Origin of the sequence: Flavobacterium pectinovorum (assembly GCF_900142715.1) — a bacterium.
Lineage (GTDB): Bacteria > Bacteroidota > Bacteroidia > Flavobacteriales > Flavobacteriaceae > Flavobacterium > Flavobacterium pectinovorum.
On record NZ_FRBX01000001.1, the window covers coordinates 1211103 to 1268773 of the forward strand.

At 33.8% G+C, this 57671-nt stretch carries 55 protein-coding genes (2 of these 55 cut by a window edge); 32 read left to right on the plus strand and 23 right to left on the minus strand.

Features of this window, described 5'->3' with window-relative positions:
* A protein-coding gene (locus BUE22_RS05180) for an MFS transporter (protein WP_073394011.1) crosses the window boundary here: on the plus strand, positions 1-851 show its 3' portion. The gene continues 412 nt to the left of window position 1, outside the view; 851 of the gene's 1263 nt are visible here — the last part of the coding sequence; its start codon lies beyond the left edge, outside the window; it ends in the stop codon at positions 849-851.
* A gap of 311 nt (positions 852-1162) precedes the next feature.
* Here BUE22_RS05180 and BUE22_RS05185 read toward each other — a convergent pair whose 3' ends face one another.
* The 9 genes from BUE22_RS05185 to BUE22_RS05225 all read right to left on the minus strand — a co-directional run bounded on the left by BUE22_RS05185 (position 1163) and on the right by BUE22_RS05225 (position 10536).
* Positions 1163-1537, minus strand: a complete 375-nt coding sequence (locus BUE22_RS05185) for a hypothetical protein (protein WP_073394012.1) — start codon at positions 1535-1537, stop codon at positions 1163-1165.
* A 105-nt stretch (positions 1538-1642) separates the two neighbouring features.
* The gene (locus BUE22_RS05190; protein ID WP_073394013.1) at positions 1643-2734 is read right to left on the minus strand and encodes a Ppx/GppA phosphatase family protein; all 1092 of its coding nucleotides are present in this window, start codon (positions 2732-2734) and stop codon (positions 1643-1645) included.
* Positions 2735-3266: 532 nt separating this feature from the next.
* Positions 3267-3899: a response regulator transcription factor gene (locus tag BUE22_RS05195; protein ID WP_073394014.1), complete on the minus strand. Its 633-nt coding sequence runs from the start codon at positions 3897-3899 to the stop codon at positions 3267-3269.
* A gap of 295 nt (positions 3900-4194) precedes the next feature.
* Entirely contained in the window at positions 4195-5013 is an 819-nt protein-coding gene (locus BUE22_RS05200; RefSeq protein ID WP_073394015.1) for an alpha/beta fold hydrolase, read from the minus strand.
* A 240-nt stretch (positions 5014-5253) separates the two neighbouring features.
* Positions 5254-5793 carry a hypothetical protein gene (locus tag BUE22_RS05205; RefSeq protein ID WP_124020513.1) on the minus strand — a complete coding sequence of 180 codons (540 nt, stop codon included), beginning with the start codon at positions 5791-5793 and terminating at the stop codon, positions 5254-5256.
* Between the two features lie 321 nt (positions 5794-6114).
* Positions 6115-6873: a hypothetical protein gene (locus tag BUE22_RS05210; RefSeq protein WP_073394017.1), complete on the minus strand. Its 759-nt coding sequence runs from the start codon at positions 6871-6873 to the stop codon at positions 6115-6117.
* 77 nt (positions 6874-6950) lie between these two features.
* Positions 6951-7283, minus strand: a complete 333-nt coding sequence (locus BUE22_RS05215; RefSeq protein ID WP_073394018.1) for a magnetosome magnetite crystal formation protein family — start codon at positions 7281-7283, stop codon at positions 6951-6953.
* Between the two features lie 157 nt (positions 7284-7440).
* Positions 7441-9354 carry a hypothetical protein gene (locus BUE22_RS05220; RefSeq protein ID WP_073394019.1) on the minus strand — a complete coding sequence of 638 codons (1914 nt, stop codon included), beginning with the start codon at positions 9352-9354 and terminating at the stop codon, positions 7441-7443.
* A gap of 285 nt (positions 9355-9639) precedes the next feature.
* Positions 9640-10536, minus strand: coding sequence for a helix-turn-helix domain-containing protein (locus BUE22_RS05225; protein ID WP_073394020.1), 897 nt, complete (start codon positions 10534-10536; stop codon positions 9640-9642).
* Positions 10537-10708: 172 nt separating this feature from the next.
* Here BUE22_RS05225 and BUE22_RS05230 point away from each other — a divergent pair, with 172 nt between their 5' ends.
* The 12 genes from BUE22_RS05230 (at position 10709) to BUE22_RS05285 (ending at position 27399) form a co-directional block, all read left to right on the plus strand.
* A complete protein-coding gene (locus tag BUE22_RS05230; protein ID WP_073394021.1) occupies positions 10709-11560 on the plus strand; it encodes an aldo/keto reductase in 852 nt (283 codons plus the stop codon).
* Positions 11561-11597: 37 nt separating this feature from the next.
* A complete protein-coding gene (locus BUE22_RS05235) occupies positions 11598-12581 on the plus strand; it encodes an aldo/keto reductase (protein WP_073394022.1) in 984 nt (327 codons plus the stop codon).
* 9 nt (positions 12582-12590) lie between these two features.
* On the plus strand, positions 12591-13220 hold the full coding sequence (locus BUE22_RS05240; protein WP_073394023.1) for a flavodoxin family protein: 630 nt from the start codon (positions 12591-12593) through the stop codon (positions 13218-13220).
* A 14-nt stretch (positions 13221-13234) separates the two neighbouring features.
* Entirely contained in the window at positions 13235-13948 is a 714-nt protein-coding gene (locus tag BUE22_RS05245) for a carboxymuconolactone decarboxylase family protein (protein ID WP_073394024.1), read from the plus strand.
* 13 nt (positions 13949-13961) lie between these two features.
* On the plus strand, positions 13962-14462 hold the full coding sequence (locus tag BUE22_RS05250; RefSeq protein ID WP_084540207.1) for a (R)-mandelonitrile lyase: 501 nt from the start codon (positions 13962-13964) through the stop codon (positions 14460-14462).
* Between the two features lie 33 nt (positions 14463-14495).
* Positions 14496-15251 (plus strand): NUDIX hydrolase, encoded by a 756-nt coding sequence (locus tag BUE22_RS05255; protein ID WP_073394026.1) that lies wholly within the window; start codon positions 14496-14498, stop codon positions 15249-15251.
* Between the two features lie 110 nt (positions 15252-15361).
* The gene (locus BUE22_RS05260; protein ID WP_073394027.1) at positions 15362-15829 is read left to right on the plus strand and encodes a (2Fe-2S)-binding protein; all 468 of its coding nucleotides are present in this window, start codon (positions 15362-15364) and stop codon (positions 15827-15829) included.
* Positions 15830-15855: 26 nt separating this feature from the next.
* A complete protein-coding gene (locus BUE22_RS05265) occupies positions 15856-16470 on the plus strand; it encodes a hypothetical protein (protein ID WP_089075965.1) in 615 nt (204 codons plus the stop codon).
* A gap of 27 nt (positions 16471-16497) precedes the next feature.
* Positions 16498-18660 (plus strand): molybdopterin cofactor-binding domain-containing protein, encoded by a 2163-nt coding sequence (locus BUE22_RS05270; RefSeq protein ID WP_073394029.1) that lies wholly within the window; start codon positions 16498-16500, stop codon positions 18658-18660.
* A gap of 366 nt (positions 18661-19026) precedes the next feature.
* Positions 19027-21969, plus strand: a complete 2943-nt coding sequence (locus BUE22_RS05275; RefSeq protein WP_073394030.1) for an Ig-like domain-containing protein — start codon at positions 19027-19029, stop codon at positions 21967-21969.
* A gap of 795 nt (positions 21970-22764) precedes the next feature.
* Complete coding sequence (locus BUE22_RS05280; RefSeq protein ID WP_073394031.1) at positions 22765-25962, plus strand: SusC/RagA family TonB-linked outer membrane protein; 3198 nt, start codon at positions 22765-22767, stop codon at positions 25960-25962.
* A gap of 12 nt (positions 25963-25974) precedes the next feature.
* Positions 25975-27399 (plus strand): SusD/RagB family nutrient-binding outer membrane lipoprotein, encoded by a 1425-nt coding sequence (locus tag BUE22_RS05285; RefSeq protein ID WP_073394032.1) that lies wholly within the window; start codon positions 25975-25977, stop codon positions 27397-27399.
* Between the two features lie 82 nt (positions 27400-27481).
* Here BUE22_RS05285 and BUE22_RS05290 read toward each other — a convergent pair whose 3' ends face one another.
* Positions 27482-27844: a hypothetical protein gene (locus BUE22_RS05290; RefSeq protein WP_073394033.1), complete on the minus strand. Its 363-nt coding sequence runs from the start codon at positions 27842-27844 to the stop codon at positions 27482-27484.
* Between the two features lie 386 nt (positions 27845-28230).
* On the opposite strand from BUE22_RS05290, the gene BUE22_RS05295 reads away from it, so the two are divergent.
* Complete coding sequence (locus BUE22_RS05295) at positions 28231-31308, plus strand: DEAD/DEAH box helicase (protein ID WP_084540208.1); 3078 nt, start codon at positions 28231-28233, stop codon at positions 31306-31308.
* 78 nt (positions 31309-31386) lie between these two features.
* Here the strand turns inward: BUE22_RS05295 and BUE22_RS05300 are convergent, their stop codons facing one another.
* Genes BUE22_RS05300 through BUE22_RS05310 form a run of 3 tightly spaced genes read right to left on the minus strand, consistent with a single transcriptional unit; the run spans position 31387 to position 32874 of the window.
* Positions 31387-31755, minus strand: coding sequence for a polyketide cyclase (locus tag BUE22_RS05300; protein WP_073394035.1), 369 nt, complete (start codon positions 31753-31755; stop codon positions 31387-31389).
* Positions 31748-32239, minus strand: a complete 492-nt coding sequence (locus BUE22_RS05305) for an acyl-CoA thioesterase (protein ID WP_073394036.1) — start codon at positions 32237-32239, stop codon at positions 31748-31750. Before BUE22_RS05305 ends, BUE22_RS05300 begins: the two co-directional genes overlap by 8 nt.
* Positions 32240-32292: 53 nt before the next feature.
* A complete protein-coding gene (locus tag BUE22_RS05310) occupies positions 32293-32874 on the minus strand; it encodes a TetR/AcrR family transcriptional regulator (RefSeq protein WP_073394037.1) in 582 nt (193 codons plus the stop codon).
* A 199-nt stretch (positions 32875-33073) separates the two neighbouring features.
* On the opposite strand from BUE22_RS05310, the gene BUE22_RS05315 reads away from it, so the two are divergent.
* The 9 genes from BUE22_RS05315 to BUE22_RS05355 all read left to right on the plus strand — a co-directional run bounded on the left by BUE22_RS05315 (position 33074) and on the right by BUE22_RS05355 (position 41324).
* On the plus strand, positions 33074-33514 hold the full coding sequence (locus BUE22_RS05315) for a putative quinol monooxygenase (protein ID WP_073394038.1): 441 nt from the start codon (positions 33074-33076) through the stop codon (positions 33512-33514).
* A gap of 234 nt (positions 33515-33748) precedes the next feature.
* The gene (locus BUE22_RS05320) at positions 33749-34042 is read left to right on the plus strand and encodes a hypothetical protein (RefSeq protein WP_243396810.1); all 294 of its coding nucleotides are present in this window, start codon (positions 33749-33751) and stop codon (positions 34040-34042) included.
* 241 nt (positions 34043-34283) lie between these two features.
* The gene (locus BUE22_RS05325) at positions 34284-35207 is read left to right on the plus strand and encodes a hypothetical protein (protein ID WP_073394040.1); all 924 of its coding nucleotides are present in this window, start codon (positions 34284-34286) and stop codon (positions 35205-35207) included.
* Between the two features lie 4 nt (positions 35208-35211).
* Positions 35212-37194 carry a TonB-dependent receptor plug domain-containing protein gene (locus BUE22_RS05330; protein ID WP_073394041.1) on the plus strand — a complete coding sequence of 661 codons (1983 nt, stop codon included), beginning with the start codon at positions 35212-35214 and terminating at the stop codon, positions 37192-37194.
* Positions 37194-37574: a hypothetical protein gene (locus BUE22_RS05335; RefSeq protein WP_073394042.1), complete on the plus strand. Its 381-nt coding sequence runs from the start codon at positions 37194-37196 to the stop codon at positions 37572-37574. The genes BUE22_RS05330 and BUE22_RS05335 overlap by 1 nt, the downstream gene beginning before the upstream one ends.
* 43 nt (positions 37575-37617) lie before the next feature.
* A complete protein-coding gene (locus BUE22_RS05340; protein ID WP_073394043.1) occupies positions 37618-38484 on the plus strand; it encodes an MbnP family protein in 867 nt (288 codons plus the stop codon).
* Between the two features lie 216 nt (positions 38485-38700).
* A complete protein-coding gene (locus BUE22_RS05345; protein WP_073394044.1) occupies positions 38701-39720 on the plus strand; it encodes a cytochrome-c peroxidase in 1020 nt (339 codons plus the stop codon).
* Positions 39721-39881: 161 nt separating this feature from the next.
* On the plus strand, positions 39882-40841 hold the full coding sequence (locus BUE22_RS05350) for a YheT family hydrolase (protein ID WP_073394045.1): 960 nt from the start codon (positions 39882-39884) through the stop codon (positions 40839-40841).
* Between the two features lie 102 nt (positions 40842-40943).
* On the plus strand, positions 40944-41324 hold the full coding sequence (locus BUE22_RS05355; RefSeq protein ID WP_073394046.1) for a hypothetical protein: 381 nt from the start codon (positions 40944-40946) through the stop codon (positions 41322-41324).
* 129 nt (positions 41325-41453) lie between these two features.
* On the opposite strand, the gene BUE22_RS05360 is transcribed toward BUE22_RS05355, so the two are convergent.
* The 5 genes from BUE22_RS05360 to BUE22_RS05380 form a co-directional block, all read right to left on the minus strand.
* Entirely contained in the window at positions 41454-42668 is a 1215-nt protein-coding gene (locus tag BUE22_RS05360; protein ID WP_073394047.1) for a hypothetical protein, read from the minus strand.
* A 34-nt stretch (positions 42669-42702) separates the two neighbouring features.
* Positions 42703-43605 (minus strand): DUF4625 domain-containing protein, encoded by a 903-nt coding sequence (locus tag BUE22_RS05365; RefSeq protein ID WP_073394048.1) that lies wholly within the window; start codon positions 43603-43605, stop codon positions 42703-42705.
* A 34-nt stretch (positions 43606-43639) separates the two neighbouring features.
* Entirely contained in the window at positions 43640-46063 is a 2424-nt protein-coding gene (locus tag BUE22_RS05370; protein ID WP_073394049.1) for a TonB-dependent receptor, read from the minus strand.
* Between the two features lie 10 nt (positions 46064-46073).
* Entirely contained in the window at positions 46074-46547 is a 474-nt protein-coding gene (locus BUE22_RS05375; RefSeq protein WP_073394281.1) for a DUF4625 domain-containing protein, read from the minus strand.
* A 480-nt stretch (positions 46548-47027) separates the two neighbouring features.
* Complete coding sequence (locus tag BUE22_RS05380) at positions 47028-47375, minus strand: hypothetical protein (protein WP_073394050.1); 348 nt, start codon at positions 47373-47375, stop codon at positions 47028-47030.
* 159 nt (positions 47376-47534) lie between these two features.
* On the opposite strand from BUE22_RS05380, the gene BUE22_RS05385 reads away from it, so the two are divergent.
* The 3 genes from BUE22_RS05385 to BUE22_RS05395 all read left to right on the plus strand — a co-directional run bounded on the left by BUE22_RS05385 (position 47535) and on the right by BUE22_RS05395 (position 50228).
* Positions 47535-48167, plus strand: coding sequence for a nitroreductase family protein (locus BUE22_RS05385; RefSeq protein ID WP_073394051.1), 633 nt, complete (start codon positions 47535-47537; stop codon positions 48165-48167).
* Positions 48168-48282: 115 nt separating this feature from the next.
* Positions 48283-49305, plus strand: a complete 1023-nt coding sequence (locus BUE22_RS05390) for an LLM class flavin-dependent oxidoreductase (RefSeq protein WP_073394052.1) — start codon at positions 48283-48285, stop codon at positions 49303-49305.
* A gap of 320 nt (positions 49306-49625) precedes the next feature.
* Positions 49626-50228, plus strand: a complete 603-nt coding sequence (locus BUE22_RS05395; protein ID WP_073394053.1) for a murein L,D-transpeptidase catalytic domain-containing protein — start codon at positions 49626-49628, stop codon at positions 50226-50228.
* A gap of 80 nt (positions 50229-50308) precedes the next feature.
* On the opposite strand, the gene arsB is transcribed toward BUE22_RS05395, so the two are convergent.
* From arsB to BUE22_RS05420, 5 genes are all read right to left on the minus strand, one after another.
* Positions 50309-51364 (minus strand): ACR3 family arsenite efflux transporter, encoded by a 1056-nt coding sequence (arsB, locus tag BUE22_RS05400; protein WP_073394054.1) that lies wholly within the window; start codon positions 51362-51364, stop codon positions 50309-50311.
* A gap of 2 nt (positions 51365-51366) precedes the next feature.
* Complete coding sequence (locus BUE22_RS05405) at positions 51367-51981, minus strand: arsenate-mycothiol transferase ArsC (protein ID WP_073394055.1); 615 nt, start codon at positions 51979-51981, stop codon at positions 51367-51369.
* 45 nt (positions 51982-52026) lie between these two features.
* A complete protein-coding gene (locus BUE22_RS05410) occupies positions 52027-52500 on the minus strand; it encodes a DUF6428 family protein (RefSeq protein WP_073394056.1) in 474 nt (157 codons plus the stop codon).
* An 87-nt stretch (positions 52501-52587) separates the two neighbouring features.
* The gene (locus BUE22_RS05415; protein ID WP_073394057.1) at positions 52588-53073 is read right to left on the minus strand and encodes a GNAT family N-acetyltransferase; all 486 of its coding nucleotides are present in this window, start codon (positions 53071-53073) and stop codon (positions 52588-52590) included.
* Between the two features lie 10 nt (positions 53074-53083).
* Positions 53084-53416, minus strand: coding sequence for an ArsR/SmtB family transcription factor (locus tag BUE22_RS05420; RefSeq protein ID WP_073394058.1), 333 nt, complete (start codon positions 53414-53416; stop codon positions 53084-53086).
* Positions 53417-53659: 243 nt separating this feature from the next.
* On the opposite strand from BUE22_RS05420, the gene BUE22_RS05425 reads away from it, so the two are divergent.
* From BUE22_RS05425 to BUE22_RS05445, 6 genes are all read left to right on the plus strand, one after another.
* Positions 53660-54277: a hypothetical protein gene (locus BUE22_RS05425; protein WP_073394059.1), complete on the plus strand. Its 618-nt coding sequence runs from the start codon at positions 53660-53662 to the stop codon at positions 54275-54277.
* A gap of 307 nt (positions 54278-54584) precedes the next feature.
* Positions 54585-55358 (plus strand): alpha/beta hydrolase, encoded by a 774-nt coding sequence (locus BUE22_RS05430; RefSeq protein WP_073394060.1) that lies wholly within the window; start codon positions 54585-54587, stop codon positions 55356-55358.
* A 307-nt stretch (positions 55359-55665) separates the two neighbouring features.
* Positions 55666-56451: an alpha/beta fold hydrolase gene (locus tag BUE22_RS05435; protein WP_073394061.1), complete on the plus strand. Its 786-nt coding sequence runs from the start codon at positions 55666-55668 to the stop codon at positions 56449-56451.
* 295 nt (positions 56452-56746) lie between these two features.
* Positions 56747-56902 (plus strand): hypothetical protein, encoded by a 156-nt coding sequence (locus BUE22_RS23795; protein ID WP_165768484.1) that lies wholly within the window; start codon positions 56747-56749, stop codon positions 56900-56902.
* 122 nt (positions 56903-57024) lie between these two features.
* Positions 57025-57531, plus strand: coding sequence for a PRC-barrel domain-containing protein (locus BUE22_RS05440; protein ID WP_073394062.1), 507 nt, complete (start codon positions 57025-57027; stop codon positions 57529-57531).
* Between the two features lie 134 nt (positions 57532-57665).
* Positions 57666-57671, plus strand: the beginning of a protein-coding gene (locus tag BUE22_RS05445) for a DUF1826 domain-containing protein (protein WP_073394063.1). It continues 705 nt past the right edge of the window; only the first 6 of its 711 coding nucleotides appear in the window; the start codon lies at positions 57666-57668; the stop codon falls past the right edge of the window.

The following is a 57671-nucleotide window of genomic DNA, read 5'->3' on the forward strand; positions in this document are numbered from 1 at the left end:
ACGAAAGAACAAAAGCCTTATCGTTAATTCGATCTTCGGTAAATCTGGGTTTTATGTTTGGCCCGCTGATTGGCGGAATCATTATCACTGTTTTAGACTACACTTTTTTATTTTACATTGACGGCTTAACCTGTATTTTGAGTATTTTGTTATTTGCTATTTATGTAAAAGAGAAAAAATTGCCTTTTAAACTTAATAGTTTCAAATATTTAAAAGAAGGAAATTCGATTTTGCAGGACAAACCTTTTTTGATTCATCTGGTTGTTACCTTAATAACAGGTATTTTGTTTTTTCAAATGTTTACAACTCTTTCTCTTTATTACAAGGAAGTATTCAATTTTACAAGTGTAGAAAGTGGTTTGTTTTTAGCACTAAACGGTGTATTAATATTACTTTTTGAACTTTCTATTGTAAGTTATGTAGAATCTAAAAACATCAATAAACTTTTAATGGTGTCGTATGGCGTACTGGCTATGGCGGTGAGTTACTTGTTTTTGTTAATCGAACACAGCATTTTTGCCCTGATAGCAATGATGGTTTTTATGACTATCGGAATTATGCTTACTTTCCCTTTTGCAAATTCATTTGTAAAAAACAGATCTCTTAAAAAACGGGAAGGTAAATTTATGGCTGCTTTTACAATGAGTTATAGTGTTGCTCATATTTTAAGCACAAAAACAGGTATGACAATTGTAACTGATTATGGATATAAAGTCAATTGGGTATTTTTAACCTGTTTAGGATTTGTAGGTTTTCTTTTGGCTTACCGTTTGGTTTTTATTGTAACAAAAGAAAGTGAAACCATCAAAAAGAAAATTGTCAACTCGCTTTTTACGACTACTGCTAAGTAGTTTAAAAATTACCGCAAAGTTCGCAAAGCTATTTTTATTTAATCTCGCAAAGTCGCAGAGTCGCAAAGAAAAACTTAAAAAAAGAAAAACTTTGCGACTTGCGACTTTGCGAGAAATAAATTAGCGATCATTGCGTAAAACCTTGCGCACCTTGCGGTTAAATTTTTATACAGTCATTATAAAAAAAAGCTCGTAGAAATTACCTTTCAACGAGCTTTTTTATTTTGATTTTATATCCGGATTTTTAAATAACAAATAAAAATCAGCTTTAACAGAAAACGATTTTATGGAGATTTCTGATTTAAAATGAATTACATTTTTTCAGTAATATCCTTTTTAAATTTATTCAAAAGAGCTTTTGTCATTCCTAAATTTGCTTTGTTAGAATCTACAGCTAAATAAATAAAATACTCATTGTTTTCTGAAATATCAATAATGTGAATTTGATTCGTTAATGTAATCATGATATCATCAATATTTTGGGCTAAACCTAAAGCGCTAATTGCGTTTAATTTAGCTTTTACTACTTCTAAGTTAAAAGCTGAAGCCAATTCAGGATCGAAACTACTAACAGCAGAGTCACTAAAATAAGAAATACCACTTTTAATTTCGGTTACTGCAACTGCAATATAACCTGGAATGTTTTTTTTAACTTCATCCCCAAATTGTTGTAAAAAATCTGACATATTAAATTGTTTTAAATTATTGTTTGTATTTATTCAATGGCGTCTAATAGCTTGATAACAATTAAACAGAGATTAAATTTGTTTTTAAAAAGCTATTTTTTAGGACTAAAAATTATTTTTTATTTTTTTAGAACGGTCAACTACATAAGAAACCAACCATGCTATTTGTCCTTCTTTTGCAAAATAGATTTTCTTTGATTTCAAATCAGGAATACTTTCCAGACAGGCAATCAAAATGGTGTTTCCTGAAATTAAATGTTTCTGGCTGTAAGTATTTATTACTTTATCGGCTTGTTTGTTTGTTTTCGCTAAGTTTTCATACTTAACAAAATTATTTTTCAGGATCGCATCATAATTTATAATGTCTTCCATTTTTAGCGGCACAAAATGATCATCATTATTACTGTTGTAATAAAGAGTTACAAATGCCCAAATCGCTCCTCCAGATAAGTAAAGTTTCTTTTTTTGAAGTGATAATGGTTTAGTTTTAAGCATCTGCTGAATTTTTTCTCTTAAAACAGGAGAGTATTCAAAAGATTTTTCTTTGTATACCTGCATATCATTTGTTTCTCTCGGGATTACAATTGTTTTATTAATTGCTTCCGTAAGAGTGATAGTACCGTAATCTAATTTTAAAGGGAAAAACTCAAATTTGTTACCATTAAGTACATCAACATATCCACCTTTTGTATTACCGCCGCCTATATCCAAAACAATAGCATCCTGATAATCTGATGGAGGAATAGAACCTTTGAGTAACATTTTACCTTCTGTTTCGGCAGTGATAAAATCAAGGTCTTTATTTGTCAGTGTTTTTATTTTATCTATTAATGTTTGCTTATTATCGGCAACTGCAACTCCGGAAGAAGCTACAACGTAAATATTTTCATCAATAACCCCATATTGGCTTTTAATTTTTTGCAGATTACTCAAAACTACTGCACCTGCATTATCTATATCTTCTACAGCAAGATTACCATCAATGGCAATACTTTTGGCAATACCAACATTTTCTGTCCAGTATCCAAGAATATCATAATCTCCTTTTTTGATATTATTTACATCGATTACCGAAATTTTGATTCCCTTACTTCCAATTTCAATTCCCGCATAACGACTATCCTGAGCAAATGCCCCAAAAGAAATGAAAAGAATAAAAAGTAAAAAGTAAGCTTTCAAAAAGTATTTATTTTGCATACTATTCTTAGTGTTAATTTTTTAAGCGCTTTTGTATTTCAATCAAATACGTAATTTTTTTAATTACGGTTTATTAATTCGATAATTAGATATAAATAGTTTTGGTTTGGTTTGTAACTGTCCTAATTATATAATTTTCAGCAACTATAATGCTCTCATCTATTTTACTTTTTTAGTAAAATAGTGTAGTAATATTTTAGAATAAAAGAGCGTGCAAAAGTCATCTTTAAATACTTAAAAATTTGTAGCAAAATTTTAAATCGCTTGTAGAATTAATTCTACATTCGTTCTCTAATTTTATTCTATAAGTTAAGTAGTAATAATTTCTTTTGAAGTGAGAAAAATTTCAAAATATTTGGTAAGAAAACAACGTGGAAATAGTGAAAATAAAAGAAACTTCAGAAATTAAAATGTAGTAAGAAGTAAGATTTTTTCGAAAAAAAATATCAGATTTTAACCTGAAAAAAAGTGAATTTACCGATTTTAAGAAATAAAATTGAGCAGTAATTATATTTTAAAATTAAAACAAATATTAATTTTTATAGACCTTTAAAATTTCAATTAGTTTTACGATATTATTGATTCCGAGTTTATCAAAAATTCGCGTTTTAAAAGTACTTACGGTAGACATTTGAATGTTTAATTTATTCGAAATTTCAAGATTTCCGTCTCCGTTTACCAAAAGCTCAGCCACTTCAATTTCTCTGTCGGATAATTTTTCCAGAGGATTGATCGGTTTTTTTAATAAAGCATTTTCTAAGATTATTTCCTTAACGACATCACTGATGTATTTTCCGGTTTCAAGAAGCGATTTTACGGCTTTAATAATTTCTTCGTCTTTGCTGTATTTATTTAAGAAACCATTTGCTCCCGCATGTATGTACCGTAAAGCATATCGGGACTCGTCATAAGCCGAAAACATCATTATCAATAGATTTGGGTGCTTTGATCTGATTTCTTCTACCATTTTGGTGCTGTTTCCTCCTGGAAGGTTTATATCCAGAAAAAGTAAATCCTGTTTTTCACTCAGTTTAGTGAGTAAATCCTCAAAACTATCAGCATGTGTTACAGTTACGCCGTCGAAGGCTTTTTTTAATAACACCGAAACTCCATGTCGAACTACACTATGATCATCGACCAACAATATCCTTAAATCTTTGCTCATTTTTATTATATTAAAAATTGCCTCTAACTAAAAATAAATTTTAGAAAAAAACGGGTAAAAAACCTAAATTGTAATTGTGTTTAAGGAGTGGTCGTAAAGTGTAAACAACAAATATAGGATAAAGGAATAAAAACAACCTGAATAAAATTAGAAAATTTACTATTTCTTAATGTATTTTATGTGGATTTAGTTAGAAGAAATTTTTGCTAAATGAGATGTTTATTTGTTTAATTAAAAAGTATAACCTTCAAAATCAACTGATTTTGAAGGTTATATACTTGGTGTAGATTATTTATTATAATTTGATAAATTCAAGAATATCCTTATTGATGGTTTCTGCTTCTGTAGTTGGCATACCGTGAGGAAATCCCGGATACGAAATTAGTTTTCCATTTTTCAAAAGCTTAGCCGCTCTTGGTGCCTGATCAAAAGGCACGATCTGATCGTCTTCTCCGTGCAAAACCAAAACAGGAATGTCTAAGCTTTTAAGATCTTCTGTAAAATCTGATTCAGAGAAAGCTTTTATGCCTTCATAATGCGCCAATACAGACCCCATCATTCCCTGACGCCACCAATTGTGCTTAATACCTTCCTGAACTTGTTTTCCTTCGCGGTTCCAGCCGTAAAAAGGTATCGGAAAATCATAAAAATATTGTGCTCTGTTAAATCCTGTGCCTTGTCTTATTTCATCAAAAACAGACAATGGAACACCTTCCGGATTTGTTTCAGATTGTATCATTATTGGTGTAACTGCGCTAATTATTACTGCTTTTGCAACACGTTCTTTTCCGTATTTTGCAGCATATCGTATTACTTCACCTCCACCGGTTGAGTGACCAACGTGAATAGCGTTTTTTAAATCAAGAGCAGCTGTCAATTCAGCGATATCTGATGCGTATGTTTCCATATTGTTTCCTTCAGAACTTTGACCAGAACGGCCATGCCCACGGCGATCATGTGCAATTACGCGGTATCCCTGTTTAAGGAAAAACATCATTTGAGCATCCCAATCATCGCTTGATAAAGGCCAGCCATGGTGAAAAACAATTGGTTGTCCATTTCCCCAATCTTTGTAATAAATCTCTGTTCCGTCTTTTACTGTAAATGTGCTCATCTTTTTTCGTTTTAAATTAAATATTATTTATTTGTTTTGATTTCTGATACAAATTTACTGAGGCAGGAGCGGGGCGTTGATTAATGTAGATTAAGAAATAAATATAATCATTTTTAATGTTTTGTAAATGACTGAAAGACTTTTAATTAGAGGATAAAAAGTTTTTTTAAAAAATTAGAAAATAAACAAAAAAGCCCATTTCGCGAGAAATGGGCTGTCTAAAAAACAAATTCAAAAAAATTAAAACGTCTTCACATCAATTCCGTGCTCTTTTGCGTAAGGCAAAGCAAGATCCCATAGTTTTTTATATTTTGCCTCAAAAACAGGAAATGTGGTAGCCTCCATATCTGCAATTGCTTTGTCTACCGTTTCTTTTGGTGCTTTTTTATCCATTAAACGGGCAATTTTTACATAATCATTTTCATATTTGTTCTTCACGAAATTAAAAAGATCAAGCGAAGCATCAATCATGGGTTTGGTTTCTTCCGTAGGTTTTAAGTCTTCGATCTTTTTAATAGATTGATTGAGATAGGCAACCTTAAATCTCAAAATATGATCTTCATAAGATTTTGCCGGAAACGTTCCTTTTTCGTCAAAAGCAATAAGCTGATTGGCGTTTTTGTTTTGTTGCATTGTCTCAAAATCCTTAGAACCAAATTCCATAAATAGATTTGTGTTTAAGGCAGATATATCAAAATATTCTTCTGGCGTATTTTCCATTTTGCACGATTGCAAAACGATTAAAAGCAAAAATGCTATCAGTATATTTGTTGTTTTCATTTTCATTTTCTTTTTTATAATTATTTTTCTTTTATATGGCGTATACTTAATAATGATTCACAATAAATTTTATGACTGATAGCAATATGATTGTAATTATTTTTTAACACATAGAAATATAGTATTATTGAACTCAAAAGGCGTTTCACTTGCATTAACAATCATAGCTATGTGTGAGAAACGAGTTTCTTTTTGATTTACTTTTTTCAAAATCATAAAATCTATGTTTCTATGTGTTTAATTAAATTTTTAAGGTATTATACCCAACGAGTTAATACAAGCAATAAAGCGGTAATTAAACTTATCATGTTAATTCTGTATTTATTCCATTTCAATTTGAATTAAAGCCATTGCAGACTTCTGGCTTCCTTTATCAACGCCTTTATTCCATTGTTCTACAGCTTTTTCCTTTTGACCTAAGATATAATAATAAGTTCCCAGAAGCGTGTAACCTTCAGGTTCCTCCTGCGAAATTATTTTATTTCCAAGGGAAACAATTTCAGGATTCAGCGTTTTTGGTTTTGTGTTTTTTTCAGGATTTAGCAAAGCATTCATGCCCTGATCTTCAATAAGCAGGATTCCGAAATAATCCATACAGGCTTTACTTAACCCCTCATTGCAAAGTTTGCTTATTTTTTCTTTTTTTGCTTTGGCTGCAGTGTTGTCCATCATCATTTCAAGTGCCATTTTTTCGCTTGATATCTTATAATATTCATGCAGCAAAGCGGCTTTCTTTTTAGACAAAGCTTCGTTTTTTCGATTATTTGCTACAATGGTATCTTTTCGAATCCATGTTTCATTATCGACCCAGTTTGAAGCTCCTACAAGAGTGTTATTTTTTATTTTAAATTTAAAAATGCTTTTATCAGGATATACAATCAGCGAATCGCCTTTGGTAAAATAATCACCGGCTCCGATTCCTGTAATATTTACTTTTCCGTTGCCATCAAATTCAAAAAAAGAATACATATTAGAATCCGATTTTGCCTGATAATATCCCTGAATATTATTATCAATAACCTGACCGACTGCCAAATTTGAAAATGAAATCAGGAGCAGTAAATAATAGAATTTTTTCATGATTTTGATTTTTTTATGCAACTTTAAATTCTGTAAAAGCCAGTATTAGACGTAGGTTTCATACTGGCATTTAGTAATTACTTAATGAAATCAAATTTATCAGTAAATAATTTTCCCACTACAGGAACCGGAATTTCCTGCTCATTATTAGCATTGATGATCCCCATAATCCATAATACTAAAACGACAAGATTTACCAGACTTAAAATGCTTGCCAACGTTGGTACTACAGCTGCAATAATTGTTAAAGCAACAGAAATTATAATTCCTAAAATAGCAATTCCTAAACCTTGTTTAAGATGAAATCTTGTTAGAGAATCTTTAACTGTTAATTTATTGTAGTTTACGTAAGCAATAACCCAGCCGATAATAGTAATGTACGAAATAATTGAAAGCGTCTTTTTGTTCATGATTTTTAGTTTTAAATTCAAGTTCAAAACTAATCATGTATTGATCAAAAAAATAAAATCTTGTATATACTAACCATCTACAACGGTCAATATGGTATCTATTTTGTATCTACAAGAAAAATATTTTGCAGATAAAAAAACGCCGTAAGTGTTTATTTTACTGGACAGAAGTGATATAAGTGTCTAAATCAGTTTCGCGGTCCAGATTTAGTTTTTGTTTAATTCGATATCGGGCCATTCGCATGCTTTGCGTTTCAATATTCATGTGATTGGCAATTTCTTTGGTGCTCATTCCTAACTTTATGTAACCGCAATATTTAAAATCCAATTTTGTTAAGGTACCCGAAGCTTTTTCCTGTAAAGTCGAAAAAAAGACAGGATTAGTATTGGCAAGACTTGTTTTTAATAGCTCAAATTCATCATCAACTTCCATGCTTTTGTCGATCGTTTTTGAGATTGTTTTTATATCTGATGATTTCTCAGATTTCATCGTTGACAATTTATTCTGAATGTCTTTTAAAATCTCATTTTTCTTTTCTAACTGCAGGTTATTGGTCATTAATTCCTGCTGAAGTTTTATCTTTTCCTGTTCATTTAACTTTTTTTCCTGAATGGCAATTTGAAGTTCTTTCTCTGTTAATTCAGATTCCAGTAAAGCAATCATCGCTTCTTCTTCTTTTATTTTGGATAAAAGAGTAGCTTCTTCATTGGCTTTTTGAAGCAAAAGGTTGGTTTTTATATAAGATCTTTGTCTAAAATGATACGAACGCAGCATAAATAGAAGCATAAAAAACACCAGAACAACAAGCGCCGTATACAAATAATTTATCTTTTTTCTGGATTCAATATTGTCTGTAAGCAATTGAATTTGCTGTGATTTTTTCTCTGTTTCAAAACGAACGGAAGCGTTGTAATCCCTGGCTCTGTTTTCTTTTTCCATCATAACTGCAACCGCTTTGTCATACAGATTGAAGTATTTTTTATAAGAAGCAAAATCATTTTTGATCTCTGCCAGATCCATGTAGTTTTTATAAAGCAGGGCAAAATATCTAGGGTTTATCTTTGGATGTGTTTCAATAATATCAGACACTTTTTTCAACACCTTTTCAATATTGGGTATATCATTTAAGTTCGTATAAAATTGCGCTTGCTGGCCATACATCACCATAAGCTGCATGGGCTCGTTTAGTTCGAGACAAACGGCTTCTGTTTTTTTTAAATGTGCTAAAGTTTTTTCGGGTTCGGTTTCAAAAAAATGATACAAGTAAAGGCTGGTAAGATTTAGGCAGGTTCTGCCGTACGAGCCAATAATATTTCCTTTTCTTTTTTCATTTTCGAATATAGCAATCGCTTTTAGGTAATTTTTTTCTGCAGTTTTGAGTAAATCCGGATCGGCAGGAGTTTTTTGCTCTGCGTCTCTTACCAAAAAAAGCGCCCAACTGGTTAAACCATTGGCAATATTAACCTGATTTTTACTTTCGTAAGCCAAATCTAAAGCCTTTTTGTTGTATTTTTTAGAGAATACAAGATCGTTATGATCGATATAATAGGCACCCAGATTTTCATATCCGTTTACCAGTTTGTCATATCGTATCTTGTTCTTTTCAAAATAGGCCAATGACTTTAGCATGTACTCAATGTATTTTTCCTTATTTCCGATAAATTCATTTTTATAGGCAATGGCATAATTGGCATATGCGATGGCCTTTGGATCTTTTGATGCTGTGGCTAAAGTATAACTGGAATCGGCATATTTGATTTGCAGTGAAACATTATCCAGAAATCGGGCTACGTCTGAAAGTGCTTCATAAGCAATCGCCTGGCTTTTTATGTCGTTTTCTTTACGAGCCAGTATTAATGCCTGATTTGCATAGTGATACGCTTTTATGGTATCAGTTTTTTTATAACACGAACTAAGCTGGCATAAGTAATCACCTTTTGCTTCGGGAGACAAAGCTGCCTGCTCAATTAATTTAAGCAGTTCTTGTTTGGATTTTTGCGCATGAGAAATATTGGTAACAAAGAAACTGAACAGGATTATATAGAAAATGTTCTGAAGGCTTTTAGTCATAATTTCAGATCGATTGGTGGCATTTATTGAAGAAAAATCTTTGTTTTTTTAACGGAAATAATTCCAATTTAGGATAATAATAACGCCTAAAGAATCTGTATTTCCAGATTGGAATTAGAACCAAAGATATAAAAATAGTAGTAGTAAAAAATAGCAGACAGCTATAAATAAGAAAGCAGAAGTCAGTAGTAATTCATTTTATCGAATTACAAATTGCTTTTTTATAAATTGAAACTCCTGATGATGGAAATTTCAGGAGTTCCATTATTTAATTTTGGAAGTTTTTTAATTTAAACTTCTGTATTCATTGGGCGTATTGCCGACATGCTGTTTAAAAAAACGTGTAAAATGCTGTGGATATTTAAATCCCAACTCATACGCAATTTCATTAATGGTTTTCGAGGAATCGAAAATTTTATTTTTGGCGGCATCAATAATTTTATTCTGGATATATTCCTGTGCCGATTTTCCGGTTTCTTTCTTTATTAAATCACCAAAATAATTGGGTGATAAATTGAGTTCGCCCGCATAATGTGCCACAGAAGGCAAACCCAAAGTATGCGGTTTATCCGAAGAAAAATAGCTGTTTAGTAATTCTTCAAATTTTTCGACAATTCCTTTATTGGCGTTATCTCTGGTGATAAATTGGCGATCATAAAAGCGTTCACAATAATTCAAAAACAATTCGATATTTGAAGCTATAAGTTTTTTACTGTGTTTGTCGATGGCTTGTTTTAATTCAATTTCAATTTTAGAAAAACAATCCAGTACAAGCTGTCTTTCTTTTTCAGATAAATGCAGGGCTTCGCTAGTATTATAACTGAAAAAATTATAGTCATTCATAAGTTTTGCCAGTGATGTACCACGAATTAAATCAGGATGAAAAACCAGTCCGTGTCCTGCCGGCTGGTAATAATCAATTTTATTTTCTACATCAATGGTCTGACCTGGTGATACAAACACTAAAGTTCCTTCCTGATAATCGTAATAATTACGTCCGTATTTTAAATCTCCGCAATTTACTTGTTTTAAAAAGATACAGTAAACCTCAAAGTTCATTTTAGAACCAGTTCTTGGTTTTGCTTTCGAAAAATCGATTATGCTTACCAAAGGATGTAAGGTTTCATGATTATTAAAGTCATTGTACTCACTAATGGTTTCAAAGTTAAATACTTGTTCCATGTCTTTTATTGTTTTGTTGTACAAATTTAAGGAATAGATTGTAGCTTTAGTATTAGTCTGTCCTCAATCAGTAATCTTGGTAGAAGATTCCGTAATCTGTATACCAAAGGCCTCATATTTACTTCGGAAATTTGTAATAATAGAATTATAAAGTATTAAAAATCAATTTACAATGTACAATATAAAATTAAATAACGGAGTAGAAATGCCCATTTTAGGCTTTGGAGTATTTCAGATGCAGGATATGGCAGAATGCGAACAGGCTGTTACAGATGCCATTGAAACAGGATATCGATTAATTGATACTGCGGCTTCTTACATGAATGAACAGGCTGTGGGGAATGCGATTAAAAAAAGTAATATAGCAAGAGAAGAACTTTTTATTACGACAAAACTCTGGGTAAGCGATGCAGGATATGAAAACACAATAAAAGCTTTTGATAAATCACTAGAATTATTGCAATTGGATTATCTGGATTTATACCTCATACATCAGCCTTACGGCGATATTTATGGTTCATGGCGTGCGATGCAGGAATTGTATAAGTTAGGGAAAGTAAAAGCAATTGGGGTTTCCAATTTTCATCCTGACAGAGTTATGGATTTAGTTGCCAATACAGGTTTTATTCCGGCAGTAAACCAGATCGAAACGCATCCTTTTCACCAACAAAATGAAACCCAGAAATTCCTTCAGGAAAACAACATACAAATAGAATCCTGGGGACCTTTTGCAGAAGGAAAGAATGAAATCTTTACCAATGAAGTTTTATTAAAAATTGCAGCAAAATACAATAAATCAACCGCACAGGTTATTTTGAGATGGCTGATCCAAAAATGTGTAGTTGCTATTCCGAAATCAGTTCGTAAAGAAAGAATGGCAGAAAATTTCAACATTTTTGATTTTGAATTAGCTCAGGAAGATTTGAATGCTATTCAAACTTTAGATACAAATGCAAGTCTGTTTTTTGATCACAGAGATCCAAATATGGTAAAATGGCTGAGTGAGCGCACATTAAACAGATAACGAGAAATAAATAATTCAAATTATTAAAGACAAAAAAATGGAAAAGAGGATTTTAGGAAATAACGGACTTGACGTATCTGCATTGGGTCTAGGCTGCATGGGATTAAGTTTTGGTTACGGAAAACCAACAGAAAAAAAGGAAGCGATTGCGTTAATCAGGGCAGCTTTTGAAAAAGGTGTTACTTTTTTTGATACTGCAGAATGTTACGGACCTTTTACAAACGAAGAAATAGTAGGCGAAGCTTTAGCGCCATTTCGTAAAGAAGTTGTCATTGCTACAAAATTTGGTTTTCAGGATGGCGATTCTAAAAAAGGATTAGACAGCAGTCCGGCAAGAATAAAAGCTGTTGTTGAAGCATCGCTTAAAAGATTAAAAACAGATTATATTGATTTGTTTTACCAGCACAGAGTTGATCCGAATGTACCTATCGAAGAAGTGGCAGGAACAGTAAAAGAGTTAATCCAGGAAGGCAAAGTGAAACATTTTGGGCTTTCAGAAGCTGGTGTAGAAACCATTCGCAGAGCGCATATTGTACAGCCCGTTGTAGCATTGCAAAGCGAATACTCCTTATTTTACCGTGAACCGGAAAAAGAAATTATTCCCGTTTTAGAAGAACTAGGAATTGGCTTTGTGCCTTTTAGCCCATTAGGAAAAGGGTTTCTGACCGGAGCTATAAATGAAGAAACAAAATTTGAAGCTTCGGATTTTAGAAATATTGTTCCGAGATTTTCTGAAGAAAACAGAAAAGCCAATCAAACCCTGGTAGATTTAGTAAAATCAATCGCGTCAGAAAAGAATGCTGCCGCATCACAAATTGCTTTAGCCTGGCTTTTGGCTCAAAAACCTTGGATTGTGCCCATTCCGGGAACTACAAAACTGCATCGTTTAGAAGAAAATATTGGAGGCGCAGCAATTCATTTAAGCAAAGAAGAATTAAATAATATAGACAAAGCGCTTAAAAATATAGAAATTGTTGGGGCGCGTTATCCACAGCAATTGCAGGAAAGAGTGGGTAAATAAATCAGCTGTATGAAAAAATCAGCAGCATTCTTATTTTTAATAACGACACTAGTTTGTTTATTTTCAGGCTGCAGTAAAGCACAGGAAAAGCCTCAGGATGAAAAGGAATCCCTAATGGACAAAAATATTTTGATCGTGTATTTGTCACGAACTAAAAACACAAAAGCGGTTGCGACGATTATCCATAAAAATGTTGGCGGATCTTTGGTAGAACTCGAATTGCAAAATCCTTATCCCGAAGATTATAAAACAATTGTGAGTCAGGTTGCCAATGAAAACGAAACCGGTTTTCTGCCTCCGCTAAAAACAAAAATCGAAAACATTGAAAAATATGATGTTGTATTTATAGGCTTTCCAACCTGGGGAATGCAGTTACCGCCACCCATGAAAAGTTTTTTGAAACAATATAATTTAGAAGGAAAAACAGTTATTCCGTTTAATACCAATGCAGGTTATGGAGTTGGCAGCACTTTTCAAACCGTAAAAGAACTTTGCTCGAAAAGTAAGGTTTTAGAAGGGTTTTCTACAAAAGGCGGAATAGAAAGAGACGGCGTATTGTTTGTAATGGAAGGTGAAAAAGAAAAACAGGTAGAAGTTGAAGTTCAAAAATGGCTGAAGAAAATAGGTTTTATGAATTGATTAAATAAAAGAAAATGAAAACACTTTCAATACTAATAATGACAGTAATTATTGCCGTAACTGGAAATGCCCAGACTGATGAAAAATTAAACAAAAAACAGCAGGCCATTATCAAAATTGCTGCAGTTACGGCCAAAGGTGATTTAGTAAAATTAAAAACAGAATTAAATTCCGGCTTAGATTCTGGTTTAACTGTCAACCAAATTAAGGAAGTTCTTGTTCATCTGTATGCGTATTGCGGATTCCCGCGAAGCATTCGTGGACTGCAGACTTTTATGACGGTTTTAGAAGAACGCAAAGCAAAAGGAATTATGGATACCACTGGCGCAGAAGCATCTCCAATAAAAGAAGAAGGATCAAAATATGATAGAGGCAAAGCGGTTTTGGCAGAACTTACAAAGACATCACAAGACGGACCAAAAACGGGTTATTCGGCATTTGCTCCAGAAATGGATACTTTCCTGAAAGAGCATCTTTTTGCAGATATTTTCGAAAGAGATGTTTTAACCTATGCTGAAAGAGAACTCGCAACAATATCAGTAATTGCAAGTATTGGCGATGCAGAACCAATGCTTCAGGCGCATTTTAATATATCACTGAATGTTGGTTTAACACCAGGTCAGTTACAGGAATTTGTAGAAATTATCAAGACAATACTTGGCAATAAAGAGGCTTTGGCTGCACAAAAAGTGTTAAACGAAGTCTTAAAAGCCAAAAAGAAAAATTAATAGAAATGAAATTATGATGAATATAAATTTCAGAAAAAATATAACAATAGCTTCTCTATCCTGTATTATAATGGCAGCATTATCTTGTAATGGTACTAAAGAAAATCATTCAGATGAAAATGTTGTTTTTCCAAAAGGGAAAAAAGTGGGCAATACTAATTTTACAGGAACCGCCTGGCTTACCATGCTGACAGAAAATGATACAATCTACAATACACAAATTGGTAACGTAACTTTTGAGCCTGGTGCAAGAACAAACTGGCATTATCATAAAGGCGGTCAGATTCTTTTGGTTACGCAAGGAAAAGGATATTATCAGGAAAAAGGAAAGCAAATAAAAATAATTAAAAAAGGAGAAGTAATAAAATGTCCGCCCAATGTAATGCACTGGCACGGCGCAACGCCTACAGATACTTTAGTACATGTTGCTATAAGTACCAACACTGATAATGGTACTGTAGTATGGCTTGAGTCGGTTAGTGATGAAGAGTACAGTAAATACAAAAATGATTAAAATATAAAACAGCAGAGAAAGAAAATTATACCAATGGAAAACACATTAAAGGAACTTGTTTGGGAATTTTCCCGTGAAGCCTGGAATGAATATTTGCCACATTTGTCAATTGACTGTACTGTTTTTGGCTATAATACAGCTCATATTAAAGTGCTGTTAGTAAAAATCAAAGATCAGGAACTTTGGTCATTACCGGGCGGATACATCAAAAAAGAAGAGGATATTAAAGAAGCCGCAAATAGAATTCTAACAGACAGAACAGGTGCCAATGATATTTATTTACAGCAGTTTAATTTTTTTGCTGCAGCAAACAGAAGCGAAGATTTCTTTAAAGATTATGAAGATGGATTATGGAACAAACAGCGTTTTATTTCGCTAGGATTTTATGCTCTTGCTGATTACGAAAAAGTAACTCCTGTTACAGATATTTTCTCAAGTGCCTGCGAATGGGTTGATATTAATGATTTGCCGAAAATGATGATGGACCACAGATCGATTTTAGATCAGGCATTGTTAAATTTACGAAAGGAACTCAATTACAAACCAATTGGCTATAATCTTCTTCCGCTGGAGTTTACAATGCCGGAATTACAAAGGCTTTATGAAATCATACTGAATAAAAAACTGAATCGGGGAAATTTCTATAGAAAAATGATTGCGTATGATATTCTGGATAAAATGGACGAACCAAGAATGGAAGGAAAAGCACATAAAGCACCCAACTTATACCGATTTAATATGGAGAAATACAATAGCGCACTTCAGAATGGATTAAAAGAAGGCTGGTAATTTTAAATAATGTAAAATATTAATATTCAATAGTTTATTTTTTTTGTAAATTAGAAAAAGAATAAGACCCTATAATACTGAATGATTGTTAATCCTGAAATAACTTTATTATGATACAATTAACTGTAAACGGCAAAACCGAAAATCTTGACGTAAGTCCTGAAATGCCTTTGTTGTGGGCAATACGCGACACACTTGGTTTAACGGGAACTAAATTTGGCTGTGGCGTTGCACAATGCGGAGCATGCGTTGTCCATCTAAATGGTGAAGCTGTACGCTCGTGTGTTACAAAAATGAGCCGTGCCGAAGGTAAAAACGTAGTTACTATAGAAGGATTATCTGAAAATAATGATCATCCGGCACAAAAAGCCTGGCAGGAAATAGACGTACCGCAATGTGGCTATTGTCATTCGGGACAAATAATGTCGGCTGCTGTTTTGCTTCGCGAAAATCCAAATCCGACAGATCAGGATATTGATGATGCAATGGCAGGAAATATTTGCAGATGCGGTACTTATCCGAGAATTCGTAAAGCCATACAACTGGCTTCACAAATGCAGGAAAAAAGTAGAATATGATCCAAAAAGGAACAAACTCAAAGCTTATGTCGACAAAAACTAAAATTATATTGATAGCCGTAATACTGGTTTCCACTATTGGACTGGCATTTACCGTTTCGATGCATCGGATAACGGAAAAAGAATATATTGGCATTACGCCGATAAAAAAAGACAGTGTAGCCTCTGTCGCGGCATTCAAACAAGTTTATAAAGTACTAATGAGTCCGCGTTGTCTTAATTGTCATCCAAAAGGCGATATTCCGCTTCAGGGCGATAATAGTGTGGTACATACCATGCAGCCTAAACGAGGAAAAGATGGAAAAGGCGTATATGCGATGAAATGCGCCAATTGCCATCAACCCGAAAATAGTCCCGGATTACAAACACCTCCCGGAAATCCGGAATGGCATTTACCGCCTGCTGATATGAAAATGGTATTTGAAGGTAAAACAGCCCACGAATTGGCCAAACAATTGGTTAATCCTGAACTTAACGGACATAAAGACCTGGAAAAATTAATCGCTCACGCAGATGATGGTTTGGTAAAAGCAGGCTGGAATCCCGGAAAAGGAAGAACAGTTCCGCCTTTAACGCATGCACAGTTTAAAAAAGCCTGGATTACCTGGCTTCAAACCGGCGCTTATGCTCCTGCAAAATAGTATTGCTTTAATTTTAATGATGATCTGATGACTAAAAATAACAACGTAGATACTACAAGAAGAAATTTTTTAAAACTAACGGGTTTAGGAGGCGCAGCACTTTGTCTTGGTTTTTATTTTCCTGCTGATGGAGTTCCAACGCTTGTACGACCTTCTGAATTGAGCGAATCTGATATCGAATTATGTCCGTGGATAATTATCAATCCGTCTGGAAAAGTAACTATTGTGAATCACAGGGCAGAGATGGGACAAGGTTCGTATCATTCGGTTCCGCAAATTGTAGCTGAAGAACTGGAAGTTGATATGAAAGATATCAACGTTATTTTTGCTATAGGAAACGAAAAAAAATACGGTGGACAAGTTACCGGAGGAAGTTCAACAATTCGGTCCTCATATAAAAATCTGCTTAAATTAAGTGCAACTGCAAGAGAAATGCTGATTGCTGCCGCCGCCGCAAAATGGAATGTTTCTGTTGCAGATTGTTATGCCGAATCCGGACACGTTATTCATAAACCATCCGGAAAAAAAGCACATTATGGTGAACTTGCCGTAGCTGCTTCAAAATTGTCGGCACCAAAAGAACCTAAATTGAAGAAAATATCCGAATACAAATTAATTAGAAAACCGCTCAAAAGAATCGATACGCCATTAAAAACCAATGGTTCATTAATCTTCGGACTAGACAAAAGAATTCCGGGAATGTTGTTTGCTTCGGTAGAACGCGACCCTCGTTATTTTGGAAAAGTAAAAAGCTTTGATGCGAGTAAGGCATTAAAAGTTCCGGGAGTAAAACGCGTTTTTAAAGTAAATATGGGCTATTACGAATACATCCGTGAAGGCGTTGCCGTAATTGCTGATTCGACCTGGGCAGCACTTGAGGGAAGAAAAGCCTTAAAAGTAGAGTGGGATACAAGTAGTTTTAAACATTGGAGTACTCCGGAAATATTTGAAACTCAAAATAAATTATTGAAAACTCAGGAAGGAATGCCGCTTAAAACACAGGGAAATCCAACTGAAATATTATCAAAAAAAACTAAAAAATTAGATGTAGTTTACCAAACGCCGTATCAGTCACACGTTGCTATGGAACCGATAAACTGCATTGCGCATTATAAAAAAGATTCGATTGAAATTTGGGGACCAATACAAGCTCCGGGTTGGATTCAGGACGATATAAGTAAACAATTTAAAATTGATAAAGAAAAAGTGATTGTGAACATGACTTTTCTTGGAGGCGGTTTTGGAAGAAAAGCGATGATCGATTATCCAAGCGAGGCTGTTGGTATTTCAAAAATATTGGGTGGTCCGGTTCAGGTTGTCTGGACACGTGAGGATGATGCTACTTTAGGACCATTTCGCCCCGGGATTTCGTACCGCTGTGAAGGAACAATTGCCGATGGAAAAATTGAGGCTCTGAAATTTAGAATGGCAGGGCAAAATAATGATCACTGGCGTGGAGGCTCAAAAACAGAACCCAACCGAAGCACCAGCGAGGGATTTTTGAAACCGTATTACGAAAGTATTAAAAACTTAAGCATTAGTGATGTTCTTTTTGAAACTACGATTCCTACAAGCTTCTGGCGATCTGTCTATGCGTCTACAAACGGATTTGCCTATGAAAGTTTTATTGATGAAATGGCATACGAAGCCGGTAAAGATCCAATGAAGTTTCGCAGAGAACATTTGCAGGAAGAGCGCTGTCAAAAGTTAATAGATAAAATGGAAGAAGTATCAGGCTGGAAAAATCGGTCAAAAAATGAAGGTTTTGGTGTTGCCATTACAGAATGTTTTAACTCAACTGTTGGTCATGTTGTCAAAGTTTCTAAAAACCTTCATGGTGGTGTGAAAATCGATAAAGTCTGGGCAGTTATGGATTGTGGGTGGTATGTAAATCCTGACATCATTCATGCTCAGGTCGAAGGTTCCATTGTCATGGGATTGGGTGCAGCGACTACGCATCAAATAACATTTAAGGATAATGTTGTAGAACAGCATAATTTTTATGATTATCCATTGCCAAGAATTAACGAAATTCCGCCTATAGAAGTATATATTATAGATAACGAAGAAGATGCCGGTGGAGTTGGAGAACCCGGACTTCCGCCTTTTGCTCCGGCTTTAACCAACGCCATTTTTGATTTAACCGGAAAGCGAATCAGGACTTTGCCGTTTAAGCTTTCTGAGGTTTAAAAGTTACGGACTTTAGATTCATACGATTATAGAATCCCATTTCAATTGAAGTGGGATTTTTTTATTTAGTTTTCAAGTTAAAATTTTATGTAATTACTTATAAAAAGATAATATCTCAATTTCGATGTTAAAATTTTTGCACATTCTTATTATTGCTGGCTAAAATTACAAACTTCACATCTATACATATTCTTGATTTTTCATTTCAATTTAAAATTTAATATCCTGATTATTAATGTTTTAGTGTGTTTTGTATATCGTTAGAATCTTGATTTTTAACATATATTTTTTATAATCTCTTTTTTAAATCTAGTTTCGTTATGTTCTTTTTTTAGGAACTACCTTACTAATTTAAAACCACAGATTATGAACAATCAATTACATTTTGCCTTTTTTAAAAGAGAAAAATATTTCCATATCGTATGGATTTTTTTCATTCTCTTAACCTCAAATTTATATGCACAGCGCGGTTATTATGATGCGCCATATAAAAGGTACGAAGCAAACGCAGGACAATTGTCGAATGGCGCTTTAACTACTTCAAAGTCATACATTCAGGCAGATCTTCAGTCTGAAGCTACAGACCAGCAATGCGTGAATATGTCGGCTACGAATGCTACTGTGCAATGGACACTTACAGAAGCTGCTGATGGACTTGTTATTCGCTACAGCGTTCCCGACGGACAATCGGCTACTTTGGGTGTTTACAATGGGAACACAAAAATTACCACGCTAACTTTAACTTCAACCTGGTCGTGGGAATATTTGTGGAGCAACGGAAATCCTAATAATAACGGAATCACGAATCAAAATCCAAGAATGCGATTTGATGAAGTACGTTATAAACTTCCGGCAAAAATTTCGGCATCGGGAACTTTAAAATTGGTTAGAGAATCGGGCAATGTTCATGTCGATTTTGCTGAGATGGAGCCAGTTCCTACCGCTCTTACAGCACCAACAGGTTCAGTAACCTATACCGGAAACGGAAGCGATCTTCAAACCTTTATTGATGCAAACGGTGGTAAAAAAATATTTGTTCCAGGTGGAGTTTATAATGTAAACCGCGAACTGTATTTTGGTGTTGCCAATACCTCATTAATCGGTGCGGGAATGTGGTATACACAAATTAATTTTACCAATACCAGCAGTTTAAACGGTGGATTGCGTGCCAATGCGGCAGGAATTTCGTTTACAGATCTTTATTTAACGACAAATTCGGCTTCTAGAAGTAATTCTTATAAAGCGATAAATGGGGTTTTTACATCAACTTCAATTGTAAAAAATATTTGGGCAGAACATTTTGAATGCGGTGCCTGGATTGCACAATACAATACAGGAGGCCCGGCAATTGCAGATGGATTTACAGTATCACATTGCCGTTTTAGAAATAATTATGCTGACGGAATTAATCTTTGTAAAGGAACGGCAAACGCAATTGTAGAACATTGCAGTTTTAGAAACAATGGCGATGACGATCAGGCAATCTGGTCTGCCGACGGACTGGAATGTATCAACAATACTTTTAGATACAATACTTCCGAAAACTGTTGGCGTGCCTGTGGTTTAGCTATTTATGGCGGAAAAAATAACAAAGCTTACAATTTGATTATAAAAGACAATCTGGAAGCAGGAATCAGAGTAAGTAATAATTTTCCCGGAGCACCCTTTAACAATGATGGAATGCATGAAATACACGATATTACGGTATCAACATGCGGAACTTTTAATGATACTTATAACAATCCTGTAGCTGCTGTAGATATTTTTAGCGCTACGAATGCCGGGACTCAGGTAAAAAATGTTCAGCTTTATAATATTGATATTTTAGATTCAAGAAATGATGCAATTTCGATAAGTAAAAGATCTGGAGACGGTATTTATAATCTTAGTTTTAAAGATATAACCGTTAACGGAACCGGTAAAGAATTTCCAAACAATAATGCCCTTAACAGAAATTGGGGCAGAGGCTATTTTGTACTTATAGCTGGTTCTCCTGCCGGAAACGGAACTTATTGTAATATGAATTATTCTAATAGAGGCGGTAGTGCAACAACAGATCAGGAACTTAGCGCTATTGGTACTTTTTCATGGACACAAAGTACAAGCTGTTCTGGCACACCAATTATTGCGGTTACAGGAGTATCGGTTGCACCGTCGACAGCTTCTTTAGGTATTGGCGCGACACAACAATTAACACCAACAGTTGCTCCGGCAAATGCAACAAACAAAACGGTGACTTACAGTTCTAACAATACTGGGGTTGCAACCGTAAATGGTTCGGGTTTAGTTACTGCAATTGCTGCGGGATCTGCAACGATTACCGTTACAACTCAGGATGGTGCAAAAATTGCAACTTCTGCAATAACGGTAACTTCATCAAATGTGGCCGTGACAAGTGTGAGTCTTAGTCCGGCATCGGCATCATTATCAGTTGGATCAACGCAGCAATTAACGCCAACAATTCTTCCGTCTAATGCAACTAATAAATCTGTTTCATATGCTTCAAACAATACGGGCGTTGCAACGGTTAATGCTTCAGGATTGGTAACGGCAATTTCTAACGGAACTGCAACAATTACTGTAACTACCGCAGATGGAAATAAAACAAGCACCGCTATAATTACAGTTAGTACAGCAACAGGAAACTACTTTACCATTAAAAATAGATGGACAAATAATTATTTATACGATGCTGGTGCCAATGTAGGTTATGGCGCAACTGTTGCCAACAACAATTACAAATGGGAAAAAGTAGCTGTCGACGCCACTTATTTTGTATTAAAAAATGTAGGTACAGGAGATGTAATGCATATTGAAAACTTAACAGGAGCTGTACAGTGTACTGCTGCGGGATCTGATTGGTGGAGCGCACAATGGTCAAGCGAAAATGTGGATGGTACTTTTGTTCGAATTAAAAACAGATGGCAGACCGGAAGTATGATTCATATCGAAAACCTGAATGGTTCTGCTCAATATGCCGGAGGACAAAACAATTGGGAAAGCGCACAATGGCAATTTCAAAGCACTTCGACGGCTAAAAAAATCAATGATGCAGAAATAACAGTAGAAGATAACCTGATTAGTATTTATCCAAATCCTTCTGTAAACAAAGAATTTAATATTGTGCTTCCGGAATTAAAAGCAGGTGATACCGCAACACTAACCGTTACGGATATAAACGGAAGAAAGGTTTTGATAAACCAACTGAATACATCTGCAAAAATCAATCATAATTTGGCTTCAGGAATTTATGTTGTTACAATCAATTCTAATGATTTTAATGTTTCTAAAAAACTGATTGTAAAATGATAATCGAAAAAACTGATTAGAATTTTAAATAGTCTCTACAGAGATAAGAAATGCCAGATCATAGATCTGGCATTTTTGTTTATTACTTTGTCTATTTTGGTTTCCATTTATAATATGAAACGACTTTATTATTTTTAAAATCTTACTACAACAAATCGCTTTTTTTATTGCTAAAGAAGTAGAAAAAGTCCCATTTTATAGGTAATGAGCTAGTAAAACAGCTCCGAAAAACGGTAATATTTGCATTGATTTTTCATTTGTTTAGGAAAAATCTTAATGGATTTAAGAAAACGGTAAGACGTTAACTGCTTTGTTTATAGATAATTAAAATTTCACTAAACTTTTAATTAACATTTTTTTTGCAAAAGTTATGCTTAAACTTTTTGAGTTAATATTTTTAATTTACTTTTGTTCTATCAAATTGGTAGAATTTAAACTAAGGTAATAAACACAGCTGTTAAGGACTTTCGAATACATTTATTTGAACAAGAACAGATCATTTTGGGTATTTAAACATTATGGTTTTTTGCTGTTAAAAATTCTTTAGCTTTTAAATAATACAATTTTTTAAAAGATGCATCCTAAAATTTCTTGAGGTTGAAATCTATCAAAAAAAATTAAAAGAATAGTAATCAAAAAAATAAGTAAAATGAAAAAACGAATGTGTTGTAGATAAAAAAAAGAAACTGTTTCTGCTGCAACAGAAATGGTGAAGCTTAAATAAATTGTACATCTCTATAAGGAAAGCTAATGATTTAAATTTTCGGCTCACCTTATTCAAACTAAAACTAAGTAATGAAAAAAATATTATATAGATATGCATTGTTATGCATCTTGTTGATTTCTATTGGTGTTAATGCCCAAGAGACCAAACCCTTAATTCAGTCAAAACTCGAAGGAATAGTAGTGGATGCGGTTACAAAAGACCCTGTTATTGGTGCTTCGGTAAATATTAAAGGTACTACACACGGTGTTCAGACAGATTTTGATGGGAAGTTTTATTTCCAAACCGGACAAAAATTTCCTTATTCACTTGTAGTAAGTTACATGGGATATAAACAAACGGAAGTGGTGGTAAATGCAAATTCTGTTGTCATTGAACTTACACAGCAAGAAAATGCTTTATCAGAAGTAGTGGTTACCGCACTTGGTATTACAAAAGAAAAAAAATCTTTAGGTTATACTACCCAATCGCTTAAAAACAAGGATTTATCAGATACAAAAGAAACCAATTTTTTAAATAGTATGACCGGTAAATTAGCCGGAGTACGTATTACAAATTCGCAGGGTGATATGGGATCTTCACGTATCATTATTCGTGGAGAAACGTCTATTGGCGGAAATAACCAGCCATTATTTGTGGTAGATGGAGTTCCGGTAGATAACACGCAATTTAGCAGCGTAGGTGGAGCAAATGCTTCCAGGGATTTCAAAAATGCAATTGCCGATTTAAATCCAAATGATATTGAAACATTAACAGTATTGAAAGGCCCGAATGCGGCAGCCCTTTACGGATCGCGTGCGGCGCATGGTGTTGTTTTGATTACTACAAAATCAGGAAAAAATCAAAAAGGACTGGGTATAAGCTTTAGTACAGGTATCACGATCTCTCAAGTGGCTACATTACCAAGCTTTCAAAATACTTTTGGACAAGGATCAAATGGAAGATTCAGTTATGTAGATGGTAAAGGTGGCGGTATCAATGATGGTGTTGATGAAAGCTGGGGTCCTAAAATGGACGGGCGTCTTATTCCTCAATTTAATTCAAATGGTGTAGCTGTGCCTTTTGTAGCTCATCCTAATAATGTGAAAGACTTTTTTAATACTGGTATTACTTATGAAAATAGTGTTTCTGTAGCAAAATCAGACGAAAAATCAGATTTCCGTTTGGGAATAAACAATCAAAAACAAACCGGAATAGTACCTAATAGTGAAGTAAATAAAACAAACTTTACTATTAATTCTAATTATCAAATATCTGAAAGTATAAAAGTAGGGGTAACAGGAAATTATATTGTTACCGATGCTCCGGCACTTCCGGGTGGTCCTTCTGGTAACCGTGCTGCGGGTGTAATGCTTCAGTTTCTTTGGTTCGGACGTCAGGTAGATATCAATGCACTTAGAAATAATAGAGATGTTAACTGGAACAACAGCTATTACAGCAATCCGTACTGGAATGCGTATTACAATACTACAAGCCAACAGCGTAATCGTTTAATTGGAGATATTCATTTGGATGCAAAACTTGCCGAAGGACTTAATTTTAGATTCCGTACCGGAGTTGATTATTATAATGATCGTAGAAAATACGAGATTAAATATGGTACAAACGGAACTCCTTTTGGATCGTATGCAGAAGATGCTTATACTGTAAACGAACAAAATACAGAAGGTATTTTTACTTATACTAAAAAACTAAACGATGATTTTAGTGTAGATGCTCTTGCGGGATTCAATATTCGTAATCACAGCGATGCAAACAATTATCAAAAAGCACCACGTTTGGCTGTGCCTGATTTGTATACGCTGACGAATTCAAGAGATCCGTTAACGTCATCAAACACCTTATCAAGATTGAGAGTTTATAGTGCTTATGCTTCCGCACAATTTGGTTATAAAAATTATGCATTCTTAAATGTAACGGCACGTAATGACTGGTCGTCTACATTGCCAAGCAACAACCGCTCTTATTTTTATCCTTCTTTTAATGGTAGTTTCGTAGTTTCTGATGCTTTTAATTTAAAAAGTAACACACTTGATTTCTTAAAAGTACGTGGTGGATGGTCTGAAGTTGGTAATGATGCAGATCCGTATCAATTATCTACGGTTTATAATTTTCAAACGGCATTCGACGGAAATCCGATTCAAACTTCTTCACAAAAGAAACTTAACGAGAACCTGAAACCGGAAACAACACGCTCTACCGAATTAGGTTTAGAAGCTTCTTTCTGGAAAAACAGACTGCATTTTGATTTTGCTTACTATAACACAAATAGTTTTGATCAGATTCTGGAGATTAAAACAACTGCTGCGAGTGGTTATACTTCTCAGTTAATCAACGCAGGTAAAATTAACAACCGAGGAATCGAAATTCAATTGGACGGAACTCCTGTTCAAACTGAAAACTTTAAATGGAATATTGCTGGAAACTACTCAAGAAATATAAGCAAAGTAGAGATTCTTGATTATGAAGGAAGCATTAAAAACTACACAATTGGTTCTTCAGGAGGTGTTGATGTACTGGCATCTGTAGGGCAGGCTTACGGAGCACTTTACGGAACAGCTTATGAGCGCGATGCAAATGGAAATATAGTAGTGGGAGCAAACGGATTGCCAAAAGCTGATCCAACAAAGAGAGTATTAGGACACTACACTCCCGATTATTTAGCAGGTGTTACAAACACATTGACTTACAAAAATCTTGAACTTTCATTTCTTGTTGATGCTAGTGTAGGTGGTGAGATTTTTTCAGGAACTAACAGAACGGGTACTTATACAGGTGTATTAGCAGAAACGCTTCCGGGTCGTGATGCTGCCAATGGCGGATTAAATTATTATGTAGCGACAACGGGTACCACAAATACGAAAACCCTGGTTTCAGGCGGTAATGCACCATCAGGAGCAGTAATATATGATGATGGAATGATTTTTAAAGGAGTATATGCAGATGGAACTCCAAACACTTCAGTTCTTAGTGCACAGGAATATTACAAAGCATCATACAATATTAGCGAAGCTTATATCTATAGTTCAACTTTTGTGAAACTAAGAGAAATAAAATTAGCTTACAATTTCAATAAAAAATTTGCAAGAAAGCTGGGATTAGATGGAGCCAGTATTACTGCAGTAGGTCGTAATTTGTTGTTTATTTATAAAGATGTACCGAATATTGACCCGGAAACAGCTTTTAATACCGGAAATGCTCAGGGATTGGAGAGTTTATCTTTGCCAACAACGAGAAATTTCAGCCTTAATGTTAATCTTAAATTTTAAAAACACGCAATCATGCTAAAAAAAATAGCCTATATAACGCTTTTTGCATTGACATTTAGTTCTTGCAGCGATACATTGGATGATATTAATAAAAATCCAAATGCAACCGAAACACCATTAGCGCCTTACCTGTTAACAGGAACATTAAAACAGGGAGCTGATTTATATTGGGGAGACGTTAATAACTTTAACTCGTCTTTATTATTTGTTCAGCATTGGGCTAAAATCCAATATACTGAACCGGACAGATACGATGTATCTAATGCTTCTTTCACAACTTTATGGGATAAAGGTTATTCGACTTTGATTACCGATTTGAACACGATTATAAATTTTCCGGATGCACAGGCAAATTCAAATTATAAAGGAATTGCATTAACGCTGCGTTCATGGACATTCTTATTGTTAACCGATGCTTATGGAAGCATTCCTTACAAAGAAGCAGGTTTGAAAGTAACACCGGCATATAATACTCAAAAAGAAGTATATACAGGATTATTGGAAGATTTAAAACAAGCGCAGTCTTTGTTGGCTACAGCAAATGGTACAGTAACCGGAGATTTAGCTTATAAAGGTGATATCTTAAAATGGAAAAAACTAGTAAACTCGCTTCGTTTGCGTATAGCGTTGAAAATTGCTGATAAAGAACCTGTGTTGGCAAAGCAAGCTGCGATTGAAGCAACAACAGATCCGGCAGGAGTAATTAGCAATAATAGCGAAATCTTTAGATTTGTTTACACCAGTTCACCACAGCAAAATCCAGCATCAGCCTGGTTTGAAACACGCGATGATTTTCGTATTTCAAAAACAATGGTCGATAAATTATATGAGTTCTCAGATCCGCGCTTAGCTGTTTTTGCTCAATTGCCATCGGATGCAAGCGTAGGTAAATATGTTGGAGGAGCCAATGGATTATCAAACAGTGATGCTAATAGTCAGGGTTTTGCCAAAACATCAAAACCGGGAACTTACTTTTTAACTTCGGCATCGCCGGCTGTATTTGTTTCTTATTCTGAAACACTTTTCAATCTTGCCGAAGCGACAGCACGCGGTTATATTGCCGGAGATGCAGAGCAGTTATATAAAAATGCAATTACGGCATCTTTAAATCAGTTTGGTATTACCGATGCAACAGTTGTTGCAAATTATCTTAATCAGCCAACGGTACAGTACGATGCTACAAATTATGCCAAATCGATTGGTACACAAAAATGGATTGCATTTTATGGACAAGGTCTTGATGCTTTTGCAGAATGGAGAAGACTTGATTATCCGGTATTAACAGCTGGTCCAGCTACAGTTTTGGATGGACAGATTCCTTCGCGTTTCTTCTATCCGGGTACAGAGCAATCATTAAACGGAAATAGTTATCAGGCCGCAATATCTGTTCAGGGAAAAGATTTGCTTACTACAAAACTATGGTTTGATGCTAAATAAATAAGCATAAATAGTATTTTATAAATGAATGCTATTTATTGAAAATGAAAAAGCTAAATCGAAAGATTTAGCTTTTTTTATATCATGAACTTAGTTTTTCTGTGCTTTTAATTCTTAAGCAATGTTCGGTTCCTAAATACAAAGGATTTCCGTGTTTTTCTGACCAAAAGCCATCCAGTACATCTTTGGTTATACAACGATAAACGGCGACACCTTTATAGGTTTTCCTGTCATCGCCTTTATAGCTAAAATTAACAACTAAAATATTGTCTTTAAAGAAACCGTGTCCCTTTTGCTGCTGCGTATCGTTAATAAGCCACAGCGCAACAATTCGGTTATTTTCATCCAAAGACAAATTCAAAATTCCTTTATAGTTTATTTCCTGACTCTCATCCTGATTACTCCCGGAAATGGAATAACTGCCTGTTAAATCTTGTACTGTCATTTATTTATTGATGCTGAAACCAGCGTTTTCTGAGTTATTTTGAGGTGCAAATTTGAATAAAATATAGAGAATAAACAATCATAGTTAGGGATATTTGAGGTGATGGAAATGTTCTGGTTTAGGCATGTGTTCTTGTTTTTAAATTTTTGATAATTTCTAAATATCTATTTTCAAAAACAGACTGATCAACAGGTAACACAACCGATCCTTGCTCTCCGAAGAATTCTTATGAAACTCTGCGAAGTCTCCTGATTTCGCACCCGCAAGACTTCACAGCGGGGATTTTATCTCAATCCTTTAATAACTTAACTTTGTAAGTTATAGCTTATTTATGTAAGAATATTTCCTATATTAGCTATTCTGAATATAAATTATAATAAAAGATTTTGAAGCAAAAAGATATACTGGAATTTTGGCGAAATATTGAAATATTCAATCTACCGGATTTTAATAATAATGCTGCCTTGTTAAAAACAGAGCAAATATTTCCTTGGGTTTTAAATAAAACAGCTGCCAAAAAAAATTATGTTTTGCAACACACTTTAATTTTCGGAAGATTAGAAAAGAAGAAGATTGTGGATCAAATTGATCATTTTTTGAATGGTGAAATTACAAAGGGAGATTGGGAAGAAACTATTTCCGGATATACGTGTCTTTCAGCATTAATTCTAGATCAGGGAGGAAGACCAGATGAAAAAAGTTATGTAACGGCTTCATTTTCTTTTGGAATAAATGCATTAATAAAAAAACAAAACTTGTCTGTTGTGTATGCCGATCTGGAAAAATCAAAAGAAGATTTTGAGATCAGATATAATATCCCTGAAATTATAAATAACAGCGAAAATGATAAAAAAGAAGAGCCTTCAAGAAAAGGAGATATTATTTCTTGGGCACATTTAAATGAAGAATTAGATTATCTGCATAAACAATTTGATATATGGAATAAGGAGGATATAAAAATTTATATGTTTTCTCAGGAAGTTCCCAAAGACAATAAATCAGATACTAGTTTTTTAAACAGTTTTTATTTAAGTGATTTAAATTATCTCTGTAATTTAAATGAGAAGGAATATAGTAAAACTTTAAAAGCTTATCTAAACTTATCTGTAGATACATCTATTCGAAAAGATATTATTTTAGATAAAAATCAACTGTTTGCCTCTGTAAATCCAAAATTAATGCAGGCTGGCAGATGGCCTTCTAACATAGATTATAGTTTATACACTGCACAACTTGGAGCAGTCAACGACTTATTTTCAGAAAATGAACCCTTTGTAAAAGGAATCAATGGACCCCCGGGAACAGGAAAAACGACATTACTATTAGACGTAATCTCGGATGTTATTGTTAACCGAGCTAAGGTTATTGCTAAATTAGGTTGTAGAGACATTTTTGAAGGAGGATATAATAAAGTAGAAAAAGAAAATGGTTTCAATTTATTTTCTTTTAATCTAAAATCAGATTTACAGAATAATTTTGGAATTGTGATTGCGAGCAATAATAATTCGGCCGTTGAAAATATTACAAAAGAACTTCCTGCTAAAGAGAAGATAGATTGCATTATATTTCCTGATGCAGATTATTTTTCAGAATGCTCAGAGAGACTAATTTCCGTAGAAAGCTGGGGTACGCTAGCTGCTGCGCTAGGAAATAATCAAAATCGGCATATTTTTAAAAATGCTATTTGGAAGTCAGATAAAGAAAATCAAATTTTAGGTCTTGAAGACTTATTGTATAATGTTTATAAAGATAAAGAAAATGATTCAACAGCTTATAATCAGGATTTATTCGAAGAAACAAGAAAAAAATTAAAACAACTTCATGAGGAATTTGAATCATTCATAAATAAAGTAGAAAAATTTCACAACTCATTACCTGTTTTTATTGAGGCAAAAAATGATGAAATTATTTTGAAAAAACAGATTCGGAAAACAGATTCGGAAATAGATAAAAATCTCGAAATAAAGAAAGAATTAGATAATAGTATCAAAAATGAGCTTTTAGAAAGCGAGAGAATTCAAAATGCTTTAACTGTTATTAAATCAAATAAACCCTCGTTTTTCTTTTTTCAAAAGCTTTTTGGAACCAAATCATTTAAAGAATGGAAAAAGCAAGCTGATTTATTTTTAGTTCAGTTTAGTGATTCGCAAAATGTTTTAAAGATCTTAAAAAAAGAGCTATCACATACGGAAAAAAAGATAAAAGATTTAGAAACTAAAAAGAACAGGTACCAGGATAATTTAAAGGATAAATTAAAAATAATCGATAATTATCAGAAACTTAATATAAAAATTAATACAGATTTTGGCATTGAAAATAAGCAATTGTTTACTGAAGAGTTCCATCAATTATCTTTAGAAGAAATTCATCTTCGAATGCCTTATTATTCACCAAAAATTGCAAAATTGAGAAGTGATATTTTTATTCAAAGTCTCAACTTGCATAAATATGTTATATTATCTAATGCAAAAAAGGTAAAAAACAACCTCAATCTGTTTTTTGAAATGATCCTTGGCTGGGTCGAAGTAGAAGCAAAACTAGCTCAAAATTTATGGGATACCTTTTTTCTTTGCATACCAGTTGTTTCTACTACTTTAGCTTCAGCAAGCAGATTATTTCCAAACACAAATGAGAATCAAATCGGTTGGTTGTTGATTGATGAAGCAGGGCAGGCTACACCACAATCTGCTGTAGGAATTATTCACAGATCAAAAAGATGTGTAATTGTAGGTGATCCATTGCAGGTGGAACCTGTAGTTACTATACCGGCAAACTTAGTTGCAAAGTTACGTCAGTTAAGTAACGTTGATTTGTTATGGTCTCCCTTACAAACCTCTGTACAACAACTTGCAGATAGAATTTCATTATCTGGTACCTACATGCAAAATGGAACAGAGTCAGACCCGATATGGACTGGTTTTCCTTTGAGAACACATAGAAGATGTGATGAGCCTATGTTTTCTATAGCAAACAAAATTGCCTATAGCGACCAGATGGTAAAAGCTGTTAAAGAAAATTCTAAGGAAATTTTTATAGGAGCATCTCAATGGTTTCATGTTGAAAATATAAATCCACCAATAAATAAACATGTAATAATTGAAGAAATTGATTTGCTAAAAATTAAAATTACCGAGTTACTTAATAGCGGTTATAGTGGTAATATTTATGTTATATCGCCATTTAAGTCGGTTGCCGGAGCTTGTGATAATGAATTTAGAAAGATAGAAAACGTATTCTGCGGAACTGTTCATAAATTTCAGGGAAAAGAAGCTGATATTGTATTTCTGGTTTTAGGAAGTGATCCTAAATCATCAGGAGCAAGAAAATGGGCTTCACAAAAACCAAATATTCTGAATGTAGCATTGACTCGTGCCAAAAAAAGATTATATGTTATTGGTAATAAAAAGTTGTGGAGTCAATGTGAATATTACAAAGAGATGAACAATGTGCTAAGTCAGAATTAGTGAAAAACATTATAAAAGCATAGGTTGCCTTAATAAAAACTCCGCAAATGTCTCTAACATTGCGGAGTTTTTTAATTATTACATGCTTGTAAACTGTTTAGGATCATAAAAGAACTTTTCTGATTTTATAAGTTCTTCCTGCCAGTTTTGATACGCGATTTCTTCAATTTCAGAAATAGTTCCATTTTTCCATTCAAATCTGAAATACCATCGAATAACAACCTGATCACCATTCATAAAATAGGGACGAATACATTTTGATACTAAAGATTTGACTTTTTGAAGTGTATTTTTTTCGTTAGCAACAAGATTATCTCTGCCAACACGTGGTTCTGACTGATTTTCCTGCATAGAAGCATCAATGGTGTAGAATTTCTCAATCGCTTTATCATGTTCGTTAGATTCGACCATTGCTATAAATTGTTCAATTGTTTCTGGTTTAGGCATGTGTTCTTGTTTTTAAATTTTTAATAATTTCTAAATATCTATTTTCAAAAACAGACTGATCAACAGGTAACACAACCGATTCAAATAATTTCATCAAATCTTCTGAATGGCTTGCTGCTTTTTTTGTCTGGATGTTGTACTGAATAAACTTTATCCATAGAATTGCTTTTAATTCTGTTTCATTTTCATTCCACATTTTCATTTCAACCAGTAAAAGATTGTCTGTATATTGAATAAGCTGAGACTCAATTAATACCATTTCCATTGTAAAAGCCGGTTTCAAATAACTGATCTGATTCGATGCAACAACCCAGCTAAGTCCCGTTGTTTTCATATATTCAAATATGTCAAGGTCATAGTTTTCGGCAATTTGATCTTCACGTTCATTAATAAAATATTCTAAATATTTAGAATTGTTCAAATGATTAAAAGGATCACAATCCTGAAACCTTACTTTTCTTTTTGTCTTTAATATTTTTTCCATTTTTATAATTATTACATCAAATACCGATCGGTATCTGAAAGGTTAAAAAATTTTTATTTGCTGATGCTTTCAATTATAGTTTGATCTATAAAATCCATTGCGTCATTTATGTAAGTTGGGTCATTGTGGGTAAAAGTCAAAAGAGAACTGCCTTCAATTAAGGATAAAATTATTTTAGCATATTTATCAGGATCGGTATTTTGTTTAATTTCATCATTAGCAATACCATCCTTGATAATATTGGTTAAACCGACAGTAAATTTTTGAGATAAATTTTGCGCTGCTTTAAATAATAACGGATTAATAAATTTGGTATCAACTCCCGCACGCAACATGGGGCATCCGCCTCTGTCTTTAACCAAATCATAATAGCTGCGTTGATATTCGGTTATAGTACGAAGCTTATTTAAACTGCCTTCTTTACTGGCAACCAGCTTGAATAAGGGAGTTATTGCAAGGTTTACATTTAGTTGAAACGCCTTTAGTGCTAAATCTTCTTTATTAGAAAAATTACAGTAAATAGCACCTTTTGTAAGACCTGTTGCCTTTGTTATATCTGTCAGGCTGGTTCCAACATATCCTTGTTTGTTAAATATAGGAGCTACTTTATCTAAAATAATTTCAGAAGTATTCATAATATTTGATTAGCGATTCATGACAAATATAGTGCAAATACCGATCGGTATGTGTAAATACAATGAAAAATTTTCAACTGAAACATGAAGTTCTAAGGAGGATAGATTAATAATACAAAGAAAATAAGTAAATTGTATGTCTATTAGATGTCTTAAGATAATTCAACATCAATAGAATAATTAAATTTGAATTTTATATATGAAAAAGTTAACACTGAATCTTCAAAGCAATTTTTCAAAAGGTCGATTTTTATGTTTAGTATTTACAATCGTATTTCTTATTTCCGGTTCTATATCTGCCCAAAAAAAAGATATGATGGTTCGTATTGCAGAAATTGAAATTTATCCAGAACATTTATCCCAATATAAAGTCATATTGAAAGAAGAATCGGCTGCTTCTGTAAAGTTAGAACCTGGAGTTTTGGCAATCTTTCCTATGTATCAAAAAAGTGATTCTACTCAAATAAGAATAATAGAAATATATAATGATAAAGATGCTTACCAATCACATTTAAAAACACCGCATTTTCAAAAATATAAAACCACTACAACTAAAATGGTTAAGACATTAAAGTTGGTAGAAATGAATACAATTGATCCCGAATCTATGAAATTCTTGTTTAGGAAAATTAATGAATGATAACCGCTTATGCAAGATTTCGAAATATAGCTGATAAATAAACACTTGGCAATGAGTGAATAATAATTTTTTGTTTAATAAAACAAGAAGTTTCCTTAAATAAAAGTAAAAATGATGTATTTTTGCTGAATATATAAATCAAGCAAACAGTTGAAAAGGTTTTTTATCTTATTACTTTCTTTTCTGATTATGGCACCGTCATTTGGCAGTTTGTTTATATATGCTTCCTTCAAAATGAATCAGACAGAGATCGCCAAAACGATTTGTGTACAGCGTAAATTAGCTTTTAACAGTTGTAATGGTCGATGTGAACTTCAAAAAAGCATCAAAAAATATTCTGATAACGAAAGAAAAATGCAGGACAGCTTAAAAGAAAAAACGGAGCTTGTATATGTTCAAAATACACTTGAAGTTACTTTTGATATAGTTCCTGTAATCGAATCAAAAAATAATTCTTCTATTTTGTTTGAAAAGAAACCAATAGGGGCTTCTAATCTTACATTTCATCCTCCTCTCTATTTCGCATAGATCAATCTTTCAAATTTAAAATTTTGACATTGTAACTATTTTAATGTTACTGTCTTACTTGTATTTAAACACAGCGTTTTTTCTGTTTCTTATTTTATTTGAAAACTATTGATCTTAATTGATTAATGCAATTTTATTTGTGTTTTTCGATACCTCTTCAAATTCACTGCACAAGCTTATGTTTGATTTTCAGATAATGTCTTTGTGCTCATTTTAAACAGTTTTTATAAAATTCATTTTAATGAAATCTTTTAATTTTTTTGTAATTGCAATATTTTTTGTGATTACTTCCTGTACAATCGACAAAACAGATTACGAAGCAGAAATTGACTCTGAAGTTCCTGAATATTATGAATTTAAAGAAGCTGTTTCGTTGACCAGCGGCATTTATAAAATTAGTATTGAGGCCTTAAACGGAACTTTTTACAAAGGTTATAATGAACTTCATTTAAAAGTGATCAATACCCAGACTAATCAAAGTTTAAATACTTCTGAAGTTACTTTTTTGCCTGTAATGACTAACGCTGATGGAAGTACAAATTCATGCCCGCATCAATATAATTTAGAATATAATGCTGCAAATGGCTATTACAATGGTTATTCTCTATTTACATCAGAAAGTGTAACAACTGCAAGTTGGAAATTATACGTGAGTTTTACAGTTGATAATCAGAAATATGAGATTAATAAAGATGTTTCTGTTGAAAAACAAAGCAACAAAAATCTTAATATGACGGCTTTTGCGGGAAAAGATAACGAACAGTACTTTATTGCATTGGTTTCACCTCAAAAACCAACAGTTGCAGAAAATAAATTGGTTGCCGGAATTTATAAATACAATAAGCCAACAACTCCCGCAGGAACTTTTCCCGATCCTTCGCAATTTTCGTATTCAGAAGTAACGGGTTATACCTTGAAATTAGATCCAAGAATGCCGGAGCCTTCAATGGGAAATCATTCTTCGCCAAATAATCAGGATTTAACACAGCAAAGTGATGGTTTGTATCATGGCGTGGTCAATTATACCATGACCGGAAACTGGACATTGAATTTAATTATGATGAACCAAAACGGATTGATCCTAAAAGGAACGGTTGTTCCAACAGATTTTACGCCCGGAGTTGAAGGTGTAAAAAGTGAACTTTATATTGATACTTTATTTTAATATTATGAAATACATATCAATAGCATTACTTTTTTTGGGAATATCTGTAACGGCCCAAAATGCACATGTACATCATGACAGTATAAAAAATCTGGAGGAAGTAACCGTAAAAAATGCTGCCAAAAAGAAGATCGAAACAGAAATGAAAATGGCAGTTTCGGTAGATGAATATTTGTCTTCTTCAGATAATATAAGTTTCATAAAACGTGGCGCTTATGCGTGGGAACCCTTGCTAAATAACATGAGTACAGAACGTTCGACGGTTACCATCGACGGGATGCATATTTTTGGAGCCTGTACCGATAAAATGGATCCGATAACATCGTATGTAGAAAGCAATAATCTTGCTGCAATTGATATTAAATCAGGGCAGGAAGGAAGTCTTCATGGTGCAACAGTTGCCGGAAGTATTGATTTAAAAAGAAGAAGTACGCCATTTAGCATAGAAAGAAAGTGGAACGGAAGCTATCAAAGCGGATTTGAGTTTAATAATAAACAGTTTTTTAATCTTGGAAATGTCTCTTACTCAAGCAATAAATTTGTTGCAGATGGAAGCATTTCGTATAGAAAAGCAGATAATTATTATGACGGTAACGATGATGAAGTAAAGCATTCACAATATAAAAAATTCAATACCTCGCTTGGTTTGGCGTACAAAACCAGTGATTTATCATCGATTAGATTAGATGCAATTTTTGATATGGCAAAGGATGTTGGTTTTCCTGCATTACCAATGGATTTATCACTTTCGAGAGCGCTAATAACTTCGGCTTCTTATAAACAATTATTTAAAGAAGGTTTGGTAAGAGTTATTGATAGTAAGGTTTATTTTAATGCGATAGAACATTATATGGATGATACAACGCGTCCTGAAAATCTGGTTCACATGGATATGCCGGGCTGGAGTACTACATACGGACTGGTTTCTAAAGCAAACATAAAAAAGAATAGTTATTCTTCTGAAATACAATTGAATGCATACGATAATTTGTCGATTGCAGAAATGCGAATGTACCCACAGGACCGAAGCAAAAGATCAATGTTTGCTTACAGCTGGCCGTGGGTTACTACAAGATATGGCGGACTTTCTATGAATAATTACTGGGACATTTCGGAGAAAAGCCAGCTTAGTTTAGGGGGATCTTTAGGAGTAAATTACAATTATTCTAAATATGTAGAATTTAACTGGATTTTTCATCCGGGTGCGCCTCAGGAAAAAACGAGATTTTTACCGAGTCTGCATGCAGGATATCAATTGGATATTGACCAGTTTAATTTTTCTGTTGGAACAGGTTATGGACACAGAGCACCTTCTGTTTCTGAAGGTTATGGATATTACATTTACAATAGTTTTGATCGTTATGATTATATCGGAGATCCAAATTTAAAAAATGAAATTTCGTATGAAGGAAATGCAAGCGTAGGTTTTAAAAACGAAAAATTAAGCATTCAGGGAAAAGTAAATTATTTCTACATTCAAAATTATATTATTGGCAGAGTTTTAAGCATGGGAAGTCCGATGAACTATCAATCGGTTGGCGTAAAAGGGTATACTTCATTAGATTATGCAACGCTTTTTAATATGTCGATGAATGCCGCTTATGATATTTTACAGCACTTGCATTGGAAAGGAACATTAACCTATGCACGCGGAATGGATGATAAAGCAGGAAACCTGCCTTTTATTCGTCCGTTAAGTTACCAGACTTCTCTTCATTTTATGCATAAAAATTTTGGTATCCAGACTTCTGTAAATGGTGATTTTGCACAAATTAATTACAGTCCGGAATACGGAGAAGACCAAACATCTGCTTATACCATTTGGAATATTTCTGCCAATTATACTTTCAAAATTAATAAAGTAAAAACGGTTGTTCAGGTTGGTGCAGAAAATTTATTAAATGAATATTACAGCACTTATGCAGATTGGGGAAATATTCCGAGAATGGGACGTAATATTTTTACTTCCTTAAAATTCAACTTCTAATGATGAAAAAAGTTTTTAGTATCACAATGACAATGCTATTTCTGCTGGTTTCTTTCCAGCAGGCATTGATTATTGTACACTTTAAACTGAATCAAAATGATATTGAAAAAGAGTTTTGTATTAATAAAACTAAACCTCAACTGCAATGCCATGGTAAATGCCATTTGAAAAAAGAGCTTAAAAAATCAGAAAAAAACAACGATTTAGAACTTAATGGTATCAGTAAAAAGATTGATTTTGTTTTGATTTCGGAAATAAAATTTAAGCCTGAAATCTTAAAAAATATAAATTCAAATAAAATATTAATTTATAAAGAAGGAATTCATTTTGAGCCTTATCTGGAAATCTTTGTACCGCCGCCTCTTTTTAATTGCTGTTAACCAAGACTCAATAAATAGAATTACAATAATTAAAATTATAAAAATGCAAAATTTCAAAAAATACCTTTTGTTTTCAGTGGCTATGCTGGCATTCGTATCTTGCTCTAGTGATGATGATAATCCTGTGGCAAACAATGTGACGCTGGAATTCAATAATACTTTTAAAAACACTACTATCGTTTTAGGTAATGCAGCTTCAACTTCTGCAACAGCCAATACCTCGGCTGCAGGACAAGTGCATCATTTTTCAGAATTAAAATATGTAATCAGTAATATCCGTCTTATAAAAGACAACGGGGATGAAGTTCCATATAACATAAATGATTTGGATAAAGGCGCAACAGTTATCGATCAGGCAAAAACGGCTTCTTTAAGTTATGTTTTAAGTAATATTCCGTCGGCGACTTATAAGCAGATTAAATTTGGTTTAGGAATCAAACCGGAACAAAATACTTTAGACCAGGTTAGATTTCCTAATTTCTATGCAGCTGCAGGGGCTAACGATACAGAAATGATGTGGGAATGGGGAAGTGGATACCGTTTTACAAAAGTAGAAGGTTTTTATGATACTGACAATAAAGCAATGTCAATTCATACCGGAAGTACTGTTGAAGGAACTGAAGGCGCTTATACTCAGGGCGTAAATGCATACAGAGATATTACTTTAAATCTTAGTACAAATGCAATTGTTGGAAGTAAAGCACCAAAAATCAAAATTGCAGCTGACTTTGATAAATTATTAAGCGGAAAAATCAATACAATTACCTTGTCTACAGGAACAGGAATGAATGATAATGCAACTCCAAACGTTCATACTGCTGCTCAAATGGTGAAGTTTGTTGATAATTTGGGTGGAAATGGTTCAAGCGATATCAGCGGAATGTTTTCTGTTACTGCCGTAGAAAACTAAAACTACCCGTTGGTGTAGCCTTAAAATTTAATTAAACACATAGAAACATAGATTTATGATTTGAAAAAGTAAATCAAAAAGAAACAAGTTTCTCACACATAGCTATGTGTATTGATGCAAGTGAAACGCCTTTTTTGAGTTCATAAATCTATGTTTCTATGTGTTAAAAATAATTATCCCCAACGGGTTAAAACTCTATTTTTAAATTCATTTCTAATGAAAAAAATAATTGTTTTCTTATCAGTAATATCGTTATTAACATCTTGTAATAATGATGATTCTGAAATGATTTCTATAGACAATCCTGAAATTACATTACATATTCCTTCTGAATTTCCGGAAGTAAATAGTTTTGTGAGTTTAAATAAACCAACAAAATACGGTGTGGAATTAGGAGAAAAACTTTTCTCTGAAAAAAGATTCAGTGCAGATAATACCATTTCCTGTTCCAGCTGCCACATTCAGTCAAATGCTTTTGCAGATCATAATCCGCAAGCCATTGGAATTGAAGGAAGAATTGGACTGCGAAATGCACCATCACTTCAGAATTTAATGTTTATGAAGTTTTATAATTGGGACGGAAGTAAACTACAGCTTGAAACGCAGCCATTAGTTCCCATTATAACTCATGAAGAAATGGATTCTTCAATTCTGGAAGTAATAGAGAAAATTAAGGATGATCCGGCTTATAAAGATTTGTTCCAAAAAACATTTGGAGATGAAAGTATTACACCCGAAAGAATTTACAAAAGTATCGCACAGTTTGAGTACACGCTAATTTCTGCCAACAGCAAATATGACAAAGTAAAACGAAATGAAGGAGAATCCTTTACCACAAGTGAAGCAAAGGGATATGAGACATTTCAGCAAAAATGTGCAAGTTGTCATGGTACAGAATTGTTTACAGATCAGAGTTTTAGAAACATTGGCTTTCCTGTAAACACAAATACCAACGAAGCCGGACGAGGAAGAGTTACGGGCCTTGCTTCTGATTATATGGGTTTTCGGGTTCCTACTTTAAGAAATATCGAATATACAGCACCTTACGGAAGTTTTGGACAGTTTTCTACCTTAAAATCGGTTTTAGATTATTTTGATAATGGCGTTTTGGAAGCCGATAATCTTGACCCGGTTTTTAAAAATAATGGCAACAAAATACCACTCACCGAAGAAGAAAAGAGCAATCTTATTTCGTTTATGAAAACACTAACGGATAATCATTTTTTGGGGAATTAGTTCATTTAATTTGATATCGTGAGTTTTCCTACCAAAAGTTATATTTTGTTATTAAACGGGTCTATTTTTTTTAATTTATTAAAAATGAAATAAAAAAAGAAAGTTTTAAATTACATTGATTGATTTGTTAGCTTTGTATAAGCACCAAAAACTTTTTTATCATGCCTGTAATTGAACAATCAGAATATAATTTTCCTCCGATTATTCATCGGAACAGGCATATCTCTACTATTTACGCTGCTTTATTTAAAAAGTTTGAAGTTCCGGGATACACAAGAGAAAAACATGAATTGAATGACGGGGATTTTATTAATATAGATTTTATTCTAAATGATCCTAAAAAAGCAGTGATTTTGTGCCATGGTTTAGAAGGCGATTCCCGCAGAACTTATAATAATAGCTGTGCAACTTATTTTCAGGAAAAAGGTTTTTCAGTTTTCGCCTGGAATAACCGTACCTGCGGAGGAGAAATGAACCGATTGCCGAGACTTTATCATCATGGCGCAGTTGATGATCTTGATGAAGTAGTTCAGTTTGTCCTGAAAAAAGGATTTGAAGATGTTTATTTGATTGGATATTCAATGGGAGGTGTTCAGCTTTTAAATTATTTTGGCTGGACAAAAATGGATGAACGCGTAAAAGCAGGAGTTTCCATTTCGGTGCCTACTCATATTGCAACAAGTGCTGCTGTACTCAAACAAGGGTTTAACAGGGTTTATTTAAAGAATTTTACAATTGATATTAAAAGAAAACTAAAATACAAAGCAGCACAGTTTCCTGATTTTATAAACCGTGATCAAATTGACAGCATTACTTCTTTTGATGAAGTGGATCATTATTTTACAGCACCACTGCATGGTTTTGCCAGCCGTGACGACTATTATCAGCGTGTTTCTCCTGAATTCTCCCTTAAAAATATTACCATTCCGGTTTTAATAATTAATTCTCTCGATGATCCTTTTTTGGGAGAAAGATGTTACCCAACAGCTATCGCAAAAGACAGTCCCTATGTTTATCTTGAAACACCAAAGTATGGAGGACATTGTGCTTTTCCACTGCGCAATTCAACATATTCCTATGCAGAGACAAGAGCTTATGAGTTCTTTAAATCCTTCCAATAGAACAGTAAAGATATTTTAATATATAAAATACAATTCAAATTATATAAAATGTTAGTTCATGATATTTCTAAATTTGAAATATAACGAACAAACAATAATATTATGAAAACGCTATCTAAATTAAAAATTGTTTTAACTGTACTGATAATAGGACTTTTACTTTCATGTAAAGACAATAAAGATGGGTATAGTGATGAAATTGACACTAGACAAACTCCCGATACGACTGCTACAGACACTATTGAAAATAAAGGTTCAAATACAACCGGTACAAATACAACTGGCGCAACAGGAACTGAATCTGAAGGGGTTACCGGAGCGGGAAGTATTTCGGACCCAGGAACTGCTACCAAGAGAGAATCTACTCAGGGTACAGGAAGCGGTCCCGGAGAAAGCGCGAAAGATGGTTCAACTTATACTATTTCATCTCAAACTAAGGATACCTTAAGCACGAAACAACCTGTAAAAGGAACCAAAAAATAATGTTAGTTTAGTAGACAGACATTTATCAAGATTGAAAAATATTCAAATTAAGTACCGCTGAAATATAAGCTTTAACCTAAAAAAAACAAGCTGCCATTGGCAGCTTGTTTTATATTGTCAGATTAAAAATTAGTGACTTTCACTGTTTTCAAATCCAAGAATCGTAATCATATAAGGCGTTTTCGAAACCTTAATTTTCTTTGAAATTTCCATAGAAGTCAAATTCAATTGCAATAACTCTCCTGTATTTGGAGATGTGATGTAAGCAAAATTCTCTGTTAACTGGATTTGTGGTTTTAGTGTTGCATCAGTTGCGGTTTCGGCAATTATTTTTGCTTCTTTTTCAACTGCTAAACTGTTTAGGTTGAATAGTTTGAATTCACCGGAGTGCAATAAAATTCCCAGTTTGCTATCATTGTAGCTTACTTTACATTGCATGATAGTTGTATTTTGCAAAATTGGTTTAATTGTGCTGTTTACAACATCAATTAAATAAGCCCCTTTTGCGGCAGTGTAACCTACAAATTTCCCTTTCGTTGAAGTTTCTAAAATACTTCCAAACCAAGCAGTTCCAAAATCTTCAGGAAGAGCAATTAGTTTTTGTTTTCCTGTACTTTCAACCACAAGAACTCCGCTTGCAGAACCAAAAACAGCATAAGTTCCATCAGAAGCATTTCCGTGAATTCCTTTGGTAACAATTGTGGCATCAAAAAGTGTTTTACCAGTATTGTCTATAATTTTTACTTTTTCAGGAAGTGTTCCTGTAATCGAATTATCCTTTTCAGTAATGGCATAAGCTCCATTACTAAAAGTCGCCATCGCACCGTGATGTGCCAAAAGTCCTGCATTTATCACTTTAAATACCGCACCTGAAGTATTAATTTCAGATTCTTTTGCCACAGACAATGTACCGTCTCCGTCATTAAAAGTCAATAATTCGCCTATTTTACTTTTAAAATGTGTTGGCAAAAGTGATTTTCCTGTCAAAGCACCAAATTGCGGAAGACCGTCTACATCAACATGATCGCCATGACTTTCAAAACCGCTGTCAAAAGTTTCAACCGTGTTGTCAGCTCTATGCACTATTCCTGCATATCTGCCAGATTCTGTAGTATAAAGAGCAGATTTTGCAAACTTTGCATTAAAAGAACTTGTTGTGGCATCAACCGGATTTACCAACGTAATTTCATTGGTTTTTTCGTCAGATAGTAAAATTCTAAGGTATTTAAATTCTGAAAGCGTTTCGTTGGGAGTTTCAACATTGTTGTCGTCATCATTACTACAGGAGATCACGAAAGTCGATAAAGCAAATAAGAAAATCAGTTTGAAATAATTGTTTTTCATTGTAAAATGTATTTAAATTAATATTTGGGTTTAATTAGAAACTAATGGTAATTGGCATCGATTTATAGACGCTCAAATTGTGTGTGGTATTTTTACAAAGAATTACCCAATTGTATTGACCAGATTGCCAGGATTTATCTAAAGTTGTTGCTTCTCCAATTGCATCTTTATCAGCACCAATAATGATGCTTTCTCCGCCCCATACATCATCTGTTTTTTGAAGCGTAGCAATTTTTGAAGCAGCAGGAAGGTCTTTATGTTCAACTTTTGAAATCACAATTACTTTTTTAAAATCAAGATTATCAATGCTTTCTGGATGGTAATTCAGGCTTTTTTTGATTAAAACAGAATATAAAATTCCGTCGCCCACAATCTGGCTAACCTGCGCATGGGCTGTAAGCAAATCATTTTTTTTGAAGATTAATTCCGGCTCCACCCAGGTTTCCATATAATATATCAAATCGTCGTTTCTGGAAAGCATATCGCGGCCAATTAAAGGATCAGCAGGCATATTGGCAGGATCTGTAATCGTAATTTGTTCTTTGATTTCGAGTTGGGTTCCATTTTCATCCAAGACAATAAAATAGAAATCAAATTTGCCTTCCGGAGCATCGGCAGGAATCGTAAAATGTTTGTGTACATTGGTGTTTTTTGTTCCGATGTATTCTGGCCATTTAAATTCTAGTTTCCAGTCTTTTGTGTAGGTTTCTCCACTTTTCGGAAGGATTTTTAGCTGTACATCGGCAATTTTATCGCCGGCAACAACATCGGCATTAAAATGAAAATCACGACCAATTAAGGCTCGTTTGTTATTGGCAGTTCCAATTTCAATGTTTTCAGCTGTGGGTTTTGCGGCTTCCTGGTTGTCATCGTTATCACAGGCCGTAAACGAAACAGCCACAATGGATAACAGAAGAAATAATTTTACTTTTTTCATAAGATTTAGGATTTATTAATTTGATTTAAAATTTTTATTGATGAATTAAAAACGGCACTTTTACCGACAGAATAATATTTCGGCTGGCTTCCGGAAGTTCGATTAACCGGTAAAAACTCGTGTGATTGAGGTATTTGGTATTAAACAGGTTTTGAACCTGCAGGCTGATTATAAAATCCTGTTTTCCGGTTTTTAGTTTAGTTCCCAAAGCAAAGTTGAAAACATTACTGCTCGCGGTTTTCTTTTCGGGAGGAACAATCTGGTTTTGCACAGCGGTATAACGATAATCAAGCGAAAAATAAGTATCTCTCAAATTCTTGATTTCCGGACTGTACGTCATCCCAAACAAAACCGAAGCAGGAGGAGAGAAGGGAAGCGTATAACCTTTTTTGTTTCCAGATAATTGTTCAGAATAAAGATATTCGGCCAGAATTTCGACACTTAAACCAGTCATAAACTGATAACGCGTTTGCAATTCGCCACCGTATCGCATCACTTTACTTTGCTCATATTCAAATACCTGATTTCCTGCTCCGTAATAAATATCATGTTGCGAAGTGGGATTCAGATAAATATAATTGGGGAAATAATTAAAAAACGGACTCAGTTGAAAAGACCATTTATTTTCCTGCCATTCCATACCAAGATCTAATTGATACGAACGTTCTGCAGATAAATTAGGGTTTCCTTTTTCAAATCTGAAATAATGATAATTGACACCGTTTGAAGCCAGTTCTTTTGCAATCGGCATTCTAAAACTCGTTCCCAGATTTGCTTTTAAAGCAAGTTTCCCCGGATTATAATTCACTCCCGCTGACCAATTAAAACTTTGAAATGTTCTGTTCAAATCATCTGAACGTTTTAAATATTGAGACGTTGTCTGGCCATTTTCTGTTATTTCACTTGGAAACCAATCGTTATATTGTTCCATTTCGATTTTACCATAATCGAGTCGAACAGCGCCATGAAGCAGCCATAAATCACTGATTCGGATTTTATCATAAGCAAATAATCCCGCCGTAATTTGCTGGAAAGCAGGAATTAAAAAACTCCAGCCATTAATAGTATTCTGCTGTTTTTCGCCATTGATTCCAACAGTAAACTGATGTTTATTTATCGAAAATTCATCTTTAATTGCGATAGAAAAAACTTCTTTATCGTACTGTCTTTCCAGATTATGAGGTGCATACATATCATCAGGATATAGGGGCGGCATAAAACCATGATTGACATAATGGCTCCATTCGCGACGGAAATTCTTCTGAAATCCCAATTGTGTTTCCAACTGATGATTTCCTATTTGAAAAGAAGTTGTATTGCTAATTTTGGTATGCGTAACTTCCTGAAAAGGCATCAAAATATCGCGGCTCGATTTGTCGTGAAGTTCTGTATCTACATTTCGGGGTTCAAGTCCGTGTGCATTGGCAAAAAAGCCGCTTTTACTATAAACATTACTCGCATATAAAACCGATTTAAATTTTTCGGAAACATATCCTGTACTTGCGTGCAAATCGAGTTCACGTCCTGCAGTATTTCGCAGGCGATTTTTATATAATGGAACAGCATAATTGTAAGCATGAACCGTATCTGTAGGAACACGATAATCGCCGTAATCCATAACCGTCATTCGGGTATCGAAAAACCATTTTTCATTGCGCCCAAACAGATTAATCGATCCGCCAAATTGTTCGTTGTTGCTTTTTCCGGTAAAATCAATACTTCCGCCTAATGTGTTTTTTGCAGGCGCGGGAACGGGTTTTATATTGACCGCTCCGCCAATAGCATCAGATCCGTACATAAAAGAGGAGGGACCTTTGATAATTTCGACGCGATTTACCGCATATTGATCGATTTCGAGTCCATGATCTGCGCCCCATTGCTGGCCTTCGTGTTTAATGCCGTTTTCGACCACAATAACCTGATTAAAACTGAGGCCGCGGATTAATGGTTTTGAACCTCCGGAACCAATGGAAATCGTTTTAACACCGGGAATTCTTTGCAGCGATTGCATCAGGCTTCCGCCAAGGTTTCTCTGGATAAAACTGCTGTTTACGGTTTCGATATTTAACGATTCTTCTTTTTTTCGGCGAAAGCCAAAATGATCTGTAACGACCACTTCTTCTAATTCTTTTATGTCTGGTTTTAAGAAAATATCCGGTAATAAAACAGCACTTTCTTTCAGCGAAAGCTTTATTTCATAAGGCAGATAACCCGTGTAGTTTATCGTTAAGCTTTTCGAATTTTTTGGAATATTTGTAAAATAAAAATGACCCTTTTTGTCTGTAATTGTGGTTAAATTACCGGGCTGAATAATAACGGTAAGACCTTCCAGCGAACCCCTTTCACTGGAAAGTACTTTACCTGATATACGAACTGATTGTGCTGCCGTTTTTGAAACTACAGCAAAACAAAAAAGCAGACAAAAAATTCGGAATCTGTTTAATTTGGTTTTATACATCAAAATCAGCTTATAGTATTTTAATGCTTAAACCTTTAATTGTCTGCCAGCCTTCTTTATCCGTCAGGCGGATTAAAAAATGATAATCTCCGGGATCAATATCCTGCGGAATGCTAATTTCCTGAACGGCCTCGTAACTTTTTTGCCCGGCGGGAATTGTTACAGAATTGATGTATAACAAAGGATTTACAGGTTTTTTGATAGGGTCTGAAACACAATCATTGACTTCTGTACTATGCGTATGATGATCAAAATTGTGGTGAATATCAAGACTGTAAGAACCTAATTGGACATTGTCTGTAAATTTTGTTCTGAAGGTGATTTTTTGTCCGCGTATAATTTCACTGCATTGCACAGGAAAAGTATTCGATGCAGAAATATCAATAACCGGATATTCTGTGTCAATTTGCTCATTATCACTTGAACAGGCGGTAACAAAAAAAGACATTACAAGAAGCGAAAAGACAAGTTTTAGTGTTTTCATGTTTTTTGATTTGGTCTGGATTGTATTCATAAATATTAAATTGGGTTACGAAAGAAAACGATACAACAATACAGCACAGCTATTTCAGAATAGCAATGATGGCATTACGTAATTTTATAAACTAATGGTGTGATTATGCTCTAATAAGCATCTTGGGAAATAAGCGTTTCACTTTTGAAACCAAATAAGAATTCAATATCAATTTAGAATTGAAATCTATTTTACCTGGTTTAAAAACGTAACATACGGCATTTACCTAAATGGTTTTTAGGTTTTTATTTTGAATTGAATTTGAAGCCGAATTTATAATATCAAATCAGTTTAATTCTGTCTTAAATTGTTATTTATGAATATAGAAATCCTGAAAGAAATAAAACTTTCAAAAAAACAAAGACATAAAAAACAATTAGGTTTTCGACAGCATTCAATTCTAAATAAAAAATGCGTGTACATCTCATCGTGAAATGATGGCTTATTTATTTAAATTCCGGGTGGTGCACGAAGCGCAAAAAGGGATCCTTTAAAAAAGGAAGAGTAGGCTTTGAAATAAAAGCCAACATTTGTAGTAATGCTAAAGCTTTTATAAAAATCAAAATGTACAAAAGAGAATGTACTAACCGGACTAAATTTAAAATGACAGATCGAACATTCTTCAGTAGAATGATCGTGTATTTTAAATTCGCTTTTATCTGAAAGATGTTGTATTGAACTTTTATGTGCAGAATTATGATTCTGTATATGTTCATAAGAATGTATTGCCGGAAATAGTATTGCAAATACTACCAGCAGCGGCATAAAAAGAGTAATAAATTTAAATTTCTTTTTCATTCTGAAACAATCGTCAGTACAAATATAAAATTCTTATTTTTAAATGCAACTGTGTTTCATTAAAAAAAATATTATTTATTAAAATGAAGATGTTTTTTAAGATGCTTAAACAATTAAAATAGTTGTATTTTTGAGATATGAATTAAAAATGTAATTAAAATGAAATTGTTAGATGCCCTAAAGTGGAGATATGCCACGAAAAAAATGAATGGACAAGTTATTCCTCAGGAAAAACTGGATTATATATTAGAAGCTGCAAGATTAGCACCTTCATCATCAGGTCTTCAGCCTTATCAAATATTTGTTATCTCAAATAAGGAATTATTAGAAAAGATAAAAGCAATTAGTTTTGACCAAAGTCAGATTACAGATGCATCTCATTTATTAGTTTTCGCAGCCTGGGATGGTTATTCTCTGGAAAGAATAGAAGCTGTATTTAATAAGACGGTTTTGGAACGCGGTTTACCATTAGATGCAATGGATGCTTACAAAGAAAGGCTATGGTCAATGTACGAACCTTTAGGTCAGGAATGGCATGCAAATCATGCGGCCAAACAAGCATACATATCATTTGGTATAGCAATCGCGGCCGCCGCTGAGCAAAATGTAGATGCTACACCAATTGAAGGATTTTTGCCGCTTGAATTGGATAAAATATTAGAATTAAATAAACAAGGTCTTAAAAGTGTTGTATTACTTCCTTTAGGATATAGAGATGAAACCGCTGACTGGCTGGTAAACCTAAAAAAAGTGAGAACTTCAATAGATAAATTCGTTACTTTTATTTCTTAATTATAAGATGTAGAGTACTGCAATTAAATTTGCTGATACACTACAAAAGAATAAATAATAGGAAAAAATTCTTTTCTATTCGTATATTTAAAATTGTAAAATAATAATAGGATCTATGAAAAAAATAGGATTTTTATCGTTTGGGCATTGGGCCAATCATCCATCCTATCAAACTCGTACAGCGGTTGATACACTCCTTCAGTCGATTGATTTGGCTGTTGCTGCAGAAGAAATTGGTTTAGACGGTGCTTATTTCCGTGTTCATCATTTTGCAACACAGCTTGCATCGCCTTTTCCATTACTTTCGGCCATCGGTGCTAAAACGAGTAAAATTGAAATTGGGACAGGCGTGATTGATATGCGATATGAGAATCCGCTATATATGGTGGAAGATGCCAGTGCTGCAGACTTAATTTCAGGAGGACGTTTACAATTAGGAATCAGCAGAGGATCGCCGGAGCAGGTTATTGACGGCTGGCGCTCTTTTGGTTATGAACCAAAGGAAGGTGAAACTGATGCTGATATGGGTCGCAGAAAGGCTTTAGAATTTTTGGATGGACTTAAAGGTGAGGGATTTGCAGAGCCAAACCCGTATCCGATGTTTCCAAATCCGCCGGGTTTATTACGTTTAGAACCACATTCAGAAGGATTGCGAGATCGTATCTGGTGGGGAGCAGCCTCTAATGCCACAGCTATCTGGGCAGCCGAAAACGGGATGCACCTGCAAAGTTCTACCCTGAAGTATGATGAAAATGGTAAACCTTTCCATATCCAACAAGCAGAACAAATCAGGCTGTATAAAGAAGCCTGGAAAAAAGCAGGACATGAGCACCAGCCAAGAGTTTCGGTAAGCCGTTCTATTTTTGCACTGGTCAACGATCAGGATAAGTATTACTTTGGTAATCAGGCTAAGGGTTCGGACAGTTTTGGGAATATTGAAAGAGATAAACGGGCAATCTTCGGGAAAAGTTATGCAGCTGAGCCGGATAAACTCATCGCAGAGCTGGCTCAGGATGAAGCTATTCAGGAAGCGGATACAATATTGCTAACCATTCCAAATACATTGGGCGTTGATTACAACGTACATATATTATCTTCTATATTAAAATATATCGCCCCAGAATTGGGTTGGCGTTAAAAAGATTTAAGATTCATCATATATGGCTCTTAGTAAAAGTCCCATTCGCCGCGGCGAATGGGACTTTTTACGTTGTTCCAAATTAAAACAACTTAATTTCCTACTTATTTATATAACGGTTTTTGTTAAAAAGAGTGATTTTTGAAAAATAAATGCGTGTAAAGTTCATGTTATCAAATATTTATAATATATTTAAATTATGAAACATGGGAATTGTGTAAAATTTATTGATAAATTTGCAACATCAAAATATAAGTAAAAATAATATTTGTGATAAGGCAATCCCAATCTGCTGTTTAACTTAAAATTTACTGTTGCGTATGAAAATATTTTTTATGGCACTGCTTTTTTCTTTAACTTCTTTTACTACTTATAATGTAACAGATAAAAAAGAAATGTTATCTGAAGTTGAATTCGCACGACTTACAAATCATGTAAGCGAGATCAAATCTTTTACTTCTGCAAACCGCACTTACAGCAAAAAAATTGCTTTTCTTGTAGATATGAAAATCAAATCAGGAAAGAATCGTTTTTTTGTTTATGATCTTGAGAATGACCAGATAATTGACCAGGGGCTTGTTGCACATGGTTCAGGATCAGAGACAGGAATAAAAGGCGATATTCTGCAATTTAGCAATACACCAAATTCTAACTGCTCTTCACTAGGCCGATATTCTATCGAAAAATCATATAGTGGTGTTTTTGGTAAAGCTTTCAGGCTTAATGGTCTTGATGAAACTAATAGCAACGCCTTGAAAAGAGCTATCGTATTGCATCGTTATAAAGAAGTTCCTGATGAAGAAAAAGAATATTATATTATAAACAGCCATGGCTGCCCAATGGTAAGCGAAGTGTTTTTTAAAAGACTTGAAAAAGTTATTGAGAGTTCAAATTCGAAAATAATGCTTTATATGTATTATTAATCAAACATAGACATTGTTACAATACTAAGAAACAGTATAAAAAAAGAGCTAATTAGCTCTTTTTTTATTTTATATATGGATCAATAATACTTCTTTCTAAACGAGAAAGCAACATTAACAAGGGCAATAAGCGCTGGCACTTCAACCAAAGGGCCTATAACTCCTGCAAATGCCTGACCGCTGTTTATGCCAAAGACGCCAATAGCCACGGCAATTGCAAGTTCGAAATTGTTTCCTGTAGCGGTAAAAGCTATTGCTGTTGCTTTTGAATAATCTGCACCAAAATATTTTCCAACGAAAAAACTGATAATAAACATAATAGTAAAATATATTACCAATGGAACGGCGATACGAACAACATCCATAGGGATTTGAACAATTAGTTCTCCTTTAAGACTAAACATCACTATGATGGTAAAAAGGAGAGATATTAGAGTGATTGGAGAAATAAACGGTACATATTTAGTTTCAAACCATTTAGATCCTTTTATTGCAATAAGAGCATAACGGCTTATAACTCCAAGTGCGAAAGGAATTCCCAAATATATCCCGACACTCTCGGCAATCTGACCAATACTGATATTTATTGCAAAACCATTATATCCGAAATAGGGTGGAAGAATAGTAATAAAAATATAAGCATACACGCTATAAAGCAGTACCTGAAAAATACTATTCAGGGCAATAAGACCTGCAGCATATTCTCTGTTTCCATCAGCAAGGTCGTTCCAAACTACAACCATGGCAATACAACGCGCCAAACCAATTAAGATCACACCGATCATATATTCCGGATAACCATTTAAAAAAAGTAAAGCCAAAGCAAACATTAAAATTGGTCCAATAATCCAATTTAAAAATAGAGATGCTCCCAGAATTTTAGTGTTTCTAAAAACCTGTCCCATCTGCTCATATTTCACTTTGGCAAGTGGTGGATACATCATAAGTATGAGCCCAATAGCCAGAGGGATATTGGTTGTTCCGCTTGAAAAAGAATTGATAAAATTTCCGCTCGAGGGAATAAAGTAACCAATTGCTACACCAAGAGCCATAGCCAGAAATATCCAAAGGGTTAAAAATTGGTCCAGAAAACCTAATTTCCTGCGTGCAGCAGGCGCACAGTTATTTGCTGACATTTTTATTGTTTAATTTGTGAGAATACATAAAACATTTCGGTTCCAATTTGAAGACTGCGCTCCAGATATACCTCTTTTTGCTTTGGTGTGCCATCTGATACTTTTGGATCTTCAAAGGTTATTGGAATACGTTTTTCGGCACCTGCAATAAAAGGACAGCCTCCATCAGCCTGTGAGCAGGTCATTATGGCAACAAATTCACTCTCAGGATTAAAATCATCGTCATAGGTTTTAGAAAAGCCGATAACCGGGAGTTCATTCGATGCAAACTTTATAGAATAAACTGGGTTCTGACCTTCTGAAATAGCTTTAACTTTAAATCCGGAATGCTGCAGCGTTTTAACTACCATCGGAAACAGGGCAGTAGCTTCTGTACCTCCCGAATAACAGGAAACATTTTGTATGTTATAATTTGCAGCTGCGGTCTGCGCCCAAACCTGAGACAAATGGCTTCTTCTTGAATTGTGCGTACAGATTAAATTTAGTCTTATCGGCTGTTTATTGTCGACCTTGTTTTGAATATAATCAACTAAAGGCTGCAGTATAGTTTTGCGTTCTTCCGAGATTTGATTAAAATCAAATGAATTGGTGGTATTTTTAATTTCGGTAAATAACATAGTTTGTTTGGTATTTATAATAGATTTTTAATGGTTATTTAAAAATTAGCAACAACCTGATCCGGGTGCGCATGAATTTGAAGAATCAGGATTTAACTGAGTTAATTTTATCTTAGATTTTTCTGCTGGTATCCCGCATTGTTCCTGAGCCAGACAGGCAGTTTGTTTATTAAGTAAAACAAAATTTTTACCATTAAAATCTAAATCATATTTACCAATTGTGGTGTCCTGATATTCAACTTCAATTTCATGATCTTCAATACCCAGAACCTTTTCTGAAAGTTCAATGATATGAATCAGTTTTTGTGGTTTAAGTCTATGCTCGTAATCATTAGCATCCCAAAGCTGAAAGTTTACAACAGTTTCTTTTCTTACTGTTCCTCCACAGTCAATAAAGTTTTTAGTAATCAAGCCAACTTCTGTAACATGGAAATATTCCGGAACAAAATTTCCATTAGGCAATTCAAAATTTACTGCCTCAACTGTTTTTAGTACTTCTTTAATTTCTGAAAGTTTCATAATGTATTTTTTTAAAGTTTTTGATGTGTTTACAACAGAATTATTAAATTCTTTTTACCGCATTTTTTTATAATTAAATACTTAATTTTAATTGATAAGCTGGCTTCTTCTTTCCAGCAGAACAGTATCTCTCCAGATTCCATTTTGTTTTCCAATTTTTTCTCGAATACCTAATGTTCTGAATCCGGCTTTTTCATGGATACGCAGACTAGCTGTATTTTCTGGAAATATTCCCGCCTGCAGCGTCCATATGCCTTCAGTTTCACTCAAATGAACCAGTTCTTCTAAAAGTGCCAGACCAATTCCTTTACCTGAATACTCAGGGTCAACATACACACTTACTTCAGCGACTCCTGCATAAACGCATCTTGAAGAAACGGGGGTAAGTGCTGCCCAGCCTATAATCTGGCCATTACTTTCGGCAATAATCCTGCAAGTAGCAAGGTGTGAGTCGTTCCAGTCTTCCCATGAAGGAGCGCTGGTCTGAAAAGTAGCATTGCCGGTGTTAATGCCTTTTTCATAGATTAATCTAACCTGCGGCCAATCTGTATCCAATAATTTTCTGATTTCCATAGTAATTAATTTAACAGCACTCGTTTCTCTTTTTTTCTAAATGAGCACTGATGTGTTCGAAAAATCCTTTTATTTTTTCCAATCCCGGTTCATTTATACAGTAACAAATAGAGTTGCCGTCAATGCTGCCTTTTATTAAGCCTGCACTTTTAAGTTCCTTAAGATGTTGCGATACTGTTGGCTGAGATAGCGGCAATTCATTAACTATATCTCCGCAGATACAGGTATCTACTTTTAGTAAATATTCCATAATCGCAATTCTGGCCGGATGACCCAAAGCCTTAGCTAAAACCGCAAGTTCGTTTTGATTGTCTGTAAAATGATCTGTTTTTGTAGCTCCCATTGTTTTATATATATATATATTGCAATATTACGATATTGTTTTGAAATAGGAACATGTTTTTACAAAAAATATTTTAATTACTTGTTTATTACTGTTTGGTTGAAATGAAGTTAACTATAAAGCCTGTAGATAGTTAAAAACCAGAAAACAGGAATTAATGCAAAAACTGGACTATTAACAAGTTAGTAATCCTAACTACTTTTGTACTTGTAATTAGATTGTTTAACATAATTAATTTCACCAATGTCAAAATTTCATCTCAATACTCAGGAATTGCTTCAGGGAGAATTCAAAGTAAATAAGGTTAATATAGCGTTTGTATTTCAGGTAAATTGTCCGGGTTGTTTTATATATGGTTTTCCTATGATGAACGATCTTTACAAATCATTTAAGGATAATGTTGGCTTTATTGGAGTAGCAACTGCTTTTGAAGACTTTGAATATAATAACGAAGCCAACTTAAAGCTATTATTAGAAAACGGTACATTAGTTGGAGAAACCAAAAAGTATTACAATACAAATTTCGGGCTTTCTAACTATTTAGATATTCCAAACTTTCCAATAGCTTTTGATACTATTACATCTTCTGAACAATTACTTAATTCAGATAAGATTGAATTAATTTGCAATATCATTCCCAATTTTGAAAATTTTTCTGAGAACGAAAAAGAAATTTTATTGACAAAAATAAAGTCATACTATTCCCAGATACCTGTAATAGCAGAAACATTTACACTCAATCAGTTACAGGGAACTCCATCATTTATTATTTTCGATGACAATTATAATATCTTAGGAGTGTATTTCGGGCATCAAAATGAGAATATATTAAAAACTAAATTAGACTATTTGTTGGCCTAATTTTTTGAAGAGCTTTTAGGTATGAACTCAATGATTAGCGTAGCTAAGTGATATAGCCCAGCAACGACTCTTCGTGCCACTTTATAAATTGCTAATTATTTAAATATCGTAAAAAATTATTTACGATTCACGAAATTTAGTAATCAAACAAAATGAATTCTTCGTAAAGTATTGATAATGTGTTGTTTTTTATTCAGGCGTAAAGATTGCTATAGTTTTAAATGTTAAGCAATTAAGTTAAGATTTACTGATTTAAAAACTATAAAACAGTAAGCTGTACTTTATTCATCACTAAAAATTTAATATTATGACAAAATCAAAATCCATAATTCTTATACATGGAAACTTTGTGAATGATTTAAGCTGGGCAAATTGGAAAAGCTACTATGAGAAAAAGGGGTATACAGTTTATACGCCAGCTAATCCTGGACATCAGGGCAATCCTGCAGATTTAAGAAATCACGTTCATCCGGAACTTACTAAAACAGGATTTACAGATGTGGTTGGCAACATAGCCAAACTGATCGACAGTCTGCCAGAAAAGCCATTAATTATTGGGCATTCTATGGCGGGAATGGCCGTAATGAAACTGTTGGAACTAGGAAAGGCCGCCGCCGCTATAAGTATTGACGGAGCGCCGCCCAAAAATGTATTTCCTCCGTTTCAAACCTTAAAGACTGTATTGCCTGCATTTGGCTTTTTCTCCGGCAAAGATTACTATATGGGAAGCCGTGAATGGTACAATAAAAGTTTTTTTAATACCCTGCAGTCTGAAAGCGAAAAAGCGAATGCTTTTGCTACTTACGCAGTGCCGGAGAGCTTTAAAGTAAGCCGTGAACTGGTACTGAACTCTTTTTCTAACATTGATTTTAAAAAACCGCACGAACCAATTTTATTTATTGGAGGGGGAAGCGACAATATTTTTCCTGCGTCCCTTACAACAACTTTGGCAAAAAAATATAAAGATAAAAACAGCCGTGTCGATCTGAAGATTTTTCAGGGGAAAAGCCATTTTATCTGCGGAGAAAAAGGATGGGAAATTGTTGCAGATTTTATTTTAGACTGGTACGAACGTTTATAATTTTTTGGTGAAATTTCATTAAATCAAAATTTGATTTTGGAAATATAACAACTTCTGAAGGAAGTCCTTCAATCACTATATAAGTCCGCGGATTAGAAGATTAAAACACTTTCGCAGGTTTTCTCAGCAAAAACCTGAAATCGCATGGTATAAAAACACATCGAATTTGTTTAATCTTCAAAATCCCGGGACAAATATTTCTCTCCTGATGATACCACATTTACCCCCTGAAAATTCATTATAGAACCGAAGTCTGTTTTAAAAGAATCACGGCTGTCGGTTTTTTTTAAGACTTAAAAAACAATGTATGCATCAGATTACGACAAAAACGGTTATGTTTATTTCGGGGGCTTTTGTGAGTCATTATTATTGGGAGCAGTGGCTTTGGTATTTTAAAAACAAAGGATACAAAGTTGTAGCTCCGCCATGGATTCATAAAAACGATGCTCCGGAAAATTTGAGAGACGCAAATTCCTCTAATAAAATTGGCTCAATATGTTTGTCTGAACTTTTATGCTATTATACCGAAATTATAGAACAGCTTCAGGAAAAACCAATTTTAATTGGTCACTCTTACGGCGGTCTCTTAGTTCAGCTGCTTGTTCAGCAGGATTTTGCAGCGGCTGGCGTTTGTATCAGCTCTTTTCCGCCAGCAGGCTTATCTTTTAAAAAACTCGTATTCTATAAAAATATACTCCAATTTTCACACATTTTTTTTTCAGATAAAAGTATTGTTTTGCTAACGTTTAAAAAGTGGCAGAATATTTTATATAATTCTGCATCAGAAGAAGAACAGATAATCGAATTTGAAGATTTTATAATCCCTGAATCACAAACCGCATTGCGCGATCTGCTGTTAAAAAACACAAGAGTAAACTTCAAAAAACGACATGTTCCTCTTTTTTTTGTAGCAGGATCGGAGGACAAATTTGTTACTTCTAAAGCGTTGTATTGGAATTACAAAAAATACAAAAACTTTCATTCTATCACCTGTTACAAAAAACTAGAGGGCAAAGATCATTTTTTGATATTGGAGCCTCAATGGGAAGAAACCGCAGAAAGTATTGTAAAGTGGCTTGATAAAATCAGTTAAATTTTATTGATCTCGAGTTTTTTAATTTAGCGTTGAGGGATTAATATCTAAAATTTCAGCTGCACCTCCGGGACCCGATACTTTTTCATTGCATTTTTTTAGAATATACAAAATATAATCCCTTTCATTTTTCTACAATAGTTTTTATGACAAGTGTTTTATTCTTACAATAAAAACAATATCAATCTATGGGAATTTTGTAAGATCCTGCTGTAATTAAATACTTTGTACGCTCTTCTCATTTGTATCTTTAATTGTGTTTAAAAACTATTTTATAATCAAAAGAAAATGAGTTATGGCAGAAATTAAAATTGAGAAAAAAAGGCCAGTATGGCCATGGATTGTTGCTTTACTACTAATAGCAGCACTTATATACTATGTTTTTGTAAATGATCATGAAACTCATAGTGAAAACAGTGTAGAAATCGAAAACAGTACAAGTGCACAATAGAACAGATAACCGGAAAACAGTGGGACAATTTTGTTTTTTCGCTATTGTGAAAATTAAAAGAAATAGTTTTCTGGAGTTAACAGACAAATAAAAACAGTATATAATACTATTTAAAAAAAATTATGGAAAATAAAGACAAAAACTTATACAGACTAGACGAACTATCTGATTATAAAGTTGCTTCCAATTATTCTGATGTAAGAGGGTGGAAGATAGTAGACGCAGAAAACCATACAATTGGTAAAATTGATAATCTATGGGTGAATAAAGACATGCAGCGCGTGGTTTATCTGGATGTAAAATTAGATAAAAAATTAATAGATGACCACCGTAATGAAGTGCGTGATGTTATTGCAAATGACAACGGAAAGGAGTTTATCTATAAAGAAGGAGACAGCCATATTATTATACCAATTGGATCTGTAAACATAAATACAGATACTAAAATTGTTATGGCAAATAGTATTGGATATGATACTTTTAGAAACACGAGCAGGTATAATACGCAGCATAATTTTGACAGGGAATATGAAAGAAGAGTAATGAAATCCTATTATCCTGAAAATGATCCTAATTATGATAGTAATGATGACGCTTTTTACAACCGCAGGGAATTTGAAAATCGCTAATAAGGCATCTTAGATAAGATTAGAAAGATCAAACGTTTATAATGTTTGATCTTTTTTTTGTGAAAAATACCGCAACTGCTTACTATTGCATAATTTTGTAATGCAGGAAGCAACTAGCTTCTTACTATTATACTATGAGC

Coding starts and splice junctions, on each gene's coding strand:
- BUE22_RS05430 (WP_073394060.1), top strand. CDS start 54,585: ATGACAAAATCAAAATCCATAATTCTTATACATGGAAACTTTGTGAAT.
- BUE22_RS05245 (WP_073394024.1), top strand. CDS start 13,235: ATGAAAACACTTTCAATACTAATAATGACAGTAATTATTGCCGTAACT.
- BUE22_RS05195 (WP_073394014.1), bottom strand. CDS start 3,899: ATGAGCAAAGATTTAAGGATATTGTTGGTCGATGATCATAGTGTAGTT.
- arsB (WP_073394054.1), bottom strand. CDS start 51,364: ATGTCAGCAAATAACTGTGCGCCTGCTGCACGCAGGAAATTAGGTTTT.
- BUE22_RS05215 (WP_073394018.1), bottom strand. CDS start 7,283: ATGAACAAAAAGACGCTTTCAATTATTTCGTACATTACTATTATCGGC.
- BUE22_RS05305 (WP_073394036.1), bottom strand. CDS start 32,239: ATGGAAAAAATATTAAAGACAAAAAGAAAAGTAAGGTTTCAGGATTGT.
- BUE22_RS05200 (WP_073394015.1), bottom strand. CDS start 5,013: ATGAGCACATTTACAGTAAAAGACGGAACAGAGATTTATTACAAAGAT.
- BUE22_RS05275 (WP_073394030.1), top strand. CDS start 19,027: ATGAACAATCAATTACATTTTGCCTTTTTTAAAAGAGAAAAATATTTC.
- BUE22_RS05285 (WP_073394032.1), top strand. CDS start 25,975: ATGCTAAAAAAAATAGCCTATATAACGCTTTTTGCATTGACATTTAGT.
- BUE22_RS05190 (WP_073394013.1), bottom strand. CDS start 2,734: ATGCAAAATAAATACTTTTTGAAAGCTTACTTTTTACTTTTTATTCTT.
- BUE22_RS05265 (WP_089075965.1), top strand. CDS start 15,856: ATGTCGACAAAAACTAAAATTATATTGATAGCCGTAATACTGGTTTCC.
- BUE22_RS05255 (WP_073394026.1), top strand. CDS start 14,496: ATGGAAAACACATTAAAGGAACTTGTTTGGGAATTTTCCCGTGAAGCC.
- BUE22_RS05290 (WP_073394033.1), bottom strand. CDS start 27,844: ATGACAGTACAAGATTTAACAGGCAGTTATTCCATTTCCGGGAGTAAT.
- BUE22_RS05300 (WP_073394035.1), bottom strand. CDS start 31,755: ATGCCTAAACCAGAAACAATTGAACAATTTATAGCAATGGTCGAATCT.
- BUE22_RS05415 (WP_073394057.1), bottom strand. CDS start 53,073: ATGGAAATCAGAAAATTATTGGATACAGATTGGCCGCAGGTTAGATTA.
- BUE22_RS05250 (WP_084540207.1), top strand. CDS start 13,962: ATGATGAATATAAATTTCAGAAAAAATATAACAATAGCTTCTCTATCC.
- BUE22_RS05360 (WP_073394047.1), bottom strand. CDS start 42,668: ATGAAAAACAATTATTTCAAACTGATTTTCTTATTTGCTTTATCGACT.
- BUE22_RS05405 (WP_073394055.1), bottom strand. CDS start 51,981: ATGTTATTTACCGAAATTAAAAATACCACCAATTCATTTGATTTTAAT.
- BUE22_RS05380 (WP_073394050.1), bottom strand. CDS start 47,375: ATGAAAAAGAAATTTAAATTTATTACTCTTTTTATGCCGCTGCTGGTA.
- BUE22_RS05325 (WP_073394040.1), top strand. CDS start 34,284: ATGAAATCTTTTAATTTTTTTGTAATTGCAATATTTTTTGTGATTACT.
- BUE22_RS05435 (WP_073394061.1), top strand. CDS start 55,666: ATGCATCAGATTACGACAAAAACGGTTATGTTTATTTCGGGGGCTTTT.
- BUE22_RS05370 (WP_073394049.1), bottom strand. CDS start 46,063: ATGTATAAAACCAAATTAAACAGATTCCGAATTTTTTGTCTGCTTTTT.
- BUE22_RS05330 (WP_073394041.1), top strand. CDS start 35,212: ATGAAATACATATCAATAGCATTACTTTTTTTGGGAATATCTGTAACG.
- BUE22_RS05230 (WP_073394021.1), top strand. CDS start 10,709: ATGTACAATATAAAATTAAATAACGGAGTAGAAATGCCCATTTTAGGC.
- BUE22_RS05355 (WP_073394046.1), top strand. CDS start 40,944: ATGAAAACGCTATCTAAATTAAAAATTGTTTTAACTGTACTGATAATA.
- BUE22_RS05420 (WP_073394058.1), bottom strand. CDS start 53,416: ATGGGAGCTACAAAAACAGATCATTTTACAGACAATCAAAACGAACTT.
- BUE22_RS05390 (WP_073394052.1), top strand. CDS start 48,283: ATGAAAAAAATAGGATTTTTATCGTTTGGGCATTGGGCCAATCATCCA.
- BUE22_RS05385 (WP_073394051.1), top strand. CDS start 47,535: ATGAAATTGTTAGATGCCCTAAAGTGGAGATATGCCACGAAAAAAATG.
- BUE22_RS05315 (WP_073394038.1), top strand. CDS start 33,074: ATGAAAAAGTTAACACTGAATCTTCAAAGCAATTTTTCAAAAGGTCGA.
- BUE22_RS05350 (WP_073394045.1), top strand. CDS start 39,882: ATGCCTGTAATTGAACAATCAGAATATAATTTTCCTCCGATTATTCAT.
- BUE22_RS05320 (WP_243396810.1), top strand. CDS start 33,749: ATGAATCAGACAGAGATCGCCAAAACGATTTGTGTACAGCGTAAATTA.
- BUE22_RS05410 (WP_073394056.1), bottom strand. CDS start 52,500: ATGAAACTTTCAGAAATTAAAGAAGTACTAAAAACAGTTGAGGCAGTA.
- BUE22_RS05210 (WP_073394017.1), bottom strand. CDS start 6,873: ATGAAAAAATTCTATTATTTACTGCTCCTGATTTCATTTTCAAATTTG.
- BUE22_RS05280 (WP_073394031.1), top strand. CDS start 22,765: ATGAAAAAAATATTATATAGATATGCATTGTTATGCATCTTGTTGATT.
- BUE22_RS05240 (WP_073394023.1), top strand. CDS start 12,591: ATGAAAAAATCAGCAGCATTCTTATTTTTAATAACGACACTAGTTTGT.
- BUE22_RS05395 (WP_073394053.1), top strand. CDS start 49,626: ATGAAAATATTTTTTATGGCACTGCTTTTTTCTTTAACTTCTTTTACT.
- BUE22_RS05310 (WP_073394037.1), bottom strand. CDS start 32,874: ATGAATACTTCTGAAATTATTTTAGATAAAGTAGCTCCTATATTTAAC.
- BUE22_RS05335 (WP_073394042.1), top strand. CDS start 37,194: ATGATGAAAAAAGTTTTTAGTATCACAATGACAATGCTATTTCTGCTG.
- BUE22_RS05220 (WP_073394019.1), bottom strand. CDS start 9,354: ATGACTAAAAGCCTTCAGAACATTTTCTATATAATCCTGTTCAGTTTC.
- BUE22_RS05365 (WP_073394048.1), bottom strand. CDS start 43,605: ATGAAAAAAGTAAAATTATTTCTTCTGTTATCCATTGTGGCTGTTTCG.
- BUE22_RS05340 (WP_073394043.1), top strand. CDS start 37,618: ATGCAAAATTTCAAAAAATACCTTTTGTTTTCAGTGGCTATGCTGGCA.
- BUE22_RS23795 (WP_165768484.1), top strand. CDS start 56,747: ATGGCAGAAATTAAAATTGAGAAAAAAAGGCCAGTATGGCCATGGATT.
- BUE22_RS05235 (WP_073394022.1), top strand. CDS start 11,598: ATGGAAAAGAGGATTTTAGGAAATAACGGACTTGACGTATCTGCATTG.
- BUE22_RS05440 (WP_073394062.1), top strand. CDS start 57,025: ATGGAAAATAAAGACAAAAACTTATACAGACTAGACGAACTATCTGAT.
- BUE22_RS05185 (WP_073394012.1), bottom strand. CDS start 1,537: ATGTCAGATTTTTTACAACAATTTGGGGATGAAGTTAAAAAAAACATT.
- BUE22_RS05425 (WP_073394059.1), top strand. CDS start 53,660: ATGTCAAAATTTCATCTCAATACTCAGGAATTGCTTCAGGGAGAATTC.
- BUE22_RS05375 (WP_073394281.1), bottom strand. CDS start 46,547: ATGAAAACACTAAAACTTGTCTTTTCGCTTCTTGTAATGTCTTTTTTT.
- BUE22_RS05205 (WP_124020513.1), bottom strand. CDS start 5,793: ATGAAAACAACAAATATACTGATAGCATTTTTGCTTTTAATCGTTTTG.
- BUE22_RS05260 (WP_073394027.1), top strand. CDS start 15,362: ATGATACAATTAACTGTAAACGGCAAAACCGAAAATCTTGACGTAAGT.
- BUE22_RS05345 (WP_073394044.1), top strand. CDS start 38,701: ATGAAAAAAATAATTGTTTTCTTATCAGTAATATCGTTATTAACATCT.
- BUE22_RS05270 (WP_073394029.1), top strand. CDS start 16,498: ATGACTAAAAATAACAACGTAGATACTACAAGAAGAAATTTTTTAAAA.
- BUE22_RS05225 (WP_073394020.1), bottom strand. CDS start 10,536: ATGGAACAAGTATTTAACTTTGAAACCATTAGTGAGTACAATGACTTT.